The organism is Methanospirillum lacunae (assembly GCF_003173355.1).
Lineage (GTDB): Archaea > Halobacteriota > Methanomicrobia > Methanomicrobiales > Methanospirillaceae > Methanospirillum > Methanospirillum lacunae.
In genome coordinates this window covers 114209-169677 of the sequence record NZ_QGMY01000009.1, presented here as the reverse complement: position 1 = coordinate 169677, position 55469 = coordinate 114209, and the positions used below count along the sequence as shown (strand labels likewise).

The window sequence follows — 55469 nt, the reverse complement described above, 5'->3', positions numbered from 1 at the left end:
CCTGGCATACGACGACAACGATCTGCTCGTTGAGGTTACTTCATCCTCATTCAAGCCGACCGATAAGTCACAGAGCGGTGAGTTCAGCGGCGCAACCGGAACTGTCAAGGTCCAGCAGGGCACTGACGGTCTGAACAAGTGGAGCTTCAGCGTTGACGCATCCACCTTCAAGCCAGACGAGTACATCGTCCGTGTTTCCGGTGTAACTGTTGATACAGTTGAGACTTCACTGTTCAACGTTGTTGAGGCAGGCGGCGCTCCGGCAGCAGCAAAAGAGCCGGCAGCAAAAGTCACCCCAGCAGCACCAGCAGTTAACGCAACCAAGAACGCAACTGCAGCAGCACCAGCAGCAAATGTTACTCAGCAGAACGCAACTCCAACCGAGAAGCCAACCGCTGTAGCAACAACTGCAGCAGCAACCGCAAAGCCAACCGAGAAGGCAACCACCGTTCCAACCCCTGAACCGACCAAGAAGTCACCAGGATTTGGCGCAATGGCAGCACTCGCAGGCCTCGGAGCAGTAGCATTCTTTGCACTGCGCCGGAACTAAGGTTGAAAACCAAAATCCTCTTTTTTTGTTTGTGTTGATCTCCTGTTAGGGAGTTTTCTGTGTTTTCACGGCTTTGAATGTTCCAATGCACTAAATAGGATCCAACATCAATTTTATGGCATGAAACTAGCCGTACGCCTCGTTGATATTGCTGCACGGGGTGTGCTCCTGCATCAGCAGGATGCAAAAACCCTGGGTGTTTTTCCTGGAGACCGGGTTGTAATAACAAATCTTTCAACAGGATTCTCTATCGCAGATTATGTAGAAACTACTTCCACTCTTATTAAACAAGGAAAACTTGGTATATATCATCAGAGTAACGAGCAGTTACAGGTAAAAGATGGCGAATCTGTAGAAGTCAGAGTATCTGACCGTCCAGTATCTCTGGATTACATCAGAAAAAAGATGGAGGGTGAGCGTCTCTCACGTGAAGAGATCAAAATGATTGTAACGGATATTGTTCATGACAATCTTTCACCAAGTGAGATTACCGCCTTTGTTATTTGTTCCTATATCAACAACCTGGATATTGATGAGATAGAATCACTTACCCGTTCGATGGTAGAGACTGGTGATCGACTTGAGTTTCACACAGGACCTATTGTTGATAAACATTCAATAGGTGGAGTTCCAGGAAACAAAATAACATTTCTTGTGGTGCCCATCATAGCAGCTGCAGGCTTACTTATCCCAAAGACCAGTTCCCGTGCAATTACAGGGGCTGGAGGATCTGCAGATTTGATGGAAGTTTTGGCACCTGTTGAATTTTCGGCCGCTGAAGTTCAGCAGATGACACAGAAGGCTGGTGGAGTGATTGTCTGGGGTGGTGCAACCAACATTGCTCCGGCAGATGACAAGATTATCATTCAGGAGTATCCATTCAAAATTGATCAGATTGGGCAGATGATTGCAAGTGTCATGGCGAAGAAATTTGCTGTTGGAGCTGATGTTGTTGCCATTGACATTCCAGTTGGTAAAAATTGTAAGGTTCATTCTATACCTGAAGGCCGTAAACTGGCTCAATCGTTCATCGAGATCGGTGATAGGCTTGGAATGCGTGTTGAATGTGCCCTGACTTATGGTGACGCTCCGGTTGGACGGGCAATCGGTCCGGCATTAGAGGTGAAAGAGGCTCTTGCCATTCTGGAAGGATCTGAGTCACCTAACTCCCTGATTGAGAAGAGCACTGAGATTGCGGGGATAGCACTTGAACTGGCAGGGAAAGCAAACCGGGGTGAGGGATCTGCCCTTGCTCTTGATCTTCTCAAGTCAGGGAAAGCCCTGAAGAAGATGAAGGATATCATTGCTATTCAGGGTGGCAATCCAGAAATAACTTCAGATCTGGTTAAACTTGGTGAGTTCTTCCATATTGTTAAAGCCGAGCGTGACGGATATGTCGTGGATCTCAATAATAAGTCTCTGATTACAATTGCACGTGTGGCAGGAGCTCCAAATGATCATGGTGCAGGTCTCTACATCCATGCGAAACCAGGAACACGTCTCAAACGTGGAGATCCAATATTTACTTTATACGCAGAGCGAAAATGGAGACTTGAGAAAGCCCTTGAGACTGCAAGAACACTACGTCCTGTTATTGTGGAAGGTATGCTTATGGACCGTGTTCCAAACCAGCGGGAATGGCTTCCCTCAAAACAGCGTAACAACGGTGTTGAATGATCTTCAGTATGAAAATGACTACACATTAAGATAGGGAGGGATTGATGGAACATACGATACACAAACTGGTGTCTGGTGGAGTGATTGTCCTCCTGATCTGCCTTCTGGCTATCTTTCCAGTTTGTGGTCTCAATATTATGGTATTTGAGCAGACAGATCGAACAGCACCGATCCCTCAGGCACTCATTTACACCAATGGTGAGTATGCTGCAACAACTAATGAGAATGGGACATACAATCTCTCGTATGAAGGGTATCCTCCTACTCTCAGGATTGCAAAGGCCGGATATCGTGACTGGACGGGAAAGCCCCTTGTAAACGATACCCTGCTCCTTGTCCCCCTTCAAATACGCAACTGCACATATACCATCCAGGTTTTTGATGCTGATACGCTTCTTCCCCTACCTGACATTCAAGTGAAAGCGAGTTTGCCGGATGGGACTATCGGACAGAATCGTACTAATTCAAATGGAACTGCTCTTCTTTCTCTCAGAACTGAACAGGTTTATGATCTCACAATCGCTGGTGGTATATACCAAACCATCAGGGACAAACTAGTTACCAGGTTTGAGGATACAGCGGCTCAGTACTCCATGATCAGAAGTGATCGGATCTCTCTCCATGTTCTGGATGCAGATACAAAGCATCCGGTTCCTGATGTTCAAATTCTGACTGACGGAAAAGATTCAGGGAAGACAAATGCGAAAGGAATTCTGATCACAAATATGAGCAGGGGTGTGGATCATATGATCGAGGCAAGATCACCTGGATATGAGAAAACAATCCTGCAGAAAAATCCTGGGGAAGAGGATTTAATTCTTGATGTAGTTATCGTGCCACTTAAATCTACTGTGTTTGTCTCGGTATATGATCCTGCAAAACAACCTATTGAAGGAGCGGATGTACGGATAGATGGCAATTCAGTTGGACTTACCACCCAATATGGAAGAATCTCTATCCCTGATCTAGAGATACGGTCTTATCTTTTCAGTGTGAGTAAAAAAGGCTACAAACCTGAAAGCAGGAGCCTTGATCTCACATCAAATAACTCTGACATTATCTTTGATCTCTCTCCTGACCTCATTTCAGTACCTGTTCTGATCCGGGATAATCAGGGGAAAATTCTTCCCAATGCTTCAGTTATGGTAAACGGTTCACAGGTTGCTGCAAGCAACAACAATGGAACAGCGACCCTTAGCCTTATAGAAAACCAGACTTATCATATTGGGGCAAACCTGTCAGGGTATCTACAAAATAATACAACTATTATTCCTCCTGTCTCATCCCCGGTAATTCTTGTCTTGAGTCCAAAAGAGAAAGACAAGACAACAACTCCATTCCCATGGATGGATGTCGGGATCATCATTCTTGTGGTACTAATTTTACTTGGAATTCTTTATTTCCGGGGCGGTGGAAAGAGACCATCATCGCGGGCAAAGAAAAGACGTGTTGATCTCAGAAAGAGATCACTCTAATTTTTACGGATCCAGTGGGAATCGAACCCACGTCCCCGGGTCCGAAGCCCGGTAGGATATCCGCTACCCCATGGATCCTCTAGACAATTCCATCCGTAAGATATTAATGATTTTTATCCTACCTGTATGGTATGATTCTGTCATCACGCTCGCTCCGGCAGAGGCTTGGGGTTCCTGCCGGTAATGGAGGTGTTGTTCTCGAGCCATATGGCTCTGAGTGCCAACAGCCTGCTTCATATGATCTTCGGGCTTCTGAAGAGTACTCACTTGAACGCGGGATGATGACGCTGGTCGCTACAATGGAATGGGTGGAACTCCCAGGTGACCTCGCTGCCACGCTTCGTTGTCGATCTTCGTATGCACGGCGTGGGCTCCTTATCAGTGGGGGGTTTGTTGATCCCGGATTCAGAGGTCATCTCACTCTATGTCTCGTAAACATGGGTCCAGAACCAGTTTCTATAAAAGCTGGTGACCGGATTGTGCAGATGATCTTTTCGGAAGTCAGCGCTGGTGACGAGATCTATAATGGTCGGTATCAGGATAGCAACGGAGTGGTTCCAGCACGATGATCAAGACTGAACATAAGTATATCGAAATTTTGCGAATTCTCAAGGATCACCAGGAGCCTATGGGAGCAAAACGCCTTTCAGAACTTCTGGCAGAACGCGGATATGTGATGACTGATCGGGCCGTTCAGTACTATCTCCGATATCTGGATACACGTGGATTCACTGAAAAGGTTGGTAATCAGGGGAGAATTCTAACCTCCACCGGTATAGCAGAGACAGATCGCGCCCTGGTAGAAGACCGTATTGGTTTTGTTATTTCTAAACTTGAGCGGCTGGCATTTAAGAGCACATTCAACCCTGATACTTCGACCGGTGATGTGGCGTATAACCTTACCATTGTGCCAAATGAAAAACTAGACGCAGTAACCAAAGTTTTTGATAGGGTACGGGATGCGGGATGTAGTTTTTTCAAGTCCTTTGCCTTTTTGGATCGCGACTCACGTGTTCCTGCAGATCATACCGGGATTCTGACCGTCTGTAGTATTACTATGGATGGTGTCTTCCAGCACAATGGCATTCCCGTAAAGATGGCATATGGAGGGACAATACGGATTGTGGATAAAAAACCGATTGAATTTGTTGATCTGATTGGCTATCAGGGTTCCACAGTTGATCCCTTACAACTCTTCATAAACTCAGGTCTCACGTCAATTGGCCCGTTTATTTCAGATGGGTCCGGAGTTCTTCTCGCAAATATCAGGCAAATTCCAGGTTTGTCATGGGATAGAGCATCTGATCTGATCACAAGGATGCAGGGATGTGGTTTCAGGTTTCCTCTTATGATGGGAAGGGGTCAGATCTTTAATCTTGTTACTGATCCCGGACGAATTTCCCTGGTTTCTTATTCAGGGATGAATTCAATTGGATATGCGGCAGAAGAGGGTCTTAAACTCACAACTGAAATAGGAGCAGGAACAATTCCATTCTCCCGAATAGTAAATTCAAACTAACTTTTTTATTGGGGTTAATTTTTCTGAATTAATCTATCAAGTTCGCTGACTCTGGGTATCTCACTTAAGCCAGACAAAACAATGAGGACTGCTACATGTGAGCCGTGTCGTGATGATACAGGACTATCTCCAGATCTGAGTTCATAACCATTGATACTATCATCGATCCATTTTCTGACAGCCATAAACCCTTTCATGGAAAGTTCATCTTCAGGTCCGATCAACAATATAAGGGCCTTTTTGGCTGATGAGAGTTCGCTGTATGCTGATATATCTCTGAATACAGCTTTTTCAGCAAGTTTCACTATTCTCCCAGCCTTTTCCTGCCTATGGACAAGGGACTCCTGTTTCTGGCGGAAAAATCCTATCTTTGAATGTTCTTCAAGAAACTCGTCTGCAAGACCTATTGTAATCAGTCCCATTCCTGTAATGGTATTTAGAATTTCTCTAGTATCAAGCACCATCTGTGGTGGTGTATCCTGAACTTCTCCTGCCTGGATCAGCAACTGAATCCGTTTTGAGATCTGGTGGTTGATCAGGTCGTAGGGATCAACAGAAGTCTTCTCGGGGGTGCCGGGAATCCAAAACCGTTCTGTGACTCCCGGCCCGGGTTGTTGAACAGCTGTTTCAATCTGTTCACGAACTTTATCGAGCCAGAGCTGGTTATCAAAGACAATGACTCCGTCAAGGATTGAACGGATTTGACGCATATTTGTTGCGGCCCGTTTGAGTCGTTCCTGACCTTCATCATCAGAAGGAAGAGTTACCAGGGCAAAGACCGGCTCAAACATCGTCTCTCTGATAATGCCAACCAGATGAGGAACCAGATCTATAAGGCCACCTCCGAGTCCTGCACAGAGGAGTACTGCATCATGTCCTCCAGCATCATTTGACTTGAGCTGGGCTTTCACCTCATCAATGGTAAAGGTGGTTGTCAGGAGTTCTGGTGTTGAGATGGAGTCTTTTGGAAAGTAGACCTTTCTGTCTCTTCTGATGTATTTTAGATTTTCAAGGATAGTTGGATCATTATCTACAGCTATCACATGAAGAGTGTTACGGGTTGATCCAGCGGCTGGTTCTGCTATAGCATCAGCAATTCTACTCCCAGCCGTGCCAAGTCCTAATATCAAGAGTCTCATTTCATCACCCGTTGCACGATACTCCTCAAGCCAGTCGTTGAAGTGTATATATGTACTCCCCTGATCTCATAAAGAGTATCTGGGGGCATGATGAAAATCTGTTCATAACTGCCGATATGCCTCATAACTCCATGCGTCTGCAATTATTTTTCTCTCAAAATAGAGATCTTTACATGAAAACCTGGTTGATTTTGCTTTATTATTCCAATATTGTCTGATTATTCGAGATTCAAATAATAATGTTTTTACCGGTTCGGGTTTTATTAATTTTTTGAGGTGACAGACCTTGAGTTATGGTATAGAATTCGTTCCAGGAAACATTAACGTCAAACAGGTGGTTAATTACTGTAAACTTGCAGAGTCAAAGGATATTGACTTTGCCTGGATTACAAACCACTACAACAACCGCCACTGCTACCCAACCCTTGCAGCAATTGCTCAGGCAACAACAACCCTGAAGATGGGTCCGGGTATTATGAACGCCTTCACCGATACACCTGCTGCAATGGCATCCTTTGCATGTACCCTTGATGAGATATCTGAGGGCCGTGCAGTAATGGGTATCGGACCTGGCGACCTCTCAACCCTTCCAAAGCTCGCAATCAACCCGGAAAAGCCGGTCGGACGCCTTGAGGAAGCAGTTGTGCAGATGCGCAAGCTCATCGCTGGTGAACAGGTTTCAAAGAGCGGCATGAAATTCTTTGACTACGATGGTGCCAAGCTCACCGGTGTCAGCCTCCCAGGAAAGAAGGGCATTCCGATGTATATCGGTGCCCAGGGACCAAAAGTTCTGGAACTTGCAGGAACCATCGGAGACGGTGCCCTGATCAACGCATCCAACCCCAAAGACTTCGAAGTAGCTATCCCAATCATCAAGGCAGCTTGTGAGAAGGTAGGTAAGAAGAACTTTGACATTGGTGCATACACTGCAATGTCCATCGACAAGAATGAGAAGAAGGCACGCAATGCAGCAAAGATTGTAGCCGCATTCATTGCAGCTGGATCTCCAGAGCCACTGCTCCAGCGCCATGGTCTCGACCTCGCTAAGGTTGCAAATATCAAGGCAGCACTCGGCAAGTTTGACTTCAAGACTGCTGGAGAAAATGTCGACGATGCAACCATCGATGCATTCACCATTGCAGGAACCCCGGACACTGTCAAGCAGAAGTGTGAGGACCTGATGAAATCCGGTGTTACTCAGGTTATCTTTGGATCACCACTCGGCCCGGACGTTGTCAACTCCATCCGCCTGCTCGGTAAGTACGTAGTCTAAATATTAAGGCTACATCCCTTTTTTCGGTTTATATTTATAGTAAAATGCTCCATACGAGAAATGGGGCAGAGTGATGTTTACCTCTTTTAGAACTGAACATACTGAAGGATTTATCGAATATCGTGTAGAGGACCTGACGGGTCTACGAACCAGAATCTGTCCGGAACGGTTAAAACGGGGTATTGGCGGTGTTTATATTCCTACATACAAAGATGAAGATTGTCCCTTCTGCCCTGGCCTCATTGAAGAAGTAACACCCGTATTTCCTGATGGAAAACGGATCCATATCGGTGAGAGTATCACCTTTCCGAATCTTTACCCGTTTGCTGCCTATCATGTAGTGACCTCAATAACACATGAGCACTCAGTCCCCACATTTACTCATAAACAGATTGCAGATGCCCTTTCCGGCCAGGTGACTGCTCTTAAAAAACAATCAGAGTATGTATCCATCAACTGGAATTACCTCCCGTCTGCTGGTGCATCTCTTCCACATCCTCATCTCCAAGGACTATGTGATCATCAGCCTGACACTTTACCTTCCCGATATCTTCTGGCAGGAGAGCAGTATCATAAGACCCATGGTAGAGGATATTTTGAGGATGTCAGAAAGGATGCAGAACGTAGTGGAAGAGATCTACCTGGAACTATTCTTTTCTGGTATGCTCATCCGGTTCCGATCGGTGAAAGAGAGATCCGATGTCTTCTGCCTCTAACCACGGTTGCGGAGTTCAGCGATGTTCTAGAAGATTTTGCTGCAGACCTGATCTCCTTACTCGGGTTTTATCGTGATCTTGGGACGAGTGCATTCAATATGGCTATTTTTTTTGGGCAGAACAAAGATCGTAATACCTTTTCTGCATTTTGTTCCCTTATATCGCGCATCAATCCAAATCCTCTTTCAACTTCAGATACTGCATTTATGGAGAGGTTACACCTTGAGCCTGTCATCCTCACCCTGCCTGAAGAACTTGCATCAACCTGGAGAGAATATGCCCAGAATATGCCCAATGTTCCAACTATAATAAATTGAGACTCAAAAAAAGGAAAAAAGTGAGATCCGATTATTCAGGTTTGCTGATAAGGGTCTTCTTTGCAACGCGTGTTCCATCGTTCTTGTGTGGCTTGCGGATGACAGCGTCGGTTGCCTTCTCCATCTCACGTGCTTCATCACAGAGGAATGCAGCCTGGCGCATCATTTCGTGTGCTGATGCAACGATTGGAGTGTAGTTTTCAAAGCCCTTGGTCATAAAGCAGCCCTTAACATTGACTCCTGCAACAGCGCTAGAGATTTCGTATGCTGCCCGTGCTTTTGCATAGGCGTATGGGTTGCTGAACTCGCCTTCAACAGCCTTGTCTGAAGTCATGACGATCTTTGGCAGTGCAAGGTCCTTGCCCTTCTTTCCTGCCTTTACCTGGTCGATAACCTCGTCAAGTGCAACCTGAAGTTTGCGGAATGCACCAGTAAGTGCGAGAACCTTGACAAGGTTTCCGTTGAAGTCAGCCATCTCAATGGGGTCAAGGAATTCGCGGCGTGCACCGATCATGGAGTCTCCCTTCATGATGATGTATCCGAATTCGCTTGCCTTGAGTGCTTCCCACTCTTCTTTCTTGGAGGTGATGTCGTCGGTGATGACAACACAGGGAATGCCTGCTGCAGCGAGTGCCTCGCGTGCTCCTTTTGGCCCTGGAAGAACTCCATTTGGAGAAACAACGACACAGAAGTCAGGACCCCATGCCTTCATATTTGAGACGACACGGTCGATATCTTCTGGCTGGAGTTTGGTCCCCGAGGTGGCCATAAAGGTCTGCATATCTTCACGGTCTGCCCTCTCATCAAGGAGAAGTTCTGCCATGACACCGCTTGCGATATTTCCAAGTTTTGCTATTCCTACTTTTACTACCATTGCACACCTCTGTGTGTTCAACGATACTATGATAAATATCATAATAAAGATTGTGAAATCGATTTTTGGGAGTCTACATTGTAACAAATAAGGCCGGGATAATGCCGCCAGCTTGGTAGTATTCGGGCCCAAAATTACTGTATACTTATAACTTTTGCAATGGTTAACGAAAAACGTTTAAATTATCTCTTTCTTATTGATATGTATGAAAGATGGTCTGCTCACCGACCGGCAGAAAGAGGTCTTAAGATACCGGAAGTCAGGCCTGACTCAACAACAGATTGCCGATATTATCAATACATCAAAGGCGAATGTCTGCACTATTGAGAAATCAGCGATGGAAAACATCAAGCGTGCACGGGAGACGATTGAATTCTTCCACAGTCTGGATTCACGTCATCTCTGTACAATTGGTAAAGGTCAGGATCTGCTTGAATCAGTCCAACAGGTATTTGATGAAGCAGAAAAAATTGGTATCAAAGTAAAGTACGATACTGTTCAATTGATGAACAGGATCCGTGATGAGATCCCTGAAAAGAACCGCTCACGGTATGTGCGAAATCCAATTGAGGTCTACATCAAAGATGATGGAGATCTCTACTTTGAATGACGCTTCCTGTTAGCAATACCTTTATTACTCTTTTTCTCTCATATGTATGAAGCCTGAATCTATGGGTATTTTTGGGTACCTGTATATTTGACAGTTATTTCGTAGAAAAATGATATTTCTGCGAAGTGACAGGATTGCGTTCATCGCAATGGGCTGATATAGTGGGATGTGATTTCGGCAAGGGTGGACGATGCGGCCCGTTATCTGTGATTTTTCACAGGTCAAGCCTGAATTTCACGCATCTTACGAGAGACCGGTATCTGAACGCATTACATCTGACCGCCTGACTACACGCCAAGGAGTTTGTTCTGGCACTCTCTATAATGAGGGCGCATATGACCTCTGGTACCTTGACGTTGTGGGGAGAGGCTGGTCTTGAACGTTCGTTCAGCAGATGCTCGCTCTATGCAGCTTCTGCTGTAGGTATACTTCGTGTCTCTGATCCTGCATCGACTATCATTTGGTCACGAATAGTGCCTGAATGATCTGATACAGACAGAAGGACTGATAGAAAAATGCCAAACGTACACAGACCCCGCATGGGTTCCCTGGCATTCAGCCCGCGGAAACGGGCGAAGAGCCAGGTACCGAAATATCATGCATGGCCCGCATATGAAGGAGAGCCAGCGCTCCAGGGTTTTGCCGGATATAAGGTAGGAATGACTCATGTCATTATGGTCGACGACCATGTAAAGAGTCCAAATGAAGGCAAGGACATCATGGTTCCGGTCACCGTTGTAGAAGTACCTGACATGAAGGTTGCTGCAATTCGTGTTTACCGCAAAGATACCTACGGTCACCATCCAATGACCGAGATCTGGGCAGAAAACCTTGAGTCTGATCTTGGACGCAGAATCAACCTGCCAAAGAACTACAAGCGCGAAGAGGCTGAAAAGAAGATTCGCGAAGCTATCGAGGCAGATAAAATTGTCGAGGTTATTGCAATAACCTACACCCGGCCTGCACTCCTCACTGGTGTCCCAAAGAAGGTCCCTGACCTTATGGAGACACGGATTGGTGGTGGAAGTATGGCAGAGCGGTTTGACTTTGCTGTCGGCATGCTTGGTAAGGATGTTGACATCCGTGGGATGTTCCAGGTTGGTCAGTACACCGATGTTACTGCAATCACGAAAGGAAAAGGTACCCAGGGTCCTGTCAAACGCTGGGGAGTTCACCTCCGTAAACGCAAACACTCACGTGGTGGCAAAGAACGCCATGTTGGTACACTCGGACCATGGAATCCTCACCACGTACGGTGGCAGGTTCCAATGATGGGTCAGATGGGATACCAGCAGCGGACTGAATACAACAAACGCCTCATCCGGATTGGTGAAGACGGGGCAGATGTTACTCCAGAAGGTGGGTTCCTGCACTACGGCGAAGTCCGGAGCAGATATGTCCTTATCAAGGGTTCACTCCCTGGTCCATGCAAGCGTCTTGTAAGAATCAGACATGCAATCCGTCAGGGTGAGCACAAGGCCCGCGAGCCGGTGGTCGAATTCGTGAGCCAGCAGAGCAAACAGGGGTGATCTAGATGAAAGCACAGGTTTTATCATTGTCAGGTTCGGTTGACCATGAGATCGAACTCCCGTCTGTCTTTGCGTCCGAGTACCGCCCAGATTTAATCAAAAAGGCGGTCATCTCGATTCAGAGTCACCGGTATCAGCCCCATGGTGCATACGTCTATGCAGGTATCACTAAATCAGCCGTCGGCTGGGGTAGTGGTCGTGGTGCATCACATGTTCCACGTCTGAAGAACAGCTCCCGGGCTGCAAAGGTTCCACAGGCAAAAGGTGGTCGTGAGGCACATCCGCCTGTAGTTCAGAAAATTCTGACACGCGACATCAACCGCAAAGAGAGAAGAAAAGCTCTTAGTTCAGCAATTGCGGCAACTATCAGCGATGAACTCGTCAAGTCACGAGGGCATGTCTTTGAAGGCTCTCTTCCGTTTGTTCTGACCAATGAGTTTGAATCACTTGGAAAGACACGCGATGTCATTGCAGCACTGCGCGCAATCGGTGTCTATGATGACGTTCTCAAGGCAGAAGGCTCTCGCAAGGTCCGTGCAGGTCGCGGAAAAATGCGTGGTCGACGGTACAAACAGCGTAAAAGCCTGCTTATTGTAACCGGAAACGAACCACTGCGTGCAGCCCGCAACCTCTCTGGGGTAGATGTCTGCCCGGTTGATAGTCTGAATGTAGAACTCCTCGCTCCAGGTACTCAGTCTGCACGTCTGACTGTCTGGACTGAAGATGCAATTGTCAGACTCGGGGGTGAACAATAATGGTTCTGAAGTACCCGTATGCAACTGAAAAGGCAACCTATGGGGTAGAGAACGAGAGCAAACTCCAGTTTCTGGTTGATCGCGATGCAACCAAACCGGAGATCAAGAAGGCGGTCGAGAAAATGTTCGGCCAGCAGGTCACCTCAGTGAGGACGATGATGACCACCAAGGGTGAAAAGAAAGCCATCATCGGATTTACCAATGAAAAGGCCGCAGAGGAGATTCTCAGCCGTCTCGGCATAATGTAAGGTGGTGCAAGATGGGACATCGAATCACAACACAAAGCCGTGGACACGGAGGACCAACCTACCGTGCACCGTCACACCGGTACAAGGCAGAACTGCGTCACCTTGGACGCAATGACACCACGGTTAATGCGGTCATTATTGACATTGAGCATGATCCGGCCAGACACACACCTATCGCCAAGGTCGAAGTTGAAGGCAGTGAGAAGAAGTACGTTCTTGTTCCGGAAGGACTTGGAATCGGGGACACAATGTCCTGGGGATCTGAAGTCTCCTACAAGAATGGAAACACACTTCCAATGTCAGCAATTCCGACTGGTGCATACATCTGCAACATTGAAGCCAGACCAAATGATGGTGGAAAGTTCGTCCGTGCAGGTGGCGTTCAGGCTATGATCACCGACAAGATGGAAGGCCGGGTTGCAGTCCGGATGCCAAGCGGAAAGACAAAGTGGTTCAACGGCCAGTGCCGTGCAACCGTTGGTGTTGTCGCAGGCGGTGGCCGCAGCGAGAAGCCGTTCGTCAAGGCCGGTAAGAAATATCACAAGATGAAGAATACCGCAAGCAACTGGCCACGGGTCAGAGGTGAAGCTATGAATGTTATCGATCACCCATTCGGTGGTGGAGGACATCAGCACGCTGGCAGACCAAAGACAGTGAGCCGCGGAACATCCCCTGGCCGGAAGGTTGGGCACATAGCCGCACGCCGCACAGGCAGAAGGAGGTAAGCGGATGGCAAAGAAGATTCAGAAGAAATTGCCACGGCGAAAGGAAGAGTTCACATATCATGGATTCAACGCCGAGGCTCTCAAATCCATGACTATTGAGGAACTGCTTCCGGTCATGCCCTCACGGGCACGGCGGAAGGTTCTCCGTGGATGGACCATCAGCGAGGACACACTTCTTGCTGATCTGCGTAAGGGTGACAGCCGAGTCAAGACTCATGTCCGCGATATGATCATTCTCCCAGAGATGATTGGACGTGAAATCGAGATTTACAACGGGAAGGAGTTTGTTAAGGTTGAGATTCAGCCTGAAGCAGTCTTCCATTACCTTGGAGAATTCGCCCTGACACGAAGGAAAGTCGCTCACGGTTCTGCTGGTATTGGAGCAACACGGTCGAGTAAGTTCGTTCCACTGAAGTGATGTGAATGGGAAGAATCGAGTATTCAAACAAGGTGGAAGGGGACAATCTTGCCCGTGGCAGGGTGAATGAGGCACCTATCTCCCCCAAGCACGCAATTGAGATTGCCCGGTTTGTCAGGGGGAAATCCCTTGCAGAGGCTGAAGCATACCTGAATGATGTGGTTGACCTGAAAAAGGCCATCCCCTTCAAGAAATTCAACCGAAATGTGGCCCACAAACGTGGCCTTGTCGGCTGGGATGGCGGTCGCTACCCACAGAAGGCAAGCCAGGTTTATCTCCGGCTCTTTAACAGTGTGCGCAAGAACGCTGAATACAGCGGACTCGACACGGAAAAACTCCGTATCATCCATGTGTCAGCAAACCGCGGTATCCGTCGCCGGAGTTTCATGCCCCGTGCAATGGGCCGGGCAACTCCCAAAGATCGGCAGACCGTCAACATCGAGATGATCGTCTCCGAGCAGGAGGCCTGAACGTATGGCAGTAGAACGTAAGTTTGTAGCAGACGGCGTACGGAAGGTCCGGGTTGAGAAACATCTCTCCCGTGAGCTCAAGCGTGCCGGATACGGTGGTATGGATCTCATCCGGACACCCCTCGGCACCCAGGTGACGATCTTTGCAGAGAAGCCGGGTATCGTCATTGGAAAAGGTGGAAAGGTTGTTCGCAGCCTGACCCAGGACCTTGCAACAGTCTACGGGGTAGAATCTCCGCAGATTGAGGTTCAACAGGTTGATAACCCGAACCTGAATGCACAGATCATGGCAGAGCGGCTCGCCAGTGCACTTGAGCGCGGATGGTACTTCAGAAAAGCAGGATCATCCACGATCCGCAGAATCATGGAGTCCGGAGCACTTGGTTGCGAGGTTGTCATCTCTGGAAAACTCACCGGAGCACGTGGTCGTGTCCAGAAGTTTACTGAAGGATACATCAAGCACTCCGGAGATCCGGTAAACACCATCGTCGAGAAGGGATTCGCTGTAGCAATCAAGAAGCTCGGTGTTATCGGTGTTCAGGTACGGATCATTCCGCCAGGTGCACAACTTCCTGACCACTTCCAGGTAACTGCGGTTATTGAGAAGAAGAAGGCAGCCCTTGCCCCTCACCTGACCAAGATCTCATCAGACTCTGTTGTTGATGAGGATGTTCCACTCGAAGAGATGCTTGACGAGCCAGATGTTGAGGAGGACCTCTAATGGCAATCTTCAGAGCACGTGATGTTAGTCAGCTCTCTGATGTCGAACTGGTAGAACAGGTTGACAAACTCAAGATGGAACTGATCCAGTACCGGGGTAAAGTCAGCGCCGGTGGTGCTCCTGAGAATCCAGGACAGATCCGTGAAATTCGCCGGACTATTGCCCGGATGAAGACTGAACAGAACCGCAGAACCCTGGCATGATTACACCGCAGAACATCCTGTTCCATGAACTCATCGGACTGGATGTCACTGTGGTGCATGCCTCTAGCCCATCCCTTGTGGGAATCACCGGAATCATCATCGATGAGACCAAAAACACGGTCATGATTAAGACTGTTTCTGGTCTGAAGATGGTGGGAAAAAAGGGTATCACCCTTCGAACCCGTATTCCCGGGGGAAAAGTCGTTGATCTGGATGGCTCAGCACTCCTGATGGCTCCAGAGAGACGGACAACAATGCGAATCAGAAAATAAAGGTTCAAAATGGCAAGAAATATCGGATTTAACGTCCCTACGCCGGAAAAAGAGTGTTCGGACGTAAACTGCCCGTTCCATGGCACCTTGCCGGTGCGCGGCCAGGTGATCACCGGCAAAGTCGTGAGCGACAAGATGACGGGGTCGGTAGTGATCAGGAGGGACTACCTGCACTTTGTCAAGAAGTACCAGCGGTACGAGAAGCGTAGTTCAAAGATTCATGCACACAACCCACCATGCCTCCATGCACGGGTTGGAGACACTGTGAGCATAGCCGAGTGCAGGCCGCTCTCCAAGACCAAGACCTTTGTGGTTATTGAGGTGAACAAGTCATGAGGGGCCTAGGGATAAAGGTCCCCCGTTCAGTAAGCACCGGAACCAGACTGGCATGTGCAGACAACACCGGAGCACGGTTAGTCCAGGTTGTCTCGGTCTTTGGATACCATGGTGTCAGACGCAGGCAGCCGAAACTCGGCCTTGCTGATATCGCCACGGTAAGTGTCAAGAAGGGTACACCCGACATGCGGAGGAAACTCGTGCGTGCCGTGGTTATTCGCCAGAAGAAAGAAATTCGTCGCCCAAGCGGACTTCGCCTCAGTTTTGAGGATAATGCCGTTGTAGTCGTTGACGAAAAGAATGAGCCACGTGGAACCGAGATCAAGGGTCCGGTTGCTCGTGAGGTCGCGATCCGGTACCCACGTATTGGTTCGATGGCCACGATCATCGTGTGAGTGGTGCGAATGGTAAGGATTGCAAGTAAACAACCAAGAAAACAGCGCAAAGCCCGGTATAATGCCGCGCACCACGAGCGCGGATCCCTTCTGCACGCTCCCCTTTCCAAGGAACTGCGTGAGAAGTACAACCAGAGAAGTGTCCGTGTTATCAAGGGTGACACCGTTAAGGTCATCCGTGGTGATCATTCAGGGACATCAGGCTCCGTGGACTCAGTAATAACCAAAAAATCCCAGATTGTCATAGATGGCGTATCTGTCAAGAAGGCAGATGGCACTGAAGTGCCACGTCCGATTGATCCCTCAAATGTTATCGTTACTGAACTGAATCTTGAGGACAAGCGACGCGAGCAGAAACTGGGTGGTGAATAAGATGGGACAACACCTGAAGAGAGTTGTAGCACCAAATTCCTGGGGTATTGCAAGAAAGACGACAAAGTTCGTCATGAAGCCCTCCCCGGGACCGCACAACACCAATGCACTGCCGATCGCTGTCTGGCTTCGTGATCATATCGGGGTAGCCCGGAATATGAAAGAAGTCAAGCAGATTCTTCGTCAGCGTGAAATACTGGTGAACGGCCGTGCATGTAGACATGCAGACATGGGTATCGGTATCTTTGATATCATCTCCATCCCGAAGACCGGAAAACATTACCGTATTCTTCGTGACGCAAAGGGCCGGCACAAGACCATCCAGATTGATGCAGAAGCTGCCCAATCAAGGCTTGTCAAGATCACCAACAAGACGATCATCAAGGGTGGCAAGGTTCAGCTGAATCTACGTGACGGATCAAACATCATCGCAGACAACAGTTACAAAACCGGCGATTCAGTCGTTCTCTCCCTGAAAGATGGTGAGTTAAACAAGATTCTCGATCACTTCCCATACCAGACCGGAAGCATGGTCATGGTTATCGGAGGAAAGCACTCCGGCAACATCGCCCGGATTACTGATCGTGTGATTGTGAGCGGCAGTCTTCCAAACCGTGTACTTCTCAAGGATGAAGGGACCGGAGAGTCTTTTGAGACCATCGATGAGTATGTTGTCACTGTTGGTCGCGAGAAGTCAGCAGTCGACAACTGGGGGATTGAGGAATGAACCCAAACCGTGAGGTTTCAATCGACAAGATTGTCGTCCACATGGGTGTCGGAGAAGCAGGAGACCGTCTTGTCAGTGCAGAAAAGATCCTGAGTGAGATCACCGGAAACAAACCGGTCCGTGGAGTTGCAAAACAGACAATTCCCGCATTTGGTCTCAGAAAGGGGCAGCCCCTCAGCTGCAAAACCACTCTGCGTGGTAATACAGCTGAAGAGTTTCTGGTCACTTCTCTGAAAGTTGTCGGGAACAAACTGTCAGCACGGGCAGTCGACCAACAGGGGAATTTCTCCTTTGGTGTCGAAGAACACACCGATTACCCGGGTCAGAGTTATGATCCAAAGATTGGAATCTTTGGTCTCGATGTTACCGTTGTCGTTAAACGCAATGGTGTCCGGATTGCCCGGAGACATATTCAGACCAAGAAACTTCCGCTGAAGCAGCGGGTCAGCCATGAAGACACCGTCGGTTTCCTGAATGGAAAATATGGCGTGGAGGTTCAGTAATGTCTGAGAAGGCTGGAAAAGAAAGGACAAAAGTTTTCGGACGCGGAGCACATGAGTGTAAGCTTTGCGGACGCAAGCAGGGACTTGTCCGCAGATACAGTATATACTTCTGCAGACAGTGCTTCAGAGAATGGGCCAGCAAGCTGGGCTTTAAGAAACTGAACTGAGGAGGAGAGTAATGGCAAGACTGAATACGGTTGCGGATGCGTTATGCACGCTCAAGAATGCAGCAGATACCGGACGGGCAGAATGCATCGTCCAGCCTGCAGCTGCATTGATCGGTGAGATGCTCCGCGTTATGAAAGAAGCCGGTTACATCAGGGAGTATACCCTTGTTGAAGACGGCCGTGGTGGCCAGTTTAAGGTAACCATGTCTGGTATGATCAACAAGTGTGGTGCCATCTCCCCCCGGTTCTCGGTAAAGCTGGCTGACATGGAAAGCTGGGAACAGCAGTACCTCCCATCCAAGAGCATCGGTATGTTGCTGATCTCTACTTCAAAAGGTGTAATGCCTCATCATGAAGCACGTCAGCTTGGAATCGGCGGCGAATTGCTGGGGTACGTATACTAAGGGTGGAACAGATGTCAGCTCAAAGAACTGTATCCATTCCAGAAGGTGTCACCGTTACCATGGTTGACTCCGTTCTGAAGGTAAAAGGGCCCAAAGGCGAACTCCAGCGAGACATGTGGCATCCGGCAATCAATATCGTCATTGAAGACGGTCACGCTGTCTTTACAACCGAATCTGCAAAGAAGCAAGTTGTGGCAATGGTAGGAACCCTTGCTTCACATTGTAAGAATATGTGCACTGGTGTAACCTCAGGTTACCAGTACAGCCTCAAGGTTGTGTACAGTCACTTCCCAATCCAGCTGAAGATGCAGGGCGAAAAACTTGAGATCTTCAACTTCCTTGGCGAGAAATATCCACGGTATGCCCGTGTTCTTCCGGGAACATCAGTAAAACTCGGAACCGACGAGGTAACTGTGACCGGTATTGACAAGGAACTGGTTGGTTCAACCGCTTCAAATATCGAGAAGGCAACCCGAATCCGGGATCGCGATCCCCGTGTATTCCAGGACGGGATTTACATTGTTGCCAGGGGTGAACAGTAATGGTATCAGAAATCAGACGTCTCCTGCGTGTAAGAAAGGCAAAAGAAGCCCGGTTTAAACGTGAGGGCGTTGATAAGAAGGTAACCATCAAGGACTCCTGGAGGAGACCCCGTGGTCTGCACAGCAAACAGCGTAAACTCCGTAAGGCCAAGGGTCCACACCCGGATCCAGGGTACGGCAGTCCTCTTGCAGTCCGTGGAATGCATCCATGCGGTCTTCGGGAAGTCAGGGTCTGCAATCTGAAAGAGATGGAAGGACTCAACGCTGCAACACAGGCAATCCGTATTGGTGCAACTGTCGGTCGTAAGAAGCGTGAGATCATTCAGAACAAGGCCGCAGAAGCAAAAATCCGCGTCCTTAACTGGAAGGATGCAACCAAACCTGCAGCAGCAGGAAAATCTGCATCAAAAGTCTCCAAGACTGATGCAAGCGAGGAGGAAGAATAAATGAGTCAGATTTCTGGTCAGAGACGCCTGGCTGCCAAAGTCCTCAAATGCGGTCTCAACCGCGTTTGGTTCGATCCTGAAAAGATCGACGACGTGCAGCGGGCTATCTCTCGTGAAGACATCAGAAACCTGATCACGGAGGGAGCAATTGCTGCCCACCAGAAGGTGGGTAATTCCCGTGGACGGGCACGTGTCATGATGACAAAGCGGAGTTATGGACACCGCAAGGGTCCCGGCCGCAGAAAGGGTGCAATCGGCTCGCGTACCGTCAGCAAGGAACGCTGGGTTTCGCGTATCCGTGCCCAGCGGAAGGTACTCCGTGACCTGCGTGAATCTGGTGAGATTGAGCGTTCCGTGTACCGCCGGTTCTATCGGCGTGCTGCTGGTGGTCAGTTCAGGACTGTAGCACACCTGAAAGCCCAGATTGAGATTGGGAGGGCACAGTAATGGCAACAGGTCCACGATACTTTGTCTCCTTCCGCCGCAGGCGTGAAGGAAGAACCGACTACCATGCCAGGCATAAACTGGTTGTATCAGTCCGTCCCCGGATGGTAGTCAGAAAGACCAACAAACACATCATCTGTCAGATGGTGACTGCCCACCTTGAAGGTGACCGGACTCATGTCACTGCAAACTCTGCAGATCTCCGTAAATTCGGATATAAGGGTTCATTATGCAACACCCCTGCAGCGTACCTGACTGGAATTCTGTTTGCAGTTCGGTCACTCAATGCAGGCAAAGATGCTGCAATCCTCGACATTGGCCTTCACCGGGCAAGTCCGGGAGCACGTGTATTTGCAGCACTGAAGGGTGCAGCAGAAGCAGGTCTTGACATTCCGCATTCTGAGGAAATACTTCCCTCTGATGAGCGGTGTAACGGAGAACATATCGCAGCATACGCCCCCGACCGTGCAGGAGTCCTGCCTGCCAATGTGGCAGCAACTCGGGATGCAATCATGGGGGAGCTGAACTGAGATGGCATACGAGAAGACAGAATGGGTACCCCTGACCGGTCTTGGACGCATGGTCCAGTCCGGTGAGATAAAGAGCATTGACGAGGCGCTCGCCAGTGGGAAACCCATCAAAGAACCTGAGATCGTTGATGCATTCCTCCCTGACCTCGTGGATGAGGTGCTCGACATCAACATGGTACAGAGGATGACCGACTCCGGTCGTCGTGTCAAGTTCAGGGCTGTAGTCGTCGTTGGAAACCACGACGGATACATCGGCTTTGGACAGGGCAAGGACTCCCAGGTGGGAGACGCGATCAAGAAAGCGATCGTAAATGCCAAGACACATGTAATAAAGGTAAAACGTGGCTGTGGTTCATGGGAATGCGGATGTGTCCATCCACATTCAATCCCCATGCAGGTTACTGGTGTTGCAGGCAGTGTCAAAGTCACACTCAAGCCTGCTCCACAGGGAATTGGCCTTGTTACCGGAGACATTGGTAAAAAGGTGCTTGACCTTGCCGGTATTCGTGATGTCTGGGCACAGACCCAGGGTCAGACCCGGACTACCATCAACTATGCAAAGGCAACCTTCAACGCTCTGAAAGCTACCAACATGATCAGGCTGGGAGGAAAGGAGTAATGTATGCTGTTGTTCAGGTCCGCGGAACGGTTAAGACCCGCCGGGAGATCAAGGACACCCTGAAGATGCTCCGCCTTCATCACATCAACCACTGTGTCATCATCCCTGACACTCCGGCTTATGTCGGAATGATTCGCAAAGTCAAGGACTTTGTTGCATATGGTGAAGTTGATGCCTGTACGGTTGAAGAACTTCTGAGAACCCGTGGACGTCTCACTGGTGATGCTCATCTGTCTGATGAATACATCAAAGAGAACTCCCAGTATGCGGGAATCTCCGAGTTTGCAAAAGCACTCTCATCAGGGGAGGCACGGCTGGCAGATGTTCCCGGACTCAAGCCGGTTCTGCGACTCCACCCGCCACGTAAGGGGTATAAGACCACCAAGAGGACCTACCAGCAGGGCGGTTCACTCGGGTACCACGGGGAGAATATTAACGATCTCCTCTACAAGATGAGGTGAGCAGATGCCAGTCAATAAGCGATCCAAGTACCGTGGCTCACGCACCTGTGGTGGTGGGACCCATAAGAATCGTCGTGGAGCAGGAAACCGCGGAGGCAGAGGCAATGCTGGTGTCAATGCACACCACTTTGTCAAGGCCTACCTCGTAAGAGGTCCGGTTTTTGGTAAGTGCGGATTCAAACACTACCATGAAGCCTCTATCACCGGGGATGTTCTGGACATTGGTGAGATCGATCAGATCATACCAATTCTTGTCAGAACAGGTGCAGCACAGGAAGAAGGCGACACCGTTGTCTTCGATGCAGCAGTCCTTGGTGTTGAGAAGGTTCTTGGTGGCGGAAAGGTCAGCCACAAGATGAAAATCACGGCCGCGGCGTTCTCCCAGCAGGCGATCGCCAAGATTGAGGCGAAAGGCGGTCATGCGATGACCTCCTGAACCTCTTTTTTGGGGGAAAATAATGGGTGAGATTCTAGACCGGATGGAGCCTCTTCTGGCTATGATGCCAGCAGTTAAAGCTCCTGAAGGTCACGTTCATTTCAAGAACAAACTGGCATGGACGGCTGGCATATTATTAGTGTACTTTATACTGACCAACATTCCTGTGTTTGGTCTTGCTGCGTCCTCCCAGGATATGTTCGAGTATTACCGTGCTCTGCTAGCCGGAGCAAGTGGTTCAATCGTTCATCTCGGAATCGGACCAATCGTTACTGCTTCGATTGTTCTTCAGCTCCTCAAAGGAGCAGACATCATCCACATAGATACCAGTGAGATAAAAGGGCAGATCCAGTACATGGGACTGCAGAAACTCATGATCTTTGTGATGATTGCTGTTGAAGGAGCACCAATGATTGTGGGTGGATTCTTAAAGCCTGATCCGGCTGTTGCACTCGCACTCTTTGGTGGTAATTCATCAATACTAGCATTCATCATCTTCCTGCAGATATGCCTTGGTGGCGTGTTGGTATTCATGATGGATGAGGTAGTGACCAAATGGGGTATCGGCTCCGGTGTTGGTCTCTTCATCATTGCAGGTATTTCCCAGGCACTCGTAAATGGATTTTTAGGATGGACTGCAGTTACTGATGCTTATCCTACCGGATTTTTCCCTCGGTTATTTGCAGTCGTCCTTGATGGTGCGAATTTCATCCAATATTTCGGTGCTGACCTGATCGCGTTCATTTGTACTATCGGTATCTTCCTCCTGATCGTGTATGTGGAATCAACCCGGGTTGAAATTCCACTTGCACACACCCAGGTAAGAGGTGCCAGAGCACGGTTCCCTGTCAAGCTGATCTACGCCAGTGTGCTCCCGATGATTCTCGTCCGTGTTCTTCAGGCAAACTTCCAGATGATTGGTCTCTTCCTGAATAATATCGGGATTACCTTCCTTGGTGAATTCCAGGGACAGTCTCCGGTCAATGGCCTGATGTGGTTCCTTGCTCCGATCAATCACCCGACTGACTGGATGTGGTGGATGCCTAATTATGTTGGCACTCATCCCCCATGGGAAGTTCTCATCAGACTGGGAATTGACTCGGTTGTGATGATCGTCGGTGGTGCAATCTTCGCACTCTTCTGGGTGAAGACGGCGGGTCTTGACTCAAAAGCAGTTGCACGGCAGATTCAGAACTCAGGCATGTCCATCCCGGGATACCGGCGCAACCCGGCAATCCTTGAGAAGGTTCTCGACCGGTACATTCCCCGTGTCACTGTGATCGGTGGAGTGTTTATCGGGCTTATGTCTGTTGTTGCAAACCTCTTCGGTGTGATCGGTTCGGTCTCCGGTACCGGTCTGCTGTTGACGGTGAGTATCACCTACCGACTGTACGAACAGATAGCAAGTGAACAGATCATGGAGATGTATCCCTTCATGAGAACGTTCTTTGGCAAGGAGTAACAGAGGCATATCTATGGCTGGGAAGAAGGTCATCATCACCGGTGTTCCGGGTGTGGGAAAAACTTCAGTTATCAACGAGTCTATGACCAGGCTTGAGGCTGAAGGGGTTCCCTACCAGAACATCAATTTTGGAACCTTTATGTTTGAGGTCGCCCAGCGTGAAGGGATGGTCAAAGATCGCGATGAGATGCGTAAGCTTGATAAGAATGCCCAGAAAAGGCTTCAGCAACTCGCATCCCAGGCAATCGCCAAGATTGAAGGCAATGTAATCATCGATACCCATGCCTCGGTGAAGACTCCTGCAGGATTTCTTGCAGGACTTCCCGAATGGGTGCTTCGTGAACTCAAACCTGATATCATCATCCTGGTAGAGACGGACGAGGACCAGATCCTAAAACGCCGCCTCTCTGACGCGACCCGTGTACGTGATATTGAGGGAGCACGTGCAATCGCTGATCATCAGAACTTTAATCGTGCTGTGGCGGCCGCATATGCGACAATCACCGGCTGTACGATAAAATATATCACCAATGCAGATTTTCTCATCGACCGGGCTGTCGAAGAAATGATGCAGACCCTCCGGTGACAAGTTCATGGGATCATCCAATTCAGGAAATATGAGTATGATGCCGCTCATCCTTGCGATGGGCCTCATCATGGTTGCAAGTATTGAGGTAGTACGGGTGGGTATCGGTACATCACTAAATGTGGTGCTTGGCCCACTTGTTGATACGCTCCAGATTCCGTTTTATATTGTTATTCTTCTTCTCTCTGCCATGACCGGTTTTTATTCTTCTATCATCCAGAAGTATACCATAGATTACCGGAAGATGAAAGAGACCCAGAACAAGATGAAGGATTTCCAGAAAGACTATCGTGAAGCGATGCTTTCAAAGGATGAGAAACGTATCAAGAAGATCGAAGCTAAACGCGATACCATGATGAAGGATCAACTTGAGATGAGCCAGGCTCAGTTCAAGCCAATGGGATACATCATGGTCATCACACTTCCGATCTTCTTCTGGCTCTATTTCAGGCTGAATAACTACGATGCATTGATCACCATGCCGTTCTTTGGTTCAGTCCATCTGACAGCTGCAATACTTGGTCCTGTTCCTGCATGGATGATCTGGTATATGCTCTGTTCGATCTCCCTCTCCCAGGTGATTCGAAAAGCCCTTGATATCGGGGGCATCTAATCAATGAGGGTCACAATCAGTGGCCTGCCTGGGAGTGGGACCACCTCCCTTACCTACCATTTGGCAAGTGAGCACCGTTTTGATGTCATATCCGCCGGTGAAGTCTTCCGCCAGATGGCCAAAGAACGGGGATTGACCCTTGCTGAGTTTGGTGCCTTTTGTGAAAGTGATCCCTCTGTTGACAAACTGATCGATGAACGTCAGCGTGAGATAGCCTTGTCACAGGATCAGATCCTAATTGAGGGGCGGCTCTCCGGGTGGATGCTTCCTGAAGCGGATCTTCGTATCTGGCTCAAAGCATCTCTAGAATGCAGAGTAAAACGTATTTTAGACCGGGATAAGTTTGCAGATTTTGATCACGCTATGCAGGCAACTGCAGACCGGGAAGCAAGTGAAGCACTTCGATACAAACAATACTATAATATTGACTATGCTTCGCTTGACCCGTATCATCTGGTCCTTGACACCGAACTCTGGACGGTGGAACAACTGAGCAGGATCGTCTCTTCTGCTTTGGCAGCCAGGCTGGAAAATAAGTAATTCAATTTTATATTGAAATTTTTTCGTTCTCTTCTGATTGTTTTTCAGCAATTATCTCTGTCAGGATATCATATCCCGCATCTGCCAGAGCAATGATCAATGGTCCGATGATAAGGCCTATCGGGCCGAGAATGAGCATTCCTCCGAATATTCCTATCATCATCAGTACCGGATGAATAGCGACTCTCCGGGCAAGGAGACGGGGTCTGATCAAGAAATCCTGCAGACCTGAAATGAGTGGGTATCCAACCACAGCAACAAGGGCAAGTCCACGCATATCTCCCTGTGCAATGGCATACCCTGCGAGAAAAAGTGTGATGAGTTGTGGACCAAAGAATGGGAAGAGATGTGAGGCTGCACATATGAATGCCCAGAATACTATCTGACCATATCCCAGGATCCAGAAGAAAGGAAGGGTGATAAAAAATGTCAGGATTGCCACACTGATGTTGACCACGTAGACACCATACATGGTGTCTGTTACAACCCTGCAGAGGATTTTGACATATCTTGACATGTGTGACGGGATTATCGAAAAGAACTGGGATGATAATACCTCACCGTTGCGAAGGAGCAGAAAAAGCATCAGTATAACAATAAACAGTTCAACCAGCAGACCTGGGAGGTTCTGTGCGATTGAACTCATACTCTGGATAATAATTGGGGCAGAATCTTCGATGATCTTTGCCGAATTTGGCTGCACATTTATTCCACCAAATAATTTCAGCATATATCCGGTGATTGACTCGGTTCCTGGCTGGAAACTCCGTATCGCGGTTGCCATTGACTGTGCGACTTCAAAGATATACAGCCTGGTTACAATAAAGGAATCAATGAGAAGAAGCAAAAAACCCACAATCCCTGCGATTGAAAGGAGACAGACCGATATTGCTGCATATCCGCTACCGATGAACCTCTCCAGGTACCGTTGTGCTGGCATAAGAACAACAGCGAGTGATATTGCTATCACAGTTGCATAAACTAATTTCCAGAAGAGAAATATGGTGAGCAGGAGGATGATAGTTGCAAGAATTACACCTGCACGTTGTTCACCAGAGAGTCTCTTGAAAAAATCAGGGATCTGTGGTATTTGTGGAGTATTCAGCATATTATTTTCCTATATATATTGCCACGGAATGGATTGCATTTTCCCTGTTTTGATGATTTACTTTCATATCTGACACCCATAATCTCTTTCCTTCATGAATATGAATTTGAAACCTGATGTTCTTCTGTCTGAAGAACGTATGGTAAGTGTACGTATTATCTTCAACATAAAACCATACGGAGTCTTCACTAATTCTCTCTTTGATACTACTTGATATCAGAAATTGGAATAAAAATCGGGATTGCTGGTGTAACAACTCAGGGATATATGAAAAATTGTGGATAAAAGGGATATGAGTATCAGTTATTCCTGGCAACGAATATTGGCCTGTGTGGTGCTATTTGTTGTACTTGGTATACTTATGCTGTCCCTGGTTGACGCTGCTCCAGCATCTATCGATGTTTCATACTACAAAGGTGAACACAGTAATGATACGATTCCTGACATGATTGAAGCCGGAAAAACCTATCCGGTCACGATCACATTTAGGAATACGGGTATGGTTTCATGGGACTGGGGAGTAGAGAAGTTTGGTCTGTTGTACCAGGGTCTTCAGTCATCAATACTGGTTGATCCTGTCTTCTCCCGGCTTGGTAAAGATACAGAAATAAAGCCTGGCGATGATATAACGTTCCCTTTGATTTTGACACCTCCGGAGAAGCCAGGTGATTATACTATCAGTTTCTCTATGGCAACATTGAAGGGGGATAGTTACAACACCTTCCCTGAAACCTTCTCAAAGACAGTAAAAGTCATATCAGAGGATGGAATATCGTCAGGATCTGTTGGTTCCATCATAGTCTCTTCAATCCCAACCGGTTCACAGGTTCTCATCGGGGGTGATGTCAGGGGGAATACACCACTCACGATTCCTGATCTCAGGCCTGCTATGTATGACTTGAGTGTTGCATCACCTGATTACCAAACAAAAGCAGTTCAGGTTACGGTTGAAGCTGGTTCTGTCAGTAGGCTCCGGGTGGACCTGACCAGTTCAAACAAGACTGATATTTCCATTGAAAAGGATGAACGGTATACACTGCTGGGATTTTTAAAAGAAAATCTTCCTCTTCTGATTCTGACTATAGCAATCCTCTTTTTTGGCTTACAGATGCTGATGATGGACACCAAGCGGTTTCCTGAGAATCATCCAGTCCGGCTTTTTGTCCGCCCGATTACCATAGTTCCGGTAAGTTTTGATGGCAAGGTTTCCTCAAGGAAATCTTCAAAAAAAGGTTCAACATCAGGTTCCGAAAATTCGGGTACTGGTGCTGATGAACATGGCTTCAGAAAAGGTGATTCTTCAGCGACCCGGACGACAGGGCAGACCCAATCACGCTCCAAAGAACTGAAAGACAAGAAACCCGGATATGGGGATGAACAAAAAAGCAAAAAGAATCTGAAAGGGGAGAATGCTGATGAACTTAAGGTTCCCGATGTTGATCAGCAGTATCAGGATATCTCAAATCCATTTGGGTTTCCGGACGGGCTGAAAGACAGATATGAGCCTCTTGGTGTGGCTGGGGATGATTCCTATGCCCGGGTCTTCAAGGTACGGAAAAAAGATAATGGGAGTATTCGTGCCCTGAAAGTATCCCATATGAAGAATGCCGGGAGTGAGATCCTGCAGAAAGAAGCGTCGGTGTGGGGAAATATCAGGCATCCGAATGTGGTCCGTTTGTATAAAGCCGAATTTGATGATGATTTGAGTTTCCTTGATTTGGAATTCCTTGATGGAATTAAATACAGGGGAGGATCATTGACCTCTCTTTCCGCACTTCCAAAGCCAATTCGTGAGAAGTATGCGGTTTCACTGATTCGTGATGTTGCAAACGGGCTCAAGTACACGCACAGCCTTGGAATCAGGCATTACCATCTACAAACAGGTGATGTTTTGCTTACTCACAAGATGCAGGCAAAGATCTCCGGCTATGCCAGGGGGAAGAATGAACTCGGATTTTCAGTTCCCGAGTCTGATACCCGTGAAGCACCAGCGGCATATCTGGCACCAGAACAGAGAGATGAGGCTATTTTTGGAAATCCTGGAAGAAAGACTGATATCTATCAACTCGGAGTGATCTTTTATGAGCTCCTCACTGGTTTTCTCCCGTACTCCAGGTCTGCTGCAGACAAGGCTTCTGTAGAGTGGCATGAGTCTGGTGGAAACCGGCTTATTTTACCATCAGAATTAAAAAGTGAACTTTCCAAATATGATATGATTCTCTCCCGGATGCTGGCAACTGATAAGAAGAAGAGATACGCACTGGTTGATGAGTTCCTGGCAGATCTTGATATTGCTACTGCTCCATGAATTTGCATCTTTTTTACAAACCGATATTTAGATATCTTTTCATGTGAATCTCATTGATTAGGAAAATATGTCCCAGATCCCGGCACTTGTCGTACTGATACTGTTCTGCCTACTCACACTGGCTCCTCCTGTTGTGGCTCAGGAAGAGGATGTCAGTGCATACAATGTGGGATTTGGGCTATCTTATGTCAAAGATACGATTCCAGATCGCCTGATTCCGGGCCGATCATACCCGGTCATGATTACATTCAGGAATGCCGGCCTTGTGACATGGGAGAGAAAGAATCACCGTATCGGGATGGTTTACGGGGGCAATCTTACCGAGGTGGTTGGCATGCCATCCTTTGTTGATATTCCTGAAGGTTCCCTCATTTCCCCAGGTAAAGAGATCTCATTTGCTGTGTCTGTTCTGCCAGTCGGAGTTCCTGGTGATTATTTCCTTCCTTTTTATGTTGCATACCGGACTGCCCAGGGAGACCAGCGGGTTACTGAAGTATGGACTAAAAAAATATCAATAGTCCCTGCAGATGGTGTTTCTTCTCCTTTGAACGGTTCTATTTCAGTGGATAGTGCAAAGCAGGAGCTTTCCGTTCTTCTCAAAGGACAATCGATGGGATATACTCCATGTATCATCCCGGATCTAAAACCCGGTTCATATGATGTGACTGTTCGTGGTGATGGTACTGAAAGGACAATTCAAGTACAGGTAGAAAAAAGTACAATCTCCCGAGTTTTTGTTGGAAACATTACTCAGGAACCAACTATCAACTTCAAGAAGATCGATGTAGTCTCAAATGGGACTTTGTTTGAGTATTTTAAAGCTAATATTCCGCTTATTGTGATTGTTTCTGCCATTGTGCTCGGTTGCATTGTGCTCATGATTCACACAGTCAGGCTCCGTAGAGAAAAAGAGTCTGAAGACAAAGAGAATCTAGAGAAGAAAGGAACAAAAAGAACACTCGATGGGGCTTCCTCTCTTGAAGAGAAAGATCTTCTGGATGATTATCACAACCGGAAGCATCTCCTTGAGCAGGTTACATCAGATCCGGGCTCAGGATCAGATGCAGGTCCAAAGAACGTTGATGTCTCTGTTGGTCCGATGAAGAATGTGCGAAAATTTTCCCGTGACATGCTTGAAAAAAACCGCCCTGAAGATGGTGAATCTGGACTTGGGGCCTCTCTTGGTTCGTCAGGGAATGAAGAAAAACCTTCGTCATTAGTTGATGTCAAACTAACCCATCTGGATGTAAAACCTGGATCAGCAGTTGCCCATATTTCCGCCCTGAATCATTCACCTGATCCACTATCCATTGAAGGTCTCTTAATCGGTCCGGGAACTTCGGCCCCACTCTCTCTTGAGGTGACAGAACCGGTAACTGATGAGTATGAGATGACACTCTCACTCAAGATTCTATCTCAGAAAGGTCAGGAGTTCTACCGGTATGTACGGATTCCATACAACCGGGGTATTGCACTTCTTGCCAGGGGTGTTGCTGAGAAGGCGTATGAATACTTTCACCTGGTATTTCGGAATAATCCAGGACAGATTGATGCTCTTATCAAGCAGGCTGAAGTTCTCCGTCGCTGGGGTTTAGAACAAGAGGCTGAAGCGATGCTAAAACAGGCAATATCTTTAGATCCTGATAATGAGGAAGCACTGGAGATGCTGAAGCAGCTTTCAGATATTAAGGAAAAACGTGCAGTAGAAAAGAAGAAGATTGAGGATAAACCAAAAATTCCCGGATTTCCAGATCTTCTGTCTGATCGGTACACCCCTATCCGGTTGCTTGGAAAAGATGCATTTGCCTCAATAGTTCTTGTTCTTAGAAATGACACCGGTGATCTTCGTGCGTTAAAAATTGCGCATGAAAATGCTGTAGCTGGCTCTTCACTGTTCACTGAGATTTCGGTTCTGTATCAGTTGAAACACCCGAATGTGCTTAGAATGTTTCGTGCAGAATATGATCCCACCCTCTTTCTGGAATTGGAGTATGCATCAGGAATTACCTGTTCTTCAGACCTGTGTAGAACCCTAACTGATCTGAAGCACCCTGTCCCTGAAGAAACAATTATGACCTTCACCGAGCAGATTGCTCAGGGTCTGGCATATCTGCATCAGAAAGGGGTGAGACATTATCACCTCTCTCCCAAGCATATTCTGCTGGATGAGCCGATGACCGCGAAAATTTCAGGAATCATTCGTGAATCGAAATCACGTATGGGTTCGGGATCAGTTTCCCCTGCCTATTGTCTGGCTCCTGAACAGATCAGCCGGGAAAAGTATGGAAAACTAGGGAAACGAACTGACATCTTTCAATTTGGGGCAATATGGTACTGGTTGATGACCGGTAGATCTCCATATCCTAATGGTTCTGTCACACCTGCAGGTGAGAATGGTTTTATCTCTGGCGTATATGTTTCTCCATCTATCAATCATCCTGAGTATGCAAAATATGACCCATTACTGAGAAAACTCCTGGCACTTGAAAAAAAAGAGCGATATGCGTCTGTTGATGAGTTTATCGCAGAGTTGAAACAACTGATGTTGTGAGAGGGGGATCCAAGAGGGAGTAATGCATCTTGACATCCTAACAAGGCGATTATTATCTTCCTTGAATAACCTTGGTTGGTTGATAGTAATCCTGTATTTCATATCCACTTTTTCTGTGTCAGGAGAGATATCCGGTAATGTACAGAATAATATTTCAGATAATGGATCCCTTGAGGTTCTTACCGGGTCTTTGCCGATACAGGTCTCCATTGATGGACATAATCGTGGTATCGCCCCAATAAATATCGAAAATCTGTCTTCAGGATTCCATAATATTCGTCTGGCTGGTGAGGGTTTTGATCAGAATCTTGGGGCTGTCATCAAACCTCATGAAGAGACTGTTATCTCAATTAATCCGACTACCCGGCAGTTCTGTCTTTCATCGATAGCCAAAGGTGATAGTGCTGAAGAAAACCCCGATTCTCCTCTTGGTTTAATCGATTACGGTATAATTATTGGTGTTTTCCTGGGGATTACCCTCGCTGGTGCATATGCAACCCGCCATGTAGCCGTGAAAATAAAAGATTCAGAAAAAACATCTAATACTGATCTGCCATTTGTACCACCTGCTAGTGATTCTGGCACTGATGCCAGGGAAATTGTCCGAAGAAGAGGTTTAGGAAAAACCGATCTTGTGCTGGATCCCCTTATGATGATCTGTAATGAAGGAGAACCGGGGGATGTTGTTGTGAGGGTCATAAATTGCAGCAGCAGGCCGATCCAGATAGAAGGGCAGGCAATCCCCCATGGGGAGATACGCAATATACGGATGCGGGTTCCTACTGATGTTCCAGGTGATCAGTTCTACATTCGCACAGTTCCTTTCATTGATGAAGCAGGACGTGAATTCATTCGTGATGTCCTCCTTCGTTACCGTGTTTGCCCAGTGAACCCTACTCTTACCTGGTCATTTGCCGGTTTTAAGTCCGGTAATGGTAGCATTGCGGCTATCGTCAGGATGAAAAATTCCTCGTCTTATCCGGTTATAGCCGGGGATAGAGAAATTCTTCCTGATTCTGAAGGTGAGGTAGAGTTCACACTTGGTGATCCTGATGATGATCACCCGGAGATAAGCAGGATTGTATCTGTAAAACCCGGGAAAGAGACCGCATCCGATATAAAACTACATATTGTTATCCCATATAATCGTGGAGTGGTACTGCAATCACAGAATCAGTTCGATGAAGCCCTTTCCTATTATAATTCTCTTTTTACCAGAGATGCTGGTTCTGCTGATCTCTGGATCCAGAAAGGTAAGGTTTTGGAAAAACAGGGAAAACCAGAAGAGGCGGGTAGAGCTTATCGTCAGGCACTGGATATTGATCCCTTGAATGGTAATGCCCAAAAAGCAATGCAAAAAATCGAAAAAAGAGGGATGATTCGACTAAATTCAAAAAAACCAGATCAATCTACCTTTCCCAAGGATCTTATGGAATTGTATACTCCGATGACTTTGATAAATTCTTATCAGAATGTTGAATTATTCATCGTTAAACGTGTGGCAGATACATCTGTTCAAATGCTTAAGATCATAGATCCAGAGATAGTTGAAATCCCTTCATATCACCAAACCGTTCAGGTATGGCGATCTCTTAACCATCCAAATATTATCAGCCTTATAACCTTTGAAGTAGAACCAGTCCCCCATCTTGTGACAATTCCCCCTGAGGGGGTGGTCCAGAAGGGCAGGAGACGGTACACGGTTGCTGATCTTTCACTACCGATTTCCAAACGTGCAATAGTTAAGATTGGGCTTGGTATCAGCCGTGGTCTGTTATACCTGCATAATCAAGGGGTCAGCCATAATCTCCTTGATCCTTCTGAAGTTTTTATTGACCGGAACCTCCATGTCCGGATTGGCGGGATTGACGGTTTAGCAGTCCTTTCGAAGAAGGGATGCGAATCTGTCTGCTGGTTGTTGGCACCAGAACAGATAGACCAAATACGATATGGGACCAATGTAAAAAAGACTGATATTTTCCAGGCCGGGGCCATAGTGTATCTGCTCCTCACAGGTTCATACCCGTATGGGTTGAGAGAGGACATGATTCCTACTGCAGATTTCTGGAACATCTCCTCATTGTATTTGGTGTTACCCTCTCACATTAGATCTGATTTGGGATTATTTGACACGCTGATATCCCGGACTCTTTCAATAGATCCACAGATCAGGTATGATACCTTCGAAGAAATGCTGATAGAATTAGAGTCTATTCAGTTGAATCTGGATAATCTTAATCGCCAGTAAACTCTGTTTTTTGATTTCTGAATGTTGTAATAATAATTCATGAAAAAAAGGTCTTTGGATTATTTTACGCACAATTGCATGAGCGGACTTTTGCTTTTGAGGTAATCTGCTTGACATTCACCGGATCAGGGGCTGATGCCATGCTATTATCTGTAGCCCCTCCCTCTTCCTGACCGAGGGTTGCAGATACTGTCAGGGTATATTCACCGGTTGGGACCCCATTCGGAATAAGATAATTAGGTGATACTATTCGTTCTTCCCCTGCTTTAAAGGACGAAATCATATTGTTTTTTGAGATTAACTGGTACTTTCCGAGAAATGCCTGAATCTGCACCGGTTGTGTGTTAGTATCATCGGCACCTGCATTCCGTACCGATATATTCGGGACAATGTATGTCCCTGGCTCTATCCATGAGATCTGGACAGGCAGTGAAATTTTTGTTATCTGGTAATCAGGACCAGTTACATTATCTGCTTTAGTTGTCTGATTTTGAGATGAATTCGACACTGCCAAACTGGCAGGGGTACAGATAATCAGGAAAGTTAGGATAATGAGGAGAATGGTTGGTTTGATCATCATCCAAAATGTTGTTCAATAAAATATAAAACGTACTTTATATCCAGGTTTTATTTTGCATATATTCGATCACCTGATGTAACATCTTTCATGAATGACGAATTACATTCCCTACTAAAACATCCACTGACAGATTCTTCTGGATAGTATCTGGTAAATCTCCCCTCACGTTCTATACGGATCAATCCATCATCGGTGAGGTTCTGCACACTCCGTGTCACTGTTGGCCCTGCAACTCCGAGAAGATCTGCCAGTTCTCCTCGAGTGAGACCTGGTTGTCTGAAGATGATCATGAGGATTCGCGAACTGGCTGCAGTCAGCATCCTTGACCGGAGGACCTGTTCTTCTGCCGAGTATTTACCATGGTTTTCGAAATAATGACAAACCCCTCCGATTGTGGTTGTCTGTATCTTTCCCCCATCATAGAGCCTCTCGAGATGGTAGCGGAGAGTGCTTTCATTCATCCCGGTACTATCTGTGAGTTTCCTGAGATCCACTCCTGGTGAAGCAACGATCTCATCGTAAATCTGCCGTCTGCTTTCATGCTCTAGCAGATTTCGGTTAGTTATCCTGCGATATCCACTGACAGCGTATCTGCGAATCCTGTCAAGCATACTTGAAGGCTGCGTTACGGTTGCCATCAGTGTTCCACAGGATCCGTTGCACGAACTCGTGGGAGTTGAGGCTGTTGTAGAAGATGCAGCAGTTTTACAACTGCAGGTATGAATTCCACCCTGACTGGTCATAGTCATATGACATGTAGGCCGCCCGTATGAATTATCAGATGTACAGCAGGCATTTTTTCGTTCCATCGGAAACGGTGAGACACCTGCACACACCGCGAGCATGAGAAAACCGATAATCATCACACCCGCCAGTAATTTCATGCGTACTCGTTACATGCGAAAGTATATTATGTTTCACAATCGTGACGGTTTAGGCTGATGTAACGTCCTCTCGTGTGTTGATTTGCTCAGCGGTTCATAAGCCGTTCTCTCATTCTACTTATTCGGTCTCGGGCCTCCCGTGTCGCGGACTCATCTTTCCTGATTGATAATTCAAGAATATCCCCCTCTTCAAACTCTCCCACATATTTTTGTGGGAATTGGATCATTTCGTCCGGGTGATCACGGGGAATTAAAATGAGATATCCGTTTTCAACCCGGTCAATAATCATCACCACTGTTTTGCTCGTATCTACCATGGTTATACTCCGCATGAGAGGCAACAGGGGTTTGATCTACTCTCCTGACTTTTGCACATTCCCTGTATCTTTGAACAGTTACAATCTGTGGAAGGCCTGTATGGTTTCTCTGATGTCACAATGATTTTTTTTTGATCAACAGTCACCGTGATTGTCCCTTCCTGATCAGTCCGGTAAATATCCGAACCAGCATCAGTGAGATACCTTACCGGATCTTTCTGTGGGAAACCATACTCGTTACCGGCCTCTAGTGATATGATTGCAATCTCTGGAGATACAGCATCAATAAACCTTTGCCCTGAAGAGTGTCTGCTTCCATGATGGCTTACCTTGAGCAGGTCTGCTTTGAGATCCCTTCTCTCTTTGAGTAGTTTGTCTTCGACTGAAACCCCTGCATCACCCATGAGCAGGAATTTCCTGTCTCCTGAACTAATTTCAAGGACAATTGAGTTGTCGTTGAGATCTCCTGAAGATGTAATACCAGGATTGAGAACGTTGATTGTGACAGCAGGGTCCAGATCTATCTGATCCCCTTCATGTACAATTCGGTATGGTATCTCATATTTCTCAATCGTTTTCAGAAGCACTTCATATGTCGGAGTTGTGTGAGAATCACCGGCATCTATGAAAACTCCTGTCTTTTCCTGCTTAAGTACGGTGGGCATTCCTCCGATATGGTCACTGTGCGGGTGGGTTGCTACCACTACATCGAGAGATGTGATGTTTCTGGCTTTGAGCCAGTCTATAATACCCTGTCCTGCTTCATAAGGACCAGCATCTACAAGCATTGTTTTGTTATGGATCTGAAGAAGGCAGGCATCACCCTGTCCTACATCAAAGAAGGTGAGATTTAGTTGGGTATTTCCATCGTTAGCAATACATCCAGAGGATGAGATAAAAAGAAAGATAATTCCTGCAATAATAAGGAATTGAGATCGCATCACTGTCAAGATATCATATCTTCATTCCCATCTGATTTGGGTATTTCCAAAAGTGGGTACTTATCGGCAGCGGCCGATAAGACGTGAGAGGTGCTCAGCAGTGATCAGGCCGATCACTCTTCGCTTGTCATCAACTACCGGCAATGCTGATATATGGTTCAATTCCATCCGTTTTACAGCACTATCAACCGGCTCATCAGGTGATGTATAGAAGACATTTCGGGTCATGATCTCATCAAGAGAGGTAAACTCACGTGCAACCGACCGTGAGATATCCCATGATGTGACAATTCCGGTGAGTGCTCCTTCTGAGTCGACCACCGGAAGATGGTTGACTGATTGGGCAATCATGAGCTCTGCAGCCTCTTTGATTGTTACATCCTCATACAGGGTGGGGGCCTGGGTTTTCATCACATCAGCAATGGTCAGTGACGAAAGGAACCGGCCAAGAAGGTAGTTCATCTGTCCTTCTTCAAGCAGGAATGCATCATGCCCGTAATGTGATTTGATCTCACAGTATTCCACATCAGCACTGGCTGATGAAAGTGCTGTCACGATCTCCTGGGAGAGATATGGGGGGTATAACCAGTCTGAAGAGACTGAAACGATCAGGAATTTCGCTTTGACACTCTGGAATGCTTCGGTGAGCGAGTTATTAATGGTGAGGTCAAAGTAGTCTATGGCCTTGGTGATATACAGGTATGAGTTTGCATCAAACCGCTGGGTAAACCGATCTCCCTGATAATGTAGGTAACTTTCAACCTGGAAATCAGTCGTAAAATCATAACTGAGTTCGTCTTTACCCTGAAGACCCCTGCCAAACTTCTGATGCATTGACTCATCAGAGAGATAGGTGATATGCCCTATCATCCTGGCAAGTGAAAGTCCTCGCACTGGAGGAAAGCTCTCATAGTAATTTCCATGATTCCAGTCAGGATCAGATTTTATTGCACTTCTTGCAACTTCGTTAAATGCAATCTGCTGCGGAGTTGAGTATGCAGTACTTGCTATCACAACAACCCTGCTTGCAAGGTCAGGGTACAGCACTGACCATTTGAGTGCCTGCATCCCGCCCATTGATCCACCAATGACTGCAAAAAGACGCTGAATATTGAAGTGCTCGACAAGCCGACGCTGGGCATGAACCATGTCTCCGATGGTGATAACCGGGAAAGAAAGACCATATGGCTTGTTAGTAACCGGATTGAGTGATGAAGGACCGGTGGTTCCTTTACAACCGCCGAGGACATTTGAACAGATTATAAAGTATTGATCTGTATCAAATGCTTTACCCGGACCTATGGCGATATCCCACCAACCTGGTTTATCGTTTCCTGTGTGATATCCGGCTGCATGGGCGTCGCCTGACAAAGCATGACAGACAAGAATAGCGTTTGATCTATCGCGATCTAGAGTGCCGTACGTTTCATATGCAATAGTGAGTTCAGGGAGAACCTCTCCACTTTCCAGTATGAGAGGTTCTTTGAAGGTCACCTGTTCGGTTTTTACCGTTCCAACAGATCCACGAATCATATAGGTCAGATCTGAGCTAAGGCTTGATCCAGATCCTCAATAATATCTTCAATATTCTCGATTCCGATTGAGAGCCTGATGTAATCAGGAGTAACTCCGGTTGCAATGAGTTCTTCTGGAGTAAGCTGCTGATGAGTCGTTGATGCCGGGTGGATCACAAGGCTTTTTGAGTCTCCGATGTTGGCAACATGGGAAAAGAGTTTCAGTGAGTTAATGACCTTCTTTCCCTCTTCAACTCCTCCCTTGATACCGACTCCGAGAAGACCACCAAACCCGTTCTTGAGGTACTTGGATGCAACAATATGAGTTGGATTGTCTGATAGTCCCGGGTAGTTGACCCAGGCTACCTTGGGGTGTGCCTTCAGGTGCTTTGCAACTGCAAGGGCGTTTTCTGAGTGCTGTTTTACCCTGAGTGGGAGTGTCTCAAAGCCCTGGAGTAGCAGGAATGAATTGAATGGTGAGAGTGCTGCACCAAGATCACGGAGCAGTGAGAGTCTGATCTTGAAGACAAATGCCACGTTTCCAAGCCCTGCAAAGTCCTTGAATACATCCCAGTACACAAGTCCGTGGTAACTTGGATCAGGTTCTGAGAACTCGGGGTACTTTCCGTTACCCCAGTTGAACTTTCCTGAATCGACAATCAGCCCACCGATGGAGTTGCCGTGTCCTCCTACAAACTTGGTTGCAGAGTGGACAACGATGTCAACACCATGCTCAATTGGCTTTACCAGTCCGACAGCAGATGTGTTGTCTACAACAAAGGCGATTCCTGCCTCGTGGGCAATGTCGGCAATCTTGCGGAAATCAGGCACATCGAGTTTTGGATTTCCGAGGGTCTCTGCATAAATTGCACGGGTCTTCGGGGTGATTGCCTTTCTGAATGCTTCAGGATCCTGTGAGTCTACAAAAATAACCTTGCGTCCGAGCTTTGCAAAGGTGTAGTGCAGAAGCGTGTAAGTACCACCGTACAGATTGTTTGCTGCTACGATCTCATCGCCGACCCTGGTGATATTGAGGAGGGCATATGAGATAGCTGCCTGACCGGATGCCACGGCGAGTGCCCCGGTTCCTCCTTCGAGTGCTGCGATCCGCTTTTCGAGCACATCGGTGGTCGGGTTCATCAGACGTGTATAGATGTTTCCAAGTTCAGAGAGTCCGAATAGTGCTGCTGCATGGTCAGCATCACGGAACTGGTAACTGCTGGTCTGGTAGATTGGTACAGCGAGTGCTCCGGTTGTTGGATCCGGGACCTGTCCTGCGTGCAATGAAGTTGTTGCGTCTCTGTCTTTTTTCTCAGTCATGGTAATCAGTGATTTTACTGTTTTGTAATTGGTAGTTCGTAATGTTCTGCGATCTCGGTAAATGTATCGGCAAGATATCTGACCTTCTCCCAGGAAAGCCCGTATGTTGAGAGTTTCCAGGTTCTGGTTGCTCCTGCAAACTCTCCTACTATTCCCTTTGCTGAGAGAGCGTCAGATAGGAAAAAGCCACGACGTTTGTGGATCGCTGCAATCCTGTCAAAACTGCCGGTTGTATCCACTTTAGTTAATGCATGCTTTCGCGGGTACTCGGATAGGACCTTGCTTCCATCGATGGTAAGCAGCCGGTCAACGAAAAAGTTGATCTTCTTTATCTCGTCATCCCAGTGCAGTGTCCGCTCTTTCACTTCAGGGAAGGACGCCATCATTGCGATAAGGTTGGATCCCATCAGCGTGCATCCGACCATCTCTACTTCTTTGATCCCGAACTTGCGTTTGGTGACGTCTCCGACCATCTGGGTGGTACGGAAGACTTTGTCTGCCCATTCGCTCGTCGTCGCCAGCACCCCTGAAGGTGCCGGCGATGCCATACTCTTATGGCCGGAACCAACTACGAAGTCTGCCCCAACTGCTTTTCCGTCAACAGGCATGACTCCGACGGTGTATGCCCCGTTATAGAGGAAGGGGATATCATAACTGTGAGCAACTTTGGCAATCCCTTTAACATCATGCTCGTTTGCAAGTTGGTAGTCGTAGTGATCGATCATCACCAGGGTCGGGAGTTTTCCGGTCTCTAGTTTTACCTGTTCTATCTTTTCAGCAGTTGCATCAGCGGTAATGATATTGTCCTTGTTTAAGGGAACCTCCTTAACGACTCCTCCGGCACCTTCCACAGCAAGAAACTCGGTGTAATGTGCAAATGCAGATACAATTACCGAATCGCCCTTCTCAACCACAGTCTGGGCAACTGCCTGGAAGCCTCTTCGTGCTCCTGGCACAACCCGTGCCTGATCCATATTCACGAACTGGGCGAGCTGGGTGTGAAAGTCTGCGATTGGAGGTTTTGAAATCTTATCCAGTCTGAATGGTTTTCGACAGGCATCACAGGTAGAGTAGCCGTCACCATAAGCGATGATCGCCTGACGGGCTGCAAGGGTCAGCCGTCCTGCTGCCTGGATTGGCTGAATATTGATATTCTCTTCCTCACGTGTTCTGACTTCTATCGATCCGGCAATCCGCCCAGGTTTTTTTCCGGTGGTTCCGGTTTCAAGGGCCTGGATAATCCCTTTTAACTCTGAGATCTTCTCTTTCAGTTGCATCTCTTCCTGCTGGTTGAGGCCCGATGGGAGTCCATCCCGGATCACCTGTCGTGCCTCTTCCAGTTTGAAGAGTGCTGCAAAGATAAGATCTGTATTCTTTTCCATCTCCTTTCCTTACCTCATAATGGGATTATTGTTTCCGTCACAATCGTGAACTATCCTATAGGTTATCGTGGCAGTATAAAAGGGATAAGAATCCGGCTAAATTTGATCAGATAAAAATCTCTGCATCTTTGATGGTTGTACTCGGACTGTGGTATGATGACGGATGAACAAAGGTAATCACACAATGCCTTCTCTTGTGGAGAGATATATCTATTTGGATTATTGAGTATCGCAAAATTCCAAAGCATTTCACGAAAAAATGTCCAATGATCTTGAATCAGAACTGATTTTTCATCAAATGTTTTTCTCCTTGGCTCACCATCTAGTACCGTATATGAAAAATCTGCCTGGAGTGGTGAGTGGAACACTCATACTAATCGTGATATTCGCATTTTTATTCGTAGTTCCTTCTTCAGGAGCCCCCTGTACATCTTGCACCGGTCCTGTAAACATTTCTGTCAATGGAATAAGTTTGAAAAATATTGACTCAGGAAATCTCTCTGCATTCCGGAGTATTGATTCCCGTGAAATTGGCAGGGTAATGGATATCAGTGGATATACACACGTCGATCTGGATGAGATTAGCACCATTGGTACTACTACCCGTAATAATGAAACCTCGGATACTTCTGCCGCTGTGATGAGTCTACAGACCGATGTCGTGCTTGCAATGCAGGAAGCAAATCGAAATCTGCCCAGGTTCACCATCCCTGAAAACCTGACCTCCCTCCCACGAGGTTCATTTAGCCATCTTGATCGGTTTGTCTACACTCCCTCCGAATGGGATCAGACAGGAGGGGTTGATGAACATTGTGGAAACTGCTGGGTATGGGCAGATACCGGGGCTCTTCAACTGGATCTTGCATACCAGAAAAACATCACCGACCGGCTATCAGTTCAGTACTTCACCTCCTCGTATCATAATGGGACCGGGATATGGGCCTGTTGTGGTGGGTCTCCAGTATGGTTTGCTGATTTTTATAATACCACAAAAAAAGCAATACCATGGACCAACACGAATGCATCATTCGTAGACAGTCGGAGTATGTGTGAGAATGGCGAGTCAACCGCAATGAATAGATCAAATATCCAAACTACTCCAAACTACCCTCTCGATCAGGTAACTGCTCTCATGATTAGTACAAATGCTAAGTATGAAGAGCGCCCGATATCCAATGACACCGCAATAAATGCAATAAAAGCAGCCCTGCAATCAGGAAAAGCCGTGATATTCATATACACCCCTGATAACTGGACTCCTATGATGAACTTCTGGAATAATCAGACTGAAGAGGATATTTTTACACCTGGCCTCACACCGGGTACCCTTCACAATGATGGCGGTCATGTTATGCTGATTCTGGGTTATAACGATTCTGACCCTGAAAAACAGTATTGGACTGTACTCAACAGCTGGGGTTCATCAGAAAACCGGCCTCATGCACTATTCAGATTGAACATGGACATAGATTACTCACTTCAAAATCCGGACGGGGTCAACTCCTATGAGTTCTATGTCCTGAATGTGACATACCCTGATAAAAACTCCCTCATTTCCTGATAAATCCCAATTATGCCTTTTTTCTATGCTGCAAATGTTATGGAAAAAAAGTGGTTCGATGAGGATTATGTAGAGCAGGTCTCGTCTTCATGACCATGATGATCATGTGAATGAGGATTCTTCTCTACCCAGGGTTCAAGCCCGTGTTTTATCCTATAATCGTTGATCGCCTTGTGAATCCCTTCTTCTGCCAGTACTGAGCAGTGCATTTTTATTGCCGGGAGCCCTTCGAGTGCCTCGGCAACTGCTTTGTTTGAGACCTCCCATGCCTCTTCAAGGGTCTTTCCCTTGATCATCTCAGTAGCCATACTACTGGATGCAACTGCAGCACCGCATCCGAATGTCTGAAATTTAACCTCGGTGATAATATTGTCCTTCACGGTGAGGAAGATACGCATGATATCACCGCAGGTCGGATTTCCTACTTCTCCAACACCATCAGCTTCTGTGATCTCCCCCTGGTTGCGGGGGTTCATGAAATGATCCATTACCTTTTCGCTATACATTACATGACCTCTTTTTATGATCTGCGTACAAGGGAGACATCTCCCTCAAACGGATTACTACCTTCTGGAGCTGTTCCAGAACATAATCTACATCTTCGTCTGTGTTCTCTGCTCCAAGCGTAAGTCTGAGTGAGCCATGTGCAGTCTCGGCGGGAAGTCCGGTAGCCAGAAGAACATGAGAAGGCTCAAGTGAGCCTGATGTACAGGCACTCCCGGTTGAGGCGCAGATTCCGAAGTGATCGAGGAGCAGGAGCATGGATTCTCCCTCAATGAAATCAAAACTCACATTCAGATTGCCGGGAAGTCTCTCCTTTGGGTGTCCATTCAGCCTGGTGTTTGGAATGTTCTTGAGAATTCCATCCAGCATTCGATCCCTGAGCGCTGAAACCCGCTTGTTCTGCTCGTCCATTCTGGCAATGGCACGCTCGATTGCAAGCCCAAGTCCTACGATTCCGGGAATGTTCTCGGTTCCGGCACGTTTCCTCTTTTCCTGGCCCCCTCCATGAAGAAGGTTGTCAATTCTGACACTTTTCCTGATATAGAGAGCGCCGATACCTTTGGGGCCGTAAAACTTGTGGGCAGAGAGTGAGAGGAGATCGATCTGCATCGCTACCACATCAATTGCCACATTACCGATTGCCTGAACAGCATCGGTATGGAAATACACTCCGCGTTCACGACAGATTTTTCCGATCTCAGCAATAGGTTCGATAGTGCCGATCTCATTGTTTGCAAACATGATCGTGACCAGAATAGTCTGATCAGTAATTGCATCCTTGAGATCACTGATCCGTACCTGTCCTGTCTCATCCACCGGGAGGTACGTGACTGAGAATCCCTGCTTTTCGAGGTATTCGCAGGTATGAAGGACTGCGTGGTGCTCAATGGCACTGGTGATGATGTGGTTGCCTTTCTTCCTGTTGGCGAAAGCAATCCCCTTAATTGCCCAGTTATCAGCCTCAGTTCCACCGGATGTAAAGTAAATCTCATCAGGTTGTGCACCAAGTGCTGTTGCGACCTGACTTCTTGCTTTTTCAACCGCTGTTTTTGATTCGCGTGCAATGCGGTACAGGGATGATGGGTTACCATACCCTTTAGAGAACCATGGGATCATCGCATCGACGACCGCTGGGTCGGTAGCGGTTGTTGCAGAATGGTCCATGTACACGATTCGTTCTGCAGTCATAGGTTACGCCAGTTCTGTGATGTGCTGTTATCAGACGATTAATACAAGGAGCCCTTTACCTATAGCCCTTTTCTGATCTCTTCACGGGTCCTGAAAGATCGGCTCTGTCTTGTTTTTGAAACTTCAATCATGCGTTCGAGAGGTACTCGTGCTGCATCCATGAGGCTCTTGTCGAGGACAACCTCACCTGATCCGGTTGTTAGACAGGCCTTGATCTTCTCAAGCGTTATCTGTTTCATAGGGGCACAGATCCCGGCTACTGAAAAGAATTTCTTTTCTGCAACTTCTGACCGGAGGCGATGGAGCATGCCTGATTCGGTGCCGATGATAAAGGATGATACAGAGGCATCCCGGCAGAACCTTGCCATTCCACCGGTTGAGCAGACTGCATCAGCCATGTCGATGATTTCAGGCCTGCATTCTGGATGTGCCACAAAGACTGCACCTGGATGAAGTTTCTGCATGGCATCGACACTTTCTCTGGTGATAGCATCATGGACATAACAGTACCCGGCTGCAGGGATGATCTCTTTTCGCGTAAACCTGCTCACATATGCAGCAAGGTTTCTGTCAGGAAGAAAGATCACCTGCTCTGAGTCAACAGAATCTACGATCTCGATCGCGTTTGCGGAAGTACAGCAGATGTCACTCACTGCCTTGGTTGCTGTTGTGGTGTTGACATAACTGACCACCTCAGCATCAGGGTACTGCTCCCTGAGGTCAATGGCTGCCTGCTCTCCTGCCATGTGAGCCATGGTGCACCGTGCCTGTGGATCCGGAATCAGGACGCGTGCCTGCGGATTTAAAATCTTTGCGGTGTCAGCCATGAAGTCAACACCACAAAAGAGGATCGTCTCCGCATCGGTTTCCTGAGCTAATCTTGCCAGTTCCAGAGAATCACCAATTTTCTCTGCGATCTGGTAGATCTCAGGGGCCTGATAGTTATGGGCGAGGATGAGAACCCCCTGACGGTCAGCAAGTTCCCTGATCTCGCTGATGAGATCATAGTTACATGCCGGCTCCACTGGTTCTTCGTCTGATGGAAGCGCTTTCACGATTGTGATAACTATCTGTATCTTCCTTTGGGATAATGCCCACGGTTCCGGCAGTATCAGCATCCATGAGATTCTTAACCAGCTGACAATACATGGTAGTACATCATGGGAGGGCATCAGATCAGATGAATGTCGATCAGATAAGAGAGGACATTCCTCTTTCCCGGGAGGTCATCTACCTTGACAACGCCTCGACAAGCCTATCTCCACAGCCGGTTATCGATGCAATGGTGGAGTATGAAACCCACTACCGGGCCAATGTGGGACGCGGAGTACACCGGCTCTCGCAGATTGCAGGGCAACTGTACTGGGATGCTCATGAGACGGTAAACCGATTCATCGGAGGAGAATGCGGAACACCGGTCTTTGTCAGAAACTGCACAGAAGCAATCAATATGGTTGCACGCGGTCTGACATTCAGGCCAGGCGATGAGATAATTACCACTGTTACTGATCATCACTCCAACCTGCTTCCCTGGTATGCTCTTCGGGAAAAGGGTGTAACTGTGAATGTAATATCTCCTGCCAGAAATCCAATGGCCGGAATTACGGCTGACGATATCTCATCAGCAATAACCAAAAATACCCGACTCGTTGCTATCAGCCATGCTTCAAACGTACTTGGTAGTGTTGAACCTGTCAAAGATATTGCAGAGATCGCCCATGATCATGATGCTCTTTGTCTTGTGGATGGAGCCCAGTCTGTCCCCCATTTCAAGACCGATGTAAGGGATATTGGTTGTGACTATCTCTGTTTTTCAGGTCACAAGATGCTCGGTCCTACCGGGACCGGTGTGCTCTGGATGGCTGAAGATAGTTTGGAACCTCTGCTTCTTGGTGGGGGAATGATTGATGATGTTACCACTGACGGGTACCTCGTTGCATCAGGATATTCAAAGTATGAGGCAGGCACTCCCAATATTGCAGGTGCATTCGGCCTTCGGGCAGCAGTAAAATATCTCAATGCCATCGGAATGGGTGCAATTGAAGCTCATGAAGATGTTCTTACGAGAAAATTGCTATCAGGGTTATCGGGAATAGAAGGTGTAACGATCATCGGGCCTCCCGAAGGGGAGAAGAGGATAGGGGTTGTTTCGTTTATTGTTGAGGGTCTTCATCCTCATGAGGTGGCACATATCCTGGACGATCAGTACTCTATCATCGTGAGATCAGGGCATCACTGTTGCATGCCGCTTATGCAATATCTTAATCTTCCAGACGGGACCGTACGGGCCAGTTTATACCTGTATAACACTGAAGAAGAGATCCAGACCCTGGTTGAGGGTGTCAGGGAGATTGTGGAAGGGGTATGATCACTGCCCGGTCGATGAATTATTCTTGTTTTTTTGCTCTTTGAGTACCGTACATACCTGGCATATTTCTCCTGATCCAGACCACCCGCAGACTTTACAGTTTTCCAGTGGCTGGAGTTGGACTTTACCTTTGAGCCGTGATCTGATCTCTTCCTCAGCGTGTGCAAGATTTCTCATCGAACCGGGATGTTCCTGTTCAAACCGGTTCAGGAGTCTTCTGACTTCTCCTCTGAATGCGTCACTTGCATACGGGCATTCGGGAAGATCGATAAACAGATCAGAAAGGATTGCATAGAGTGTCACTTCTCTCTCACTCACCGCTGCAAATGGCTTGATACGGCGTGCAAACTGTGATGTTCTTCCTGAACCTGCAAACACTTTCTTAATATCAGCTGAGAAAGCGTTCATGAGTGTTGTCTGTGCATGATCATCCTGGTTATGGCCAGTCGCAAGAAGATGGACTCCTTCCTGGTCTGCGAGAACTTCAAGGGCACGTCTCCTTAATATTCCACAGATTGTACATGCTTTCCTACTCGAATTTTTCATGAAATCATCGAGACTCAAGCCAAACAGATCAGGAAAGGTGATGATCCGGTGTTCAACATTGAGCCTGGAACAGACATCCCTGGCATGCCTGATGGTCTCTTCACGGTACCCGCCAATCCCTTCGTCAACAGTGAGGGCGATAAGTCTGGATGGTATTTTCTCTTTCAGGGCAACCAGGACAGCAAGTAGTGCAGTGCTGTCTTTTCCTCCGCTAAATGCAACTCCGAATTTATCCGGAAGTGGCTTTTCCTGTATAATACGGTTCAGTACCCTGGCCTGAACCGATTCTTTGAGATGCTGACTGCAGAGATGAGTCCCACTTTCCCTGTCCAGGTACACAGCCCGGCCTGAACAGTGTGAACAGACTGGTTTACCCTCCATGAGATATCCTGATGAGCCTGATGGAATCACTCTCATTCCCAATTGTGTCCTCGGGAATGATCTCTCCGTCCCGTGAGACGAGAAGTTCAAGCGGGTTGAGTCCCTGCTCCTGAATGATTGCCTCTATCGTCCTTCCTCTTGAAGCAATCTCTCTCTCGTGTCCATCAGGGAAGATAATTTTCATAGTTTCTCCCTGTTTTTGTGCCTGATTGGAGCATTAACCTTGGGTTTGTAGCAATGTGGTTTCAGAAATTATATCCCTTGCGTATCTCATTATGCGGTTTACATCATATGAAATGTCTTTTTTTAACATCAAATTGTGAACGAAAAGTGTAGAGATCCAAGCCAACCCTGGTTGAGATCAGTATATTCAACCGGAAAGAGTATTAAAATAAAAACAGAAGAATTTTAAAGACAGAGTACTCTTCTTGGAAATGTCCGATTTAATGGAAGAGAATACGCCCACTCAAGAAAAACAGAAAGTTCACTTCGCACCTGATCAGGTTCGATTATTCCATCTATATATCCTGACTCTACATGGAGCCTTGGATTTGCAGTTGCTTTTACCGCATCTTCAACTTCTTTTATCTTCTCAAGGGTATACCCACTCTCTTTGGCCAGTTTTGAGGCAGCTCTGGTGCCGTATATAGTAAGTTCTGCATCAGGAAATGATAGCAGACGATCAGGCTCAAAACCTGTTCCACACATAGCGTACAATCCAGCAGTATAGGCCTTTCTGACAATGATACAGATCTTGGGAACAGACAGGTTTGCAAGCGTCGAGAAGATCAAAGCGCCATGATGAATAATCCCTGCGTTTTCTGACTCTTTTCCAACCATAAATCCGGGCAGGTCTGCAAGGAACAGGAGGGGGATATTGAATGAATCACAGAGGGAGGCAAACGAGGCAAGTTTTATGCAGGTTTCAGGAAAGAGGATGCCACCCTTATTCAGGGAATTGTTGGCAACAACTCCAATATTCATTCCATTCACTCTGGCAAACCCTGTGATGAGTTCAGTCGCATACAATGCCCGATGCTCAAGAAAGGTCTCATGATCTATGAATGTTTCAATGAGATTGTGCATATCAAAACGTGAATATGGGTATGCCAGTGTCAGGGGAGATGGAAGCCGGGCATCAGGATCAGGATTCCGTGGCTCGAAAACCGGTGGACTATCCGAATAATACGATGGAAATATCTGGAGAGTTTTCCTGACTAATTGGAGGGCATCGGTTGGAGTATCACAGAGGATATCGCAGGTTCCGGAAACTGATGCATGCATTTCTGCTCCTCCATATGCTTCATATGACTCTGATTCTCCTGTCATGAGTCGCTGCATATCAGGACGTGCAAGTGACATGCCTGATGCTTTTGTCATCAGTACGACATCACATTCAGCGACCGGATATGTCAGGGTTGTTGCTATTGGACTGAAGACGACCGCAATACGGGGAACAACTCCGGACAACCGTGCGAACCTGGTGAACACACTGCCCACCCCTTTAGGTTCAATGTATGTCCGCATAATGGAGAGAGGAATGGCAGTGGTGCCCATAGCCACTCGTTCAGGACGATCAGCGAGGTGAAGGATTGGAAGATGATTCATCTCTGCATGGTCAAGAAGTGCCAGTTCGTCCTGGAGAACTTCAAACGGATCAAGTGGAACCGAAGCTACGGGATTTAGGGCTATCACACATACCTGTCTTCCTTCTATATACCCAGTTCCGCCAATGAGTTCGGTATCTTCAGATCTGATAAGTGGGGTAAATGTATTTTCATCCAGTACGGTGTTCAAACGTACTCGCATCAGAGAATTCATGGAAGATACCCCTATGAATCATGAACCTTGATCACAAGGAGGGTGATATCATCATGTTGTGGTTGAGCACCACAAAATTCTGTGACTCTTGTGACGATGGTATCCACCATTTCCTGGGAAGGAAGGGAGACAGAGTCTTTTATTGTTTGGATAAGTCTTGGGACGCCGAATTCTTCTGTATTCGTGTTAATCGCTTCGGTTACACCGTCTGTATACAGGACAACAACATCACCATTCTGCAGATGAACTGACTTCTGGTCAAAGGCGATATCCTCAATAACACCAATTGCAATACCCGTCGGTTTCAACTCCTCAATCTTCTCGGTACCTGTCCTGAATACAAGAGGGGGGTTGTGCCCGGCATTAACATAGGACATAGTCATCGTCTCATTATCAAGGATGCCAAGGAACAGGGTTACAAACATCCCGGTCTTTGAATCATGGGTGATTACCGGGTTGGCAAAAGCAATGGCCTCAGCACAGTTTTTAAACCAGAGTGCACTGATCCTGATAACGATTCGTGAGAGAGCCATGAATAATGCTGCAGGGACTCCCTTCCCTGCAACATCTGCAATCATAATACCCATCTGACTTTTTGAGAATGGGATCAGTTCAAGTGGCATAAAATCAAAAAAGTCGCCCCCAACTTCTTTTGCAGGAATGCTTTTTCCAGCCATCTCGTATTTTGGAAAGTATGGGAGAGAATCTGGGAGAAAACTTTTCTGTATTTCAGCAGCGATACTGAGTTCGGCTTCTTTTTTTGCTATCTCTTGCTCAAGTTTCTCTTTTTCGAGTTTAACCTGTCTTTCCTGGATCAGGTTGTGAATGATGAATGCAAATATTCCTGCTGCAACTGAAGTCAGACAGATCATCGGAACTGCTACGTTGATGAATACTGTCAGAAGGGTCGAGGTTGAGCCCCCGAGAGCTCGTATTAATAATGTGATGAGTGATACTCCAACTTCAATTCCTATTGTAGCAATAATTGCATATTTTGTTGAAAGAACCTCCCGTTTATTGAGGATAAAGATTGCACTGCCACAGATTCCGGAAATAATTGGTCCCAGTGCGGCTCCAAAGACATTCGGTCCGCCGACAGATAACCGGTAACATGTCCCGATGATACCGGCACCAATTCCTACAAAAGGACCACATGAGAGACCACCGATAATGGGACCCAGGTCTCGAATATTTACAACTGCACCAAAGTAATTGATGCCACTAGACATTCCGTAAATTGATAGGATACCAAAAATGAGCGCGAGAATAATGTGTGTTGAGATAGTTGGGCGATGTTCAAGTATTTCCTGATAAAAACGGCTTCTGCTAAAGAGATAAGCGATAACCATGACGACAGAAACCATCTCAAATAATTTTATGCAATCGACAAGGATCGCAGTATCCATATCGACATATGGGAGAAGGGAAAGTAAATATGTTCGGATTTAGGCTTGGTATTCTTGATTCTTTCATGGGTTAGAACCTATATTTTGGAACGTATTTTTGTCACATTATGAACTATTCAAAGTCTTTTTCTGAAAAAACATGATGTTTTTATTGAACTATGGTACTATGGTTCTATCAGCAACCTAATGGCCTGATACCATGAGAAATGATAAATGAGTGGTAAAAAAAGAAAGGGTTTTTGGAATTAAGCCTTGACTTTTCCCCACAAACTTGTATCAAAGAGATCCTTATCAGAAACATCCTTCTTGATGTATCCGAGATCCTTCTGGATTTTTGCAAAGGTTTCACTGACGTAGTAATCTTTGCCGGGTCTGATACAAATTGACCATCCCATTCATCAAAGGACTTGAGAATGATGGATGTATTAAGTCCGGTCAGTTCACTCAGGTGCTTTGCAGCTTCCTCTTTGTTTGCGGCATTAAACTCGGTTGCTTTCAGATGAGTTTTGAGGACCTGTTCTACAAGTTCTGGGTGATTTTTGATGACATCATCTGTCGCTACAAGGACACAGCATGCATGGTCCTGTTCCATTTCTCCAGAATGAACCATGATCTTTCCTGTACCTGAATCTTCAATAGTGACTGGTGATGGCTGTGGCAGGAATGCTGCATCTACTTTTCCGGCAAGGAATGCAGTGATGGCATCTCCAAGTCCGAGAGGAATGATCTCAACATCCTTGTCTGCATCGAGACCATTCTTCTTGAGCCAGTCACCAAGGATTGTGTCCTGAATAGTTCCTGCTGGGAATGTCGCGATCTTTAGTCCTTTAAGGTCAGCGGGAGTTGTGTACGGAAGATCCTTTTTCAGAACCAGATCAGATCCCTGAGTGTTTACTGCAGCGATGATCTTTGCATTAAGCCCATTGGCGACACCAGTTACAAACGGTGCGGATCCGACATATGCAAAGTCGATGTCTCCTGCCAGAAGTGCCTGGATCTCAGGTGCCCCGGTTGGGAAACTATATGCCTTAACTTCCTTTACTCCGAGGGGGGAGAGAGTTTCATTATAGTATCTTCTGGTACGCAGTTGTAAATGCGAGGTGATGGGTGCTTGGTTGATACCCGATGTTAGCAACATCTTTTGTTTCGAATCTTCAGCGACTACTGGCAGAGCAACCATGAGGAGTGCGAGACTGAATACAAGCACTACCCACGATGTTGCCTTGGTAACGTTTTTCACTTGTCGCATGTTCTAGGGATCATATTCCATGAGTGGTGCAATAATCCGTATTATTGAGGCAACTTTTATGCTCTTATTGTATAATTATAATGCCTATAAGTTGACTAAAATAGAAAATTTGCTTTTGTTTGTCCGATTTGATTGTGATTTGTTTCATCCGCGTTCACAATTGAGAACCTGTATGCCATCAAGATATCATGGCATAATCTGAAGGTGTGTTCCAGGGTAAGGGTATCACTTAAATTCTGAAATCTCCTTCTGATAATTGCGATTACTATGGGCGAAATAGAAGAGAAAAAGGCACTGATCGTACTTGGTTGCCCTGAGGTCCCGGTTCAAAATTCTCTTGCTGTCTTTACTGCATACCAACTGCGGAAAAATGGGTATTCTTGTCTTATTGCAGGAAACCCGGCAGTCATGAAACTATTAATGACATCGGATCCCGAAAAACACTATATTTCCGCTATGACTACTTTGGAGAAGGCTGTAGAAGATATTACAGACAAGGGTGAGAAATACGATCTCTGTCTGGCATTTGCTCATAGTGATGCCGGAATATCATATGCTGCCACTATGAGATATCTGCTCCCTGAAGCCCGATTTATTACCATCGTCTTTGGAAGATCTGCTGAAGAAATTGCAAAATTGGTCGAGTATGAGGGTGAAACTATCGTGGAAGTGGCTGTTCATAACCCGATGCCCCTGAAAAAGAAGATGAGTGAGGTGTTAGGATGGGCTGTATCGAAGAACTAAAATCAGAAGTTCTTGCGAAGGGTCTTACCTTTAAAGAATGTCGTGAGTTGATATCCAAAACGTGTCCACGTGTGTATCTCATTGAACCTGGGACGAAATTGTTTGGTGAGGGTATAATTGGACCTCCTCCGATTGTAATTGGAACAGATGGGACTATTGTTGTATTTCCATATGTGAAACCATGTCATGGAACATTTGTTCTAAAAATTGAAGATCCCGTTGAAGCAGCACGGCTTTCCTCTTTTGCAAAGCCATATACGAAGTAATTTTTTAGAATCTTACCGATGCGGCATTGATTGCCTGTATCGGTTCTCTCTTCTGACCAGAGTGTTACACATATTAAATGTACCCAACAGGGCCGGATTATTTTAAGATTCCAGATTTGAGGTGTGATATATATTACAATCGAATTAACTTCCCGGGATAAGGCAGTGCTTATCAGTGTTGGTCATGCTACCGTTGATACAGATCTCCAGACTGAAGAATATGTAGGGAGATCAACAGCAGGTCCTGGAGCAGGCGGCAGATCTGTCTTTTTCACTGACGGGAAACGAAGAGTCAGACTCTCTATTCGCAATGATAGCCCACTTCATATAAGGAAAGAGAAAGATGGTGTTGTTATTGAAAGAAATGGAGAGATTTTGGCAGAAGGTAGCCTGGAACCAGTTGGGTTTCATTGTCCGAAGCAGGCATACATAACGGTTTCAGAGCAGTGTACCTATCATTGTGCATTTTGTCCGGTTCCTCGCTTGAATGGTCCCGTAAAAAGTCCGGAACGGGTTCTCTCCATGATTGACCAGGTATACCTCTCTGGCGATCTTCATGCGATCTCACTCACAGGTGGTGTTACCGAAACACCTGAGAAAGAACTTGATCGGATGACTGCCCTTGTGGAAGATCTTGTCAGAGAATACGATGTGCCGATTGGGGTTTCTGTATATCCGACATCAGGAAGTTCTGATCTACTTTATGCTGCTGGTGCTCATGAGGTAAAATTTAATGTTGAGACGATGGACCGCGATCTCTTCTCCCGCTATTGCCCTGATCTTAAACTTGATCAGGTGATCAAAGAGCTCAAACATGCTGCCCCGCTCTTTGGAAAAAACCGTGTTAGTTCTAATATGATTATCGGGCTTGGAGAATCTGATGAAACAGTACTTTCAGGAGTTGAGACTCTCGCCGCAATTGGAGTAATCCCTGTGCTCAGAGCGATATCAGTAAATCCTGATTATCCCCTTCCAGGAGCGGCCCGGCCTACTGCAGAACGTCTGCATCACCTGGCCCTTTCTTCCAAGAAGATTCTCGGGGCTCACGGGCTTTCTCCCCTTCATTCGAGGACTATGTGTCTTCCATGTACAGGATGCGATCTCATTCCTGACCTTGATCTCTAATGATGGGAACTCTCACAGATATGGGTAATAATAACCATAAACAAGATCTCTATTTCTTTTCTCACTCAAATCTGTTTCAGATGAATGGTTTCTGTTTCTCGCAGTCATTTTGTAAATGGTGCACTGGAGGGTATATCTTACATGCCATTTAGGAGAATCCGTCCGCGTTCTTTCCAGTCATTTGAACAGATAGACCTGCTGATTCCTCCGGGATATGAAGATAATAGTATAACAAACAATCTTGAAAAGGAAGACTTTTCCGAGTTTAAGCGTCCTGGGGACGTAGGAAGTTATCTGGGGTACGAGGCGTAAGGCATCATTATCGCATATTCACAATTGTGAACATTTATCTAGCTCCGGATATAACATATGTATAGTCACTATGACGAGAAGGGATCGTTTTTGCCTCTACTGAGGCAGAAGACTATGACGAGATAACAATCGAGCGCCTGCCTCCATCAGCAAAACTGGTGTTTAAGGTGCTTGAGACGGGTGAGCCTCTCACCCAGAAAGACATTATCGAAAAAACCAGACTGCCTCCGCGGACAGTGCGTTATGCAATCAGGCGTCTGAAAACCAATGCTTTGCTCAAAGAGCGTCTCAGTTACATAGACGCCAGGCAGAGTCTTTACAGTATTGCGGATCTCGTCCGTCCGGTGATCATGGGGTGAAAAAGATTGAGGGGTTGCCCCTCATCCCCCATGTTTCGCGATATTATTTGGATTATTTTTAGTCAATTTGTACCTGTGATAGCAATTATTAAAGGGATAAGAAGATTACAGCGGGTTTTGCCGCATCCCAGATCTTTTCACGTCATGTGTTTCTATAATAGATTACACGTGTCTTCAATCCGCCCGGATTTTATCCACTTCATGCCGGAATGGAAGCATAATAATGGTACGATGAAAGTATCAGGACAGAGTTATGAGTAAACAAAACTGTTGGGAATTTAAGAAGTGTGGTCGTCAGCCCGGCGGAGAGAAAGTTAAGGATCTTGGTGTATGCCCTGCTGCGGTGGAATCACGTACTGACAGGGTTAACGGCGGATTAAACGGTGGCCGCTCCTGTTGGGCAATTACAGGAACGTTTTGTGGGGGGAAGGTACAGGGCACCCATGCATCCAAAATGGGTAACTGTCTGAATTGCGATTTCTACCAGATTGTACAAAAAGAAGAGAGACCGAATTTTAAGACTGCCGGCTATATTCTATCCCTCATTAGAGATGAAGAATAGGATGACAAGATAAGCCACTTTTTTTCATAAATATCCTAAAGTAATTCTACCCCGATACATGTACGTAGAATCTACTGGTTTTCAATTGTATGGTTTCTCATCTCTGTCATGATACTGTCCCTAAATTAAGTTATGATCTACGTGGTATTTCACTGAGGAATTCTGGATGAAAATAAATTGTTGGGAATTTAAGAAATGTGGTCGTCAGCCTGGGGGCGCGAAGGTTAAAGAACTAGGTGTTTGTCCTGCTACTGTTGAGTCGCGGGTTGATGGAGTGAACAGTGGTTCACAAGGAGGTCGAGCGTGCTGGGCAATCACCGGAACGTTATGTGGGGGGAAGGTACAGGGTACCCATGCTCAAAAACTTGGTAACTGTCTGAATTGTGAATTTTACCAGATTGTACAAAAAGAAGAACGACCGAATTTTAAGACTGCTGGTCATATTCTGGCATTAATTGAAAAGAAGTAACTTAAAAACCCTTAATTTGTCTCCTTTTTCACATGAACAAGGAAATATCGACAGTTGTCATGATCAAATGATCTTACCGAAAGGCTTGGATGCACCGGTTTTGTCTTTCCAGGATTATATGATTCAGTATCATGTTTTGTCATGATATCTTCCGGTACCTGGTGTTCCAACTGAGAAACCTCCCTGGAAATCAAGAGACCGGTACTGGAGATATTGTATTGGTGTGATTTGAAATCTTTGCACTCATCTGATACAATCAGTCGTGCTGCATGATTTGCATATTGGATAGTTCCCTTAGTATCGATTATGAAGAATGCATCATTATCACTCTCTATAGCACTGAGCATCATGTTCAGTCTATCTGCAACCTGTTCTTTTTCC

At 46.8% G+C, this 55469-nt stretch carries 67 protein-coding genes and 1 tRNA gene (1 of these 68 cut by a window edge); 48 read left to right on the top strand and 20 right to left on the bottom strand.

Annotated elements, in window-relative coordinates:
• From DK846_RS13755 to DK846_RS13745, 3 genes are all read left to right on the top strand, one after another.
• Positions 1 to 550: PGF-CTERM sorting domain-containing protein (locus DK846_RS13755; RefSeq protein WP_146201232.1), on the top strand; the 550-nt coding region annotated here is incomplete at its 5' end.
• A gap of 120 nt (positions 551 to 670) precedes the next feature.
• Entirely contained in the window at positions 671 to 2227 is a 1557-nt protein-coding gene (locus tag DK846_RS13750) for an AMP phosphorylase (RefSeq protein ID WP_109969531.1), read from the top strand.
• Between the two features lie 44 nt (positions 2228 to 2271).
• Positions 2272 to 3702 (top strand): carboxypeptidase-like regulatory domain-containing protein, encoded by a 1431-nt coding sequence (locus DK846_RS13745; RefSeq protein ID WP_109969530.1) that lies wholly within the window; start codon positions 2272 to 2274, stop codon positions 3700 to 3702.
• A gap of 6 nt (positions 3703 to 3708) precedes the next feature.
• Here the strand turns inward: DK846_RS13745 and DK846_RS13740 are convergent.
• A tRNA-Arg gene (locus tag DK846_RS13740) sits at positions 3709 to 3780 on the bottom strand.
• Positions 3781 to 3833: 53 nt separating this feature from the next.
• On the opposite strand from DK846_RS13740, the gene dcd reads away from it, so the two are divergent.
• Together dcd and DK846_RS13730 are read left to right on the top strand one after the other, a co-directional pair.
• Entirely contained in the window at positions 3834 to 4271 is a 438-nt protein-coding gene (dcd, locus tag DK846_RS13735) for a dCTP deaminase (RefSeq protein WP_109969529.1), read from the top strand.
• Entirely contained in the window at positions 4268 to 5221 is a 954-nt protein-coding gene (locus DK846_RS13730; RefSeq protein WP_109969528.1) for a DUF128 domain-containing protein, read from the top strand. Before dcd ends, DK846_RS13730 begins: the two co-directional genes overlap by 4 nt.
• 14 nt (positions 5222 to 5235) lie before the next feature.
• Here the strand turns inward: DK846_RS13730 and DK846_RS13725 are convergent, their stop codons facing one another.
• On the bottom strand, positions 5236 to 6360 hold the full coding sequence (locus DK846_RS13725; protein ID WP_109969527.1) for an FtsZ/tubulin family protein: 1125 nt from the start codon (positions 6358 to 6360) through the stop codon (positions 5236 to 5238).
• Between the two features lie 286 nt (positions 6361 to 6646).
• Between DK846_RS13725 and DK846_RS13720 the strand changes: the two genes are divergently transcribed.
• Positions 6647 to 7633: a 5,10-methylenetetrahydromethanopterin reductase gene (locus DK846_RS13720; protein WP_109969526.1), complete on the top strand. Its 987-nt coding sequence runs from the start codon at positions 6647 to 6649 to the stop codon at positions 7631 to 7633.
• A 73-nt stretch (positions 7634 to 7706) separates the two neighbouring features.
• Positions 7707 to 8666 carry a galactose-1-phosphate uridylyltransferase gene (locus DK846_RS13715; protein ID WP_109969525.1) on the top strand — a complete coding sequence of 320 codons (960 nt, stop codon included), beginning with the start codon at positions 7707 to 7709 and terminating at the stop codon, positions 8664 to 8666.
• 31 nt (positions 8667 to 8697) lie between these two features.
• Here DK846_RS13715 and DK846_RS13710 read toward each other — a convergent pair whose 3' ends face one another.
• A complete protein-coding gene (locus tag DK846_RS13710) occupies positions 8698 to 9540 on the bottom strand; it encodes a F420-dependent methylenetetrahydromethanopterin dehydrogenase (RefSeq protein WP_109969524.1) in 843 nt (280 codons plus the stop codon).
• Positions 9541 to 9745: 205 nt separating this feature from the next.
• On the opposite strand from DK846_RS13710, the gene DK846_RS13705 reads away from it, so the two are divergent.
• From DK846_RS13705 to cmk, 29 genes are all read left to right on the top strand, one after another.
• Complete coding sequence (locus tag DK846_RS13705; protein ID WP_109969523.1) at positions 9746 to 10150, top strand: Tfx family DNA-binding protein; 405 nt, start codon at positions 9746 to 9748, stop codon at positions 10148 to 10150.
• A gap of 335 nt (positions 10151 to 10485) precedes the next feature.
• Positions 10486 to 10635, top strand: coding sequence for a hypothetical protein (locus DK846_RS17770; protein WP_181391791.1), 150 nt, complete (start codon positions 10486 to 10488; stop codon positions 10633 to 10635).
• Between the two features lie 30 nt (positions 10636 to 10665).
• A complete protein-coding gene (rpl3p, locus tag DK846_RS13695; protein WP_109969521.1) occupies positions 10666 to 11679 on the top strand; it encodes a 50S ribosomal protein L3 in 1014 nt (337 codons plus the stop codon).
• A gap of 5 nt (positions 11680 to 11684) precedes the next feature.
• Positions 11685 to 12434 carry a 50S ribosomal protein L4 gene (rpl4p, locus tag DK846_RS13690; protein WP_109969520.1) on the top strand — a complete coding sequence of 250 codons (750 nt, stop codon included), beginning with the start codon at positions 11685 to 11687 and terminating at the stop codon, positions 12432 to 12434.
• The gene (locus tag DK846_RS13685; protein ID WP_109969519.1) at positions 12434 to 12682 is read left to right on the top strand and encodes a 50S ribosomal protein L23; all 249 of its coding nucleotides are present in this window, start codon (positions 12434 to 12436) and stop codon (positions 12680 to 12682) included. The genes rpl4p and DK846_RS13685 overlap by 1 nt, the downstream gene beginning before the upstream one ends.
• A gap of 11 nt (positions 12683 to 12693) precedes the next feature.
• Positions 12694 to 13407: a 50S ribosomal protein L2 gene (locus DK846_RS13680; protein ID WP_109969518.1), complete on the top strand. Its 714-nt coding sequence runs from the start codon at positions 12694 to 12696 to the stop codon at positions 13405 to 13407.
• 4 nt (positions 13408 to 13411) lie between these two features.
• On the top strand, positions 13412 to 13825 hold the full coding sequence (locus DK846_RS13675) for a 30S ribosomal protein S19 (RefSeq protein WP_109969517.1): 414 nt from the start codon (positions 13412 to 13414) through the stop codon (positions 13823 to 13825).
• A gap of 5 nt (positions 13826 to 13830) precedes the next feature.
• Entirely contained in the window at positions 13831 to 14295 is a 465-nt protein-coding gene (locus tag DK846_RS13670; protein WP_109969516.1) for a 50S ribosomal protein L22, read from the top strand.
• A gap of 4 nt (positions 14296 to 14299) precedes the next feature.
• On the top strand, positions 14300 to 15016 hold the full coding sequence (locus tag DK846_RS13665) for a 30S ribosomal protein S3 (protein ID WP_109969515.1): 717 nt from the start codon (positions 14300 to 14302) through the stop codon (positions 15014 to 15016).
• A complete protein-coding gene (gene rpmC / locus DK846_RS13660) occupies positions 15016 to 15219 on the top strand; it encodes a 50S ribosomal protein L29 (protein WP_109969514.1) in 204 nt (67 codons plus the stop codon). Before DK846_RS13665 ends, rpmC begins: the two co-directional genes overlap by 1 nt.
• Positions 15216 to 15491: a ribonuclease P protein component 1 gene (locus tag DK846_RS13655; protein WP_109969513.1), complete on the top strand. Its 276-nt coding sequence runs from the start codon at positions 15216 to 15218 to the stop codon at positions 15489 to 15491. The genes rpmC and DK846_RS13655 overlap by 4 nt, the downstream gene beginning before the upstream one ends.
• Before the next feature lie 9 nt (positions 15492 to 15500).
• Positions 15501 to 15827: a 30S ribosomal protein S17 gene (locus tag DK846_RS13650; RefSeq protein WP_109969512.1), complete on the top strand. Its 327-nt coding sequence runs from the start codon at positions 15501 to 15503 to the stop codon at positions 15825 to 15827.
• Entirely contained in the window at positions 15824 to 16222 is a 399-nt protein-coding gene (locus DK846_RS13645) for a 50S ribosomal protein L14 (RefSeq protein WP_109969511.1), read from the top strand. The genes DK846_RS13650 and DK846_RS13645 overlap by 4 nt, the downstream gene beginning before the upstream one ends.
• 9 nt (positions 16223 to 16231) lie before the next feature.
• A complete protein-coding gene (rplX, locus tag DK846_RS13640) occupies positions 16232 to 16594 on the top strand; it encodes a 50S ribosomal protein L24 (RefSeq protein ID WP_109969510.1) in 363 nt (120 codons plus the stop codon).
• Between the two features lies 1 nt (position 16595).
• Positions 16596 to 17321, top strand: coding sequence for a 30S ribosomal protein S4e (locus tag DK846_RS13635; protein WP_109969509.1), 726 nt, complete (start codon positions 16596 to 16598; stop codon positions 17319 to 17321).
• Positions 17318 to 17824, top strand: coding sequence for a 50S ribosomal protein L5 (locus DK846_RS13630; protein WP_109969508.1), 507 nt, complete (start codon positions 17318 to 17320; stop codon positions 17822 to 17824). Before DK846_RS13635 ends, DK846_RS13630 begins: the two co-directional genes overlap by 4 nt.
• Complete coding sequence (locus tag DK846_RS13625) at positions 17824 to 17991, top strand: 30S ribosomal protein S14 (protein ID WP_109969507.1); 168 nt, start codon at positions 17824 to 17826, stop codon at positions 17989 to 17991. Before DK846_RS13630 ends, DK846_RS13625 begins: the two co-directional genes overlap by 1 nt.
• Before the next feature lie 11 nt (positions 17992 to 18002).
• Entirely contained in the window at positions 18003 to 18395 is a 393-nt protein-coding gene (locus tag DK846_RS13620) for a 30S ribosomal protein S8 (RefSeq protein WP_109969506.1), read from the top strand.
• A gap of 11 nt (positions 18396 to 18406) precedes the next feature.
• Positions 18407 to 18937 (top strand): 50S ribosomal protein L6, encoded by a 531-nt coding sequence (rpl6p, locus tag DK846_RS13615; protein ID WP_109969544.1) that lies wholly within the window; start codon positions 18407 to 18409, stop codon positions 18935 to 18937.
• Positions 18937 to 19383, top strand: a complete 447-nt coding sequence (locus DK846_RS13610) for a 50S ribosomal protein L32e (RefSeq protein ID WP_109969505.1) — start codon at positions 18937 to 18939, stop codon at positions 19381 to 19383. The genes rpl6p and DK846_RS13610 overlap by 1 nt, the downstream gene beginning before the upstream one ends.
• Entirely contained in the window at positions 19384 to 19830 is a 447-nt protein-coding gene (locus DK846_RS13605; RefSeq protein ID WP_109969504.1) for a 50S ribosomal protein L19e, read from the top strand.
• The gene (locus tag DK846_RS13600; protein ID WP_109969503.1) at positions 19830 to 20357 is read left to right on the top strand and encodes a 50S ribosomal protein L18; all 528 of its coding nucleotides are present in this window, start codon (positions 19830 to 19832) and stop codon (positions 20355 to 20357) included. Before DK846_RS13605 ends, DK846_RS13600 begins: the two co-directional genes overlap by 1 nt.
• Position 20358: 1 nt before the next feature.
• The gene (locus tag DK846_RS13595) at positions 20359 to 20976 is read left to right on the top strand and encodes a 30S ribosomal protein S5 (RefSeq protein WP_109969502.1); all 618 of its coding nucleotides are present in this window, start codon (positions 20359 to 20361) and stop codon (positions 20974 to 20976) included.
• Complete coding sequence (locus DK846_RS13590; RefSeq protein WP_109969501.1) at positions 20976 to 21437, top strand: 50S ribosomal protein L30; 462 nt, start codon at positions 20976 to 20978, stop codon at positions 21435 to 21437. The genes DK846_RS13595 and DK846_RS13590 overlap by 1 nt, the downstream gene beginning before the upstream one ends.
• Before the next feature lie 4 nt (positions 21438 to 21441).
• Positions 21442 to 21873, top strand: a complete 432-nt coding sequence (locus tag DK846_RS13585; RefSeq protein WP_109969500.1) for an uL15m family ribosomal protein — start codon at positions 21442 to 21444, stop codon at positions 21871 to 21873.
• A gap of 22 nt (positions 21874 to 21895) precedes the next feature.
• The gene (gene secY, locus DK846_RS13580) at positions 21896 to 23335 is read left to right on the top strand and encodes a preprotein translocase subunit SecY (RefSeq protein WP_109969499.1); all 1440 of its coding nucleotides are present in this window, start codon (positions 21896 to 21898) and stop codon (positions 23333 to 23335) included.
• Positions 23336 to 23348: 13 nt separating this feature from the next.
• Entirely contained in the window at positions 23349 to 23921 is a 573-nt protein-coding gene (locus DK846_RS13575; RefSeq protein WP_109969498.1) for an adenylate kinase, read from the top strand.
• Positions 23922 to 23928: 7 nt separating this feature from the next.
• On the top strand, positions 23929 to 24534 hold the full coding sequence (locus DK846_RS13570; protein ID WP_109969497.1) for a DUF106 domain-containing protein: 606 nt from the start codon (positions 23929 to 23931) through the stop codon (positions 24532 to 24534).
• Positions 24535 to 24537: 3 nt separating this feature from the next.
• Entirely contained in the window at positions 24538 to 25074 is a 537-nt protein-coding gene (gene cmk / locus DK846_RS13565; RefSeq protein ID WP_109969496.1) for a (d)CMP kinase, read from the top strand.
• A gap of 7 nt (positions 25075 to 25081) precedes the next feature.
• On the opposite strand, the gene DK846_RS13560 is transcribed toward cmk, so the two are convergent.
• Complete coding sequence (locus tag DK846_RS13560) at positions 25082 to 26182, bottom strand: AI-2E family transporter (RefSeq protein ID WP_109969495.1); 1101 nt, start codon at positions 26180 to 26182, stop codon at positions 25082 to 25084.
• 292 nt (positions 26183 to 26474) lie between these two features.
• Here DK846_RS13560 and DK846_RS13555 point away from each other — a divergent pair, with 292 nt between their 5' ends.
• The 3 genes from DK846_RS13555 to DK846_RS13545 all read left to right on the top strand — a co-directional run bounded on the left by DK846_RS13555 (position 26475) and on the right by DK846_RS13545 (position 33289).
• Entirely contained in the window at positions 26475 to 28490 is a 2016-nt protein-coding gene (locus DK846_RS13555; protein ID WP_109969494.1) for a protein kinase domain-containing protein, read from the top strand.
• Positions 28491 to 28557: 67 nt separating this feature from the next.
• Positions 28558 to 31041 (top strand): protein kinase domain-containing protein, encoded by a 2484-nt coding sequence (locus tag DK846_RS13550; protein WP_109969493.1) that lies wholly within the window; start codon positions 28558 to 28560, stop codon positions 31039 to 31041.
• Positions 31042 to 31063: 22 nt separating this feature from the next.
• On the top strand, positions 31064 to 33289 hold the full coding sequence (locus tag DK846_RS13545) for a protein kinase domain-containing protein (protein WP_109969492.1): 2226 nt from the start codon (positions 31064 to 31066) through the stop codon (positions 33287 to 33289).
• A 64-nt stretch (positions 33290 to 33353) separates the two neighbouring features.
• Here the strand turns inward: DK846_RS13545 and DK846_RS13540 are convergent, their stop codons facing one another.
• The 7 genes from DK846_RS13540 to pscS all read right to left on the bottom strand — a co-directional run bounded on the left by DK846_RS13540 (position 33354) and on the right by pscS (position 40227).
• Complete coding sequence (locus DK846_RS13540) at positions 33354 to 33797, bottom strand: hypothetical protein (protein ID WP_146201231.1); 444 nt, start codon at positions 33795 to 33797, stop codon at positions 33354 to 33356.
• A gap of 119 nt (positions 33798 to 33916) precedes the next feature.
• The gene (locus tag DK846_RS13535; RefSeq protein WP_181391790.1) at positions 33917 to 34732 is read right to left on the bottom strand and encodes a winged helix-turn-helix transcriptional regulator; all 816 of its coding nucleotides are present in this window, start codon (positions 34730 to 34732) and stop codon (positions 33917 to 33919) included.
• A 107-nt stretch (positions 34733 to 34839) separates the two neighbouring features.
• A complete protein-coding gene (locus DK846_RS13530) occupies positions 34840 to 35070 on the bottom strand; it encodes a DUF3006 domain-containing protein (protein WP_181391789.1) in 231 nt (76 codons plus the stop codon).
• A 2-nt stretch (positions 35071 to 35072) separates the two neighbouring features.
• Positions 35073 to 36011, bottom strand: coding sequence for a ComEC/Rec2 family competence protein (locus tag DK846_RS13525; RefSeq protein ID WP_109969488.1), 939 nt, complete (start codon positions 36009 to 36011; stop codon positions 35073 to 35075).
• A 60-nt stretch (positions 36012 to 36071) separates the two neighbouring features.
• The gene (metX, locus tag DK846_RS13520; RefSeq protein WP_109969487.1) at positions 36072 to 37544 is read right to left on the bottom strand and encodes a homoserine O-acetyltransferase MetX; all 1473 of its coding nucleotides are present in this window, start codon (positions 37542 to 37544) and stop codon (positions 36072 to 36074) included.
• 5 nt (positions 37545 to 37549) lie between these two features.
• Entirely contained in the window at positions 37550 to 38845 is a 1296-nt protein-coding gene (locus tag DK846_RS13515; protein WP_109969486.1) for an O-acetylhomoserine aminocarboxypropyltransferase/cysteine synthase family protein, read from the bottom strand.
• Positions 38846 to 38859: 14 nt separating this feature from the next.
• Positions 38860 to 40227 carry an O-phospho-L-seryl-tRNA:Cys-tRNA synthase gene (pscS, locus tag DK846_RS13510; RefSeq protein WP_109969485.1) on the bottom strand — a complete coding sequence of 456 codons (1368 nt, stop codon included), beginning with the start codon at positions 40225 to 40227 and terminating at the stop codon, positions 38860 to 38862.
• Positions 40228 to 40561: 334 nt separating this feature from the next.
• On the opposite strand from pscS, the gene DK846_RS13505 reads away from it, so the two are divergent.
• Positions 40562 to 41788 carry a C1 family peptidase gene (locus DK846_RS13505; RefSeq protein WP_109969543.1) on the top strand — a complete coding sequence of 409 codons (1227 nt, stop codon included), beginning with the start codon at positions 40562 to 40564 and terminating at the stop codon, positions 41786 to 41788.
• Between the two features lie 65 nt (positions 41789 to 41853).
• Here DK846_RS13505 and nifU read toward each other — a convergent pair whose 3' ends face one another.
• Genes nifU through nadA form a run of 3 tightly spaced genes read right to left on the bottom strand, consistent with a single transcriptional unit; the run spans position 41854 to position 44598 of the window.
• Complete coding sequence (gene nifU, locus DK846_RS13500) at positions 41854 to 42294, bottom strand: Fe-S cluster assembly scaffold protein NifU (RefSeq protein WP_109969484.1); 441 nt, start codon at positions 42292 to 42294, stop codon at positions 41854 to 41856.
• Positions 42287 to 43480: a cysteine desulfurase NifS gene (gene nifS / locus DK846_RS13495; protein ID WP_109969483.1), complete on the bottom strand. Its 1194-nt coding sequence runs from the start codon at positions 43478 to 43480 to the stop codon at positions 42287 to 42289. The genes nifU and nifS overlap by 8 nt, the downstream gene beginning before the upstream one ends.
• A 59-nt stretch (positions 43481 to 43539) precedes the next feature.
• A complete protein-coding gene (gene nadA / locus DK846_RS13490; RefSeq protein ID WP_109969482.1) occupies positions 43540 to 44598 on the bottom strand; it encodes a quinolinate synthase NadA in 1059 nt (352 codons plus the stop codon).
• A gap of 29 nt (positions 44599 to 44627) precedes the next feature.
• On the opposite strand from nadA, the gene DK846_RS13485 reads away from it, so the two are divergent.
• On the top strand, positions 44628 to 45848 hold the full coding sequence (locus DK846_RS13485) for an aminotransferase class V-fold PLP-dependent enzyme (protein WP_245926560.1): 1221 nt from the start codon (positions 44628 to 44630) through the stop codon (positions 45846 to 45848).
• Here the strand turns inward: DK846_RS13485 and DK846_RS13480 are convergent, their stop codons facing one another.
• The 5 genes from DK846_RS13480 to DK846_RS13460 form a co-directional block, all read right to left on the bottom strand.
• A complete protein-coding gene (locus DK846_RS13480) occupies positions 45849 to 46775 on the bottom strand; it encodes a TIGR00269 family protein (RefSeq protein WP_181391788.1) in 927 nt (308 codons plus the stop codon).
• Complete coding sequence (locus DK846_RS13475) at positions 46765 to 46959, bottom strand: ubiquitin family protein (RefSeq protein WP_109969480.1); 195 nt, start codon at positions 46957 to 46959, stop codon at positions 46765 to 46767. Before DK846_RS13475 ends, DK846_RS13480 begins: the two co-directional genes overlap by 11 nt.
• A gap of 224 nt (positions 46960 to 47183) precedes the next feature.
• Entirely contained in the window at positions 47184 to 48584 is a 1401-nt protein-coding gene (locus tag DK846_RS13470) for a carboxyl transferase domain-containing protein (protein WP_181391787.1), read from the bottom strand.
• 23 nt (positions 48585 to 48607) lie between these two features.
• Positions 48608 to 50002, bottom strand: a complete 1395-nt coding sequence (locus DK846_RS13465) for a SpoIIE family protein phosphatase (protein WP_109969478.1) — start codon at positions 50000 to 50002, stop codon at positions 48608 to 48610.
• A 175-nt stretch (positions 50003 to 50177) separates the two neighbouring features.
• Entirely contained in the window at positions 50178 to 51251 is a 1074-nt protein-coding gene (locus DK846_RS13460; protein WP_245926559.1) for an ABC transporter substrate-binding protein, read from the bottom strand.
• 267 nt (positions 51252 to 51518) lie between these two features.
• Between DK846_RS13460 and DK846_RS13455 the strand changes: the two genes are divergently transcribed.
• The 7 genes from DK846_RS13455 (at position 51519) to DK846_RS13425 (ending at position 55088) form a co-directional block, all read left to right on the top strand.
• Positions 51519 to 51995, top strand: coding sequence for a DUF1890 domain-containing protein (locus DK846_RS13455; RefSeq protein WP_109969477.1), 477 nt, complete (start codon positions 51519 to 51521; stop codon positions 51993 to 51995).
• Entirely contained in the window at positions 51974 to 52261 is a 288-nt protein-coding gene (locus tag DK846_RS13450) for a DUF1894 domain-containing protein (protein WP_109969476.1), read from the top strand. The genes DK846_RS13455 and DK846_RS13450 overlap by 22 nt, the downstream gene beginning before the upstream one ends.
• A 123-nt stretch (positions 52262 to 52384) precedes the next feature.
• Positions 52385 to 53386: a radical SAM protein gene (locus tag DK846_RS13445; RefSeq protein WP_245926558.1), complete on the top strand. Its 1002-nt coding sequence runs from the start codon at positions 52385 to 52387 to the stop codon at positions 53384 to 53386.
• A gap of 141 nt (positions 53387 to 53527) precedes the next feature.
• On the top strand, positions 53528 to 53698 hold the full coding sequence (locus DK846_RS17765; RefSeq protein WP_181391786.1) for a hypothetical protein: 171 nt from the start codon (positions 53528 to 53530) through the stop codon (positions 53696 to 53698).
• A gap of 167 nt (positions 53699 to 53865) precedes the next feature.
• Positions 53866 to 54057 (top strand): MarR family transcriptional regulator, encoded by a 192-nt coding sequence (locus DK846_RS13435; RefSeq protein ID WP_245926557.1) that lies wholly within the window; start codon positions 53866 to 53868, stop codon positions 54055 to 54057.
• Between the two features lie 253 nt (positions 54058 to 54310).
• Entirely contained in the window at positions 54311 to 54619 is a 309-nt protein-coding gene (locus DK846_RS13430) for a two-CW domain-containing protein (RefSeq protein ID WP_109969473.1), read from the top strand.
• Between the two features lie 166 nt (positions 54620 to 54785).
• A complete protein-coding gene (locus DK846_RS13425; RefSeq protein ID WP_109969472.1) occupies positions 54786 to 55088 on the top strand; it encodes a two-CW domain-containing protein in 303 nt (100 codons plus the stop codon).
• Between the two features lie 11 nt (positions 55089 to 55099).
• Here the strand turns inward: DK846_RS13425 and DK846_RS13420 are convergent, their stop codons facing one another.
• Positions 55100 to 55469, bottom strand: partial view of a response regulator gene (locus DK846_RS13420; RefSeq protein WP_109969471.1) — the end only. 899 nt of this gene lie beyond the right edge of the window; the window shows 370 of its 1269 coding nt (coding positions 900-1269); its start codon lies off the right edge, out of view — the gene reads right to left on this strand; its stop codon occupies positions 55100 to 55102.

What these genes read in the sequence shown, in the direction of transcription:
- DK846_RS13750 (WP_109969531.1), top strand. Translation starts at nt 671, where the DNA reads ATGAAACTAGCCGTACGCCTCGTTGATATTGCTGCACGGGGTGTGCTC.
- DK846_RS13745 (WP_109969530.1), top strand. Translation starts at nt 2,272, where the DNA reads ATGGAACATACGATACACAAACTGGTGTCTGGTGGAGTGATTGTCCTC.
- dcd (WP_109969529.1), top strand. Translation starts at nt 3,834, where the DNA reads ATGATTCTGTCATCACGCTCGCTCCGGCAGAGGCTTGGGGTTCCTGCC.
- DK846_RS13730 (WP_109969528.1), top strand. Translation starts at nt 4,268, where the DNA reads ATGATCAAGACTGAACATAAGTATATCGAAATTTTGCGAATTCTCAAG.
- DK846_RS13725 (WP_109969527.1), bottom strand. Translation starts at nt 6,360, where the DNA reads ATGAGACTCTTGATATTAGGACTTGGCACGGCTGGGAGTAGAATTGCT.
- DK846_RS13715 (WP_109969525.1), top strand. Translation starts at nt 7,707, where the DNA reads ATGTTTACCTCTTTTAGAACTGAACATACTGAAGGATTTATCGAATAT.
- DK846_RS13710 (WP_109969524.1), bottom strand. Translation starts at nt 9,540, where the DNA reads ATGGTAGTAAAAGTAGGAATAGCAAAACTTGGAAATATCGCAAGCGGT.
- DK846_RS13705 (WP_109969523.1), top strand. Translation starts at nt 9,746, where the DNA reads ATGAAAGATGGTCTGCTCACCGACCGGCAGAAAGAGGTCTTAAGATAC.
- DK846_RS17770 (WP_181391791.1), top strand. Translation starts at nt 10,486, where the DNA reads ATGACCTCTGGTACCTTGACGTTGTGGGGAGAGGCTGGTCTTGAACGT.
- rpl3p (WP_109969521.1), top strand. Translation starts at nt 10,666, where the DNA reads ATGCCAAACGTACACAGACCCCGCATGGGTTCCCTGGCATTCAGCCCG.
- rpl4p (WP_109969520.1), top strand. Translation starts at nt 11,685, where the DNA reads ATGAAAGCACAGGTTTTATCATTGTCAGGTTCGGTTGACCATGAGATC.
- DK846_RS13685 (WP_109969519.1), top strand. Translation starts at nt 12,434, where the DNA reads ATGGTTCTGAAGTACCCGTATGCAACTGAAAAGGCAACCTATGGGGTA.
- DK846_RS13680 (WP_109969518.1), top strand. Translation starts at nt 12,694, where the DNA reads ATGGGACATCGAATCACAACACAAAGCCGTGGACACGGAGGACCAACC.
- DK846_RS13675 (WP_109969517.1), top strand. Translation starts at nt 13,412, where the DNA reads ATGGCAAAGAAGATTCAGAAGAAATTGCCACGGCGAAAGGAAGAGTTC.
- DK846_RS13670 (WP_109969516.1), top strand. Translation starts at nt 13,831, where the DNA reads ATGGGAAGAATCGAGTATTCAAACAAGGTGGAAGGGGACAATCTTGCC.
- DK846_RS13665 (WP_109969515.1), top strand. Translation starts at nt 14,300, where the DNA reads ATGGCAGTAGAACGTAAGTTTGTAGCAGACGGCGTACGGAAGGTCCGG.
- rpmC (WP_109969514.1), top strand. Translation starts at nt 15,016, where the DNA reads ATGGCAATCTTCAGAGCACGTGATGTTAGTCAGCTCTCTGATGTCGAA.
- DK846_RS13655 (WP_109969513.1), top strand. Translation starts at nt 15,216, where the DNA reads ATGATTACACCGCAGAACATCCTGTTCCATGAACTCATCGGACTGGAT.
- DK846_RS13650 (WP_109969512.1), top strand. Translation starts at nt 15,501, where the DNA reads ATGGCAAGAAATATCGGATTTAACGTCCCTACGCCGGAAAAAGAGTGT.
- DK846_RS13645 (WP_109969511.1), top strand. Translation starts at nt 15,824, where the DNA reads ATGAGGGGCCTAGGGATAAAGGTCCCCCGTTCAGTAAGCACCGGAACC.
- rplX (WP_109969510.1), top strand. Translation starts at nt 16,232, where the DNA reads ATGGTAAGGATTGCAAGTAAACAACCAAGAAAACAGCGCAAAGCCCGG.
- DK846_RS13635 (WP_109969509.1), top strand. Translation starts at nt 16,596, where the DNA reads ATGGGACAACACCTGAAGAGAGTTGTAGCACCAAATTCCTGGGGTATT.
- DK846_RS13630 (WP_109969508.1), top strand. Translation starts at nt 17,318, where the DNA reads ATGAACCCAAACCGTGAGGTTTCAATCGACAAGATTGTCGTCCACATG.
- DK846_RS13625 (WP_109969507.1), top strand. Translation starts at nt 17,824, where the DNA reads ATGTCTGAGAAGGCTGGAAAAGAAAGGACAAAAGTTTTCGGACGCGGA.
- DK846_RS13620 (WP_109969506.1), top strand. Translation starts at nt 18,003, where the DNA reads ATGGCAAGACTGAATACGGTTGCGGATGCGTTATGCACGCTCAAGAAT.
- rpl6p (WP_109969544.1), top strand. Translation starts at nt 18,407, where the DNA reads ATGTCAGCTCAAAGAACTGTATCCATTCCAGAAGGTGTCACCGTTACC.
- DK846_RS13610 (WP_109969505.1), top strand. Translation starts at nt 18,937, where the DNA reads ATGGTATCAGAAATCAGACGTCTCCTGCGTGTAAGAAAGGCAAAAGAA.
- DK846_RS13605 (WP_109969504.1), top strand. Translation starts at nt 19,384, where the DNA reads ATGAGTCAGATTTCTGGTCAGAGACGCCTGGCTGCCAAAGTCCTCAAA.
- DK846_RS13600 (WP_109969503.1), top strand. Translation starts at nt 19,830, where the DNA reads ATGGCAACAGGTCCACGATACTTTGTCTCCTTCCGCCGCAGGCGTGAA.
- DK846_RS13595 (WP_109969502.1), top strand. Translation starts at nt 20,359, where the DNA reads ATGGCATACGAGAAGACAGAATGGGTACCCCTGACCGGTCTTGGACGC.
- DK846_RS13590 (WP_109969501.1), top strand. Translation starts at nt 20,976, where the DNA reads ATGTATGCTGTTGTTCAGGTCCGCGGAACGGTTAAGACCCGCCGGGAG.
- DK846_RS13585 (WP_109969500.1), top strand. Translation starts at nt 21,442, where the DNA reads ATGCCAGTCAATAAGCGATCCAAGTACCGTGGCTCACGCACCTGTGGT.
- secY (WP_109969499.1), top strand. Translation starts at nt 21,896, where the DNA reads ATGGGTGAGATTCTAGACCGGATGGAGCCTCTTCTGGCTATGATGCCA.
- DK846_RS13575 (WP_109969498.1), top strand. Translation starts at nt 23,349, where the DNA reads ATGGCTGGGAAGAAGGTCATCATCACCGGTGTTCCGGGTGTGGGAAAA.
- DK846_RS13570 (WP_109969497.1), top strand. Translation starts at nt 23,929, where the DNA reads ATGGGATCATCCAATTCAGGAAATATGAGTATGATGCCGCTCATCCTT.
- cmk (WP_109969496.1), top strand. Translation starts at nt 24,538, where the DNA reads ATGAGGGTCACAATCAGTGGCCTGCCTGGGAGTGGGACCACCTCCCTT.
- DK846_RS13560 (WP_109969495.1), bottom strand. Translation starts at nt 26,182, where the DNA reads ATGCTGAATACTCCACAAATACCACAGATCCCTGATTTTTTCAAGAGA.
- DK846_RS13555 (WP_109969494.1), top strand. Translation starts at nt 26,475, where the DNA reads ATGAGTATCAGTTATTCCTGGCAACGAATATTGGCCTGTGTGGTGCTA.
- DK846_RS13550 (WP_109969493.1), top strand. Translation starts at nt 28,558, where the DNA reads ATGTCCCAGATCCCGGCACTTGTCGTACTGATACTGTTCTGCCTACTC.
- DK846_RS13545 (WP_109969492.1), top strand. Translation starts at nt 31,064, where the DNA reads ATGCATCTTGACATCCTAACAAGGCGATTATTATCTTCCTTGAATAAC.
- DK846_RS13535 (WP_181391790.1), bottom strand. Translation starts at nt 34,732, where the DNA reads ATGATTATCGGTTTTCTCATGCTCGCGGTGTGTGCAGGTGTCTCACCG.
- DK846_RS13530 (WP_181391789.1), bottom strand. Translation starts at nt 35,070, where the DNA reads ATGGTAGATACGAGCAAAACAGTGGTGATGATTATTGACCGGGTTGAA.
- DK846_RS13525 (WP_109969488.1), bottom strand. Translation starts at nt 36,011, where the DNA reads ATGCGATCTCAATTCCTTATTATTGCAGGAATTATCTTTCTTTTTATC.
- metX (WP_109969487.1), bottom strand. Translation starts at nt 37,544, where the DNA reads ATGATTCGTGGATCTGTTGGAACGGTAAAAACCGAACAGGTGACCTTC.
- DK846_RS13515 (WP_109969486.1), bottom strand. Translation starts at nt 38,845, where the DNA reads ATGACTGAGAAAAAAGACAGAGACGCAACAACTTCATTGCACGCAGGA.
- pscS (WP_109969485.1), bottom strand. Translation starts at nt 40,227, where the DNA reads ATGGAAAAGAATACAGATCTTATCTTTGCAGCACTCTTCAAACTGGAA.
- DK846_RS13505 (WP_109969543.1), top strand. Translation starts at nt 40,562, where the DNA reads ATGAAAAATCTGCCTGGAGTGGTGAGTGGAACACTCATACTAATCGTG.
- nifU (WP_109969484.1), bottom strand. Translation starts at nt 42,294, where the DNA reads ATGTATAGCGAAAAGGTAATGGATCATTTCATGAACCCCCGCAACCAG.
- nifS (WP_109969483.1), bottom strand. Translation starts at nt 43,480, where the DNA reads ATGACTGCAGAACGAATCGTGTACATGGACCATTCTGCAACAACCGCT.
- nadA (WP_109969482.1), bottom strand. Translation starts at nt 44,598, where the DNA reads ATGCTGATACTGCCGGAACCGTGGGCATTATCCCAAAGGAAGATACAG.
- DK846_RS13485 (WP_245926560.1), top strand. Translation starts at nt 44,628, where the DNA reads ATGGTAGTACATCATGGGAGGGCATCAGATCAGATGAATGTCGATCAG.
- DK846_RS13480 (WP_181391788.1), bottom strand. Translation starts at nt 46,775, where the DNA reads ATGGAGGGTAAACCAGTCTGTTCACACTGTTCAGGCCGGGCTGTGTAC.
- DK846_RS13475 (WP_109969480.1), bottom strand. Translation starts at nt 46,959, where the DNA reads ATGAAAATTATCTTCCCTGATGGACACGAGAGAGAGATTGCTTCAAGA.
- DK846_RS13470 (WP_181391787.1), bottom strand. Translation starts at nt 48,584, where the DNA reads ATGCGAGTACGTTTGAACACCGTACTGGATGAAAATACATTTACCCCA.
- DK846_RS13465 (WP_109969478.1), bottom strand. Translation starts at nt 50,002, where the DNA reads ATGGATACTGCGATCCTTGTCGATTGCATAAAATTATTTGAGATGGTT.
- DK846_RS13460 (WP_245926559.1), bottom strand. Translation starts at nt 51,251, where the DNA reads ATGCGACAAGTGAAAAACGTTACCAAGGCAACATCGTGGGTAGTGCTT.
- DK846_RS13455 (WP_109969477.1), top strand. Translation starts at nt 51,519, where the DNA reads ATGGGCGAAATAGAAGAGAAAAAGGCACTGATCGTACTTGGTTGCCCT.
- DK846_RS13450 (WP_109969476.1), top strand. Translation starts at nt 51,974, where the DNA reads ATGGGCTGTATCGAAGAACTAAAATCAGAAGTTCTTGCGAAGGGTCTT.
- DK846_RS17765 (WP_181391786.1), top strand. Translation starts at nt 53,528, where the DNA reads ATGCCATTTAGGAGAATCCGTCCGCGTTCTTTCCAGTCATTTGAACAG.
- DK846_RS13430 (WP_109969473.1), top strand. Translation starts at nt 54,311, where the DNA reads ATGAGTAAACAAAACTGTTGGGAATTTAAGAAGTGTGGTCGTCAGCCC.
- DK846_RS13425 (WP_109969472.1), top strand. Translation starts at nt 54,786, where the DNA reads ATGAAAATAAATTGTTGGGAATTTAAGAAATGTGGTCGTCAGCCTGGG.